The organism is Methylobacterium indicum (genome assembly GCF_017347565.1).
GTDB classification, from domain to species: Bacteria; Pseudomonadota; Alphaproteobacteria; order Rhizobiales; family Beijerinckiaceae; genus Methylobacterium; species Methylobacterium indicum.
Window position 1 is genome coordinate 1 of the sequence record NZ_AP024148.1, and the last position, 55,454, is coordinate 55,454.

General features: G+C 65.4%; 59 protein-coding genes and 2 pseudogenes (1 of these 61 running past the window's edge). 44 read left to right on the forward strand and 17 right to left on the reverse strand.

Annotated features, from left to right (window positions below):
• Nucleotides 1-14: 14 nt before the first annotated feature.
• Both miv_RS31970 and miv_RS31975 read right to left on the reverse strand, forming a co-directional pair.
• A complete protein-coding gene (locus miv_RS31970; protein ID WP_207184054.1) occupies nt 15-1,274 on the reverse strand; it encodes a Y-family DNA polymerase in 1,260 nt (419 codons plus the stop codon).
• Between the two features lie 15 nt (nt 1,275-1,289).
• Nucleotides 1,290-1,859, reverse strand: a complete 570-nt coding sequence (locus tag miv_RS31975) for a LexA family protein (RefSeq protein WP_207184055.1) — start codon at nt 1,857-1,859, stop codon at nt 1,290-1,292.
• Nucleotides 1,860-2,280: 421 nt separating this feature from the next.
• Here miv_RS31975 and repA point away from each other — a divergent pair, with 421 nt between their 5' ends.
• From repA to miv_RS31990, 3 genes are all read left to right on the forward strand, one after another.
• Complete coding sequence (gene repA / locus miv_RS31980; RefSeq protein ID WP_207184056.1) at nt 2,281-3,501, forward strand: plasmid partitioning protein RepA; 1,221 nt, start codon at nt 2,281-2,283, stop codon at nt 3,499-3,501.
• Nucleotides 3,502-3,829: 328 nt separating this feature from the next.
• Nucleotides 3,830-5,146 carry a plasmid partitioning protein RepB gene (gene repB, locus miv_RS31985; RefSeq protein ID WP_207184057.1) on the forward strand — a complete coding sequence of 439 codons (1,317 nt, stop codon included), beginning with the start codon at nt 3,830-3,832 and terminating at the stop codon, nt 5,144-5,146.
• Nucleotides 5,147-5,345: 199 nt separating this feature from the next.
• Nucleotides 5,346-5,798 carry a thermonuclease family protein gene (locus miv_RS31990; RefSeq protein ID WP_207184058.1) on the forward strand — a complete coding sequence of 151 codons (453 nt, stop codon included), beginning with the start codon at nt 5,346-5,348 and terminating at the stop codon, nt 5,796-5,798.
• Between the two features lie 108 nt (nt 5,799-5,906).
• Here miv_RS31990 and miv_RS31995 read toward each other — a convergent pair whose 3' ends face one another.
• From miv_RS31995 to miv_RS32010, 4 genes are all read right to left on the reverse strand, one after another.
• Nucleotides 5,907-6,380 carry a hypothetical protein gene (locus tag miv_RS31995; protein WP_244749146.1) on the reverse strand — a complete coding sequence of 158 codons (474 nt, stop codon included), beginning with the start codon at nt 6,378-6,380 and terminating at the stop codon, nt 5,907-5,909.
• A 319-nt stretch (nt 6,381-6,699) separates the two neighbouring features.
• Nucleotides 6,700-7,242 (reverse strand): DUF2726 domain-containing protein, encoded by a 543-nt coding sequence (locus miv_RS32000; RefSeq protein WP_244749147.1) that lies wholly within the window; start codon nt 7,240-7,242, stop codon nt 6,700-6,702.
• Nucleotides 7,243-7,319: 77 nt separating this feature from the next.
• Nucleotides 7,320-8,660: a sensor histidine kinase gene (locus tag miv_RS32005; RefSeq protein ID WP_207184059.1), complete on the reverse strand. Its 1,341-nt coding sequence runs from the start codon at nt 8,658-8,660 to the stop codon at nt 7,320-7,322.
• Between the two features lie 177 nt (nt 8,661-8,837).
• A complete protein-coding gene (locus miv_RS32010) occupies nt 8,838-9,287 on the reverse strand; it encodes a helix-turn-helix domain-containing protein (RefSeq protein WP_207184060.1) in 450 nt (149 codons plus the stop codon).
• A 48-nt stretch (nt 9,288-9,335) separates the two neighbouring features.
• Here miv_RS32010 and miv_RS32015 point away from each other — a divergent pair, with 48 nt between their 5' ends.
• From miv_RS32015 to miv_RS32030, 4 genes are all read left to right on the forward strand, one after another.
• On the forward strand, nt 9,336-10,070 hold the full coding sequence (locus miv_RS32015; protein WP_207184061.1) for an autoinducer binding domain-containing protein: 735 nt from the start codon (nt 9,336-9,338) through the stop codon (nt 10,068-10,070).
• 121 nt (nt 10,071-10,191) lie between these two features.
• A complete protein-coding gene (locus miv_RS32020) occupies nt 10,192-10,803 on the forward strand; it encodes an acyl-homoserine-lactone synthase (RefSeq protein WP_207184062.1) in 612 nt (203 codons plus the stop codon).
• A gap of 24 nt (nt 10,804-10,827) precedes the next feature.
• Nucleotides 10,828-11,127 carry a hypothetical protein gene (locus tag miv_RS32025; RefSeq protein WP_207184063.1) on the forward strand — a complete coding sequence of 100 codons (300 nt, stop codon included), beginning with the start codon at nt 10,828-10,830 and terminating at the stop codon, nt 11,125-11,127.
• 122 nt (nt 11,128-11,249) lie between these two features.
• On the forward strand, nt 11,250-11,768 hold the full coding sequence (locus miv_RS32030; RefSeq protein ID WP_207184064.1) for a hypothetical protein: 519 nt from the start codon (nt 11,250-11,252) through the stop codon (nt 11,766-11,768).
• A 182-nt stretch (nt 11,769-11,950) separates the two neighbouring features.
• On the opposite strand, the gene miv_RS32035 is transcribed toward miv_RS32030, so the two are convergent.
• Complete coding sequence (locus miv_RS32035) at nt 11,951-12,433, reverse strand: hypothetical protein (RefSeq protein ID WP_244749148.1); 483 nt, start codon at nt 12,431-12,433, stop codon at nt 11,951-11,953.
• 66 nt (nt 12,434-12,499) lie between these two features.
• Nucleotides 12,500-12,934 carry a DUF1284 domain-containing protein gene (locus miv_RS32040; protein WP_207184065.1) on the reverse strand — a complete coding sequence of 145 codons (435 nt, stop codon included), beginning with the start codon at nt 12,932-12,934 and terminating at the stop codon, nt 12,500-12,502.
• Between the two features lie 222 nt (nt 12,935-13,156).
• Between miv_RS32040 and miv_RS32045 the strand changes: the two are divergent.
• The 12 genes and pseudogenes from miv_RS32045 (at nt 13,157) to miv_RS32100 (ending at nt 28,758) form a co-directional block, all read left to right on the forward strand.
• Nucleotides 13,157-14,390: pseudogene (locus miv_RS32045) on the forward strand (IS256 family transposase).
• Between the two features lie 442 nt (nt 14,391-14,832).
• Nucleotides 14,833-16,002 (forward strand): PAS domain-containing protein, encoded by a 1,170-nt coding sequence (locus miv_RS32050; protein ID WP_207184066.1) that lies wholly within the window; start codon nt 14,833-14,835, stop codon nt 16,000-16,002.
• On the forward strand, nt 15,999-17,390 hold the full coding sequence (locus miv_RS32055) for a sigma 54-interacting transcriptional regulator (RefSeq protein WP_207184067.1): 1,392 nt from the start codon (nt 15,999-16,001) through the stop codon (nt 17,388-17,390). The genes miv_RS32050 and miv_RS32055 overlap by 4 nt, the downstream gene beginning before the upstream one ends.
• 23 nt (nt 17,391-17,413) lie before the next feature.
• Nucleotides 17,414-18,466: an ABC transporter substrate-binding protein gene (locus miv_RS32060; RefSeq protein ID WP_207184068.1), complete on the forward strand. Its 1,053-nt coding sequence runs from the start codon at nt 17,414-17,416 to the stop codon at nt 18,464-18,466.
• Nucleotides 18,467-18,552: 86 nt separating this feature from the next.
• Entirely contained in the window at nt 18,553-19,662 is a 1,110-nt protein-coding gene (locus miv_RS32065; RefSeq protein ID WP_207184069.1) for an ABC transporter ATP-binding protein, read from the forward strand.
• Nucleotides 19,659-20,531, forward strand: coding sequence for an ABC transporter permease (locus miv_RS32070; protein WP_207184070.1), 873 nt, complete (start codon nt 19,659-19,661; stop codon nt 20,529-20,531). The genes miv_RS32065 and miv_RS32070 overlap by 4 nt, the downstream gene beginning before the upstream one ends.
• Before the next feature lie 53 nt (nt 20,532-20,584).
• Nucleotides 20,585-21,322, forward strand: coding sequence for an ABC transporter permease (locus tag miv_RS32075; protein ID WP_244749149.1), 738 nt, complete (start codon nt 20,585-20,587; stop codon nt 21,320-21,322).
• Between the two features lie 24 nt (nt 21,323-21,346).
• The gene (locus miv_RS32080) at nt 21,347-22,852 is read left to right on the forward strand and encodes an aldehyde dehydrogenase (protein WP_207184072.1); all 1,506 of its coding nucleotides are present in this window, start codon (nt 21,347-21,349) and stop codon (nt 22,850-22,852) included.
• A 245-nt stretch (nt 22,853-23,097) separates the two neighbouring features.
• Nucleotides 23,098-23,670, forward strand: coding sequence for a cupin domain-containing protein (locus tag miv_RS32085; protein WP_207184073.1), 573 nt, complete (start codon nt 23,098-23,100; stop codon nt 23,668-23,670).
• Between the two features lie 297 nt (nt 23,671-23,967).
• A complete protein-coding gene (gene gabT / locus miv_RS32090; protein WP_207184074.1) occupies nt 23,968-25,281 on the forward strand; it encodes a 4-aminobutyrate--2-oxoglutarate transaminase in 1,314 nt (437 codons plus the stop codon).
• Between the two features lie 4 nt (nt 25,282-25,285).
• Entirely contained in the window at nt 25,286-26,722 is a 1,437-nt protein-coding gene (locus tag miv_RS32095; protein ID WP_207184075.1) for an aldehyde dehydrogenase family protein, read from the forward strand.
• 335 nt (nt 26,723-27,057) lie between these two features.
• Nucleotides 27,058-28,758: pseudogene (locus miv_RS32100) on the forward strand (IS1182 family transposase).
• Between the two features lie 75 nt (nt 28,759-28,833).
• Here the strand turns inward: miv_RS32100 and miv_RS32105 are convergent.
• Nucleotides 28,834-30,018 (reverse strand): CaiB/BaiF CoA transferase family protein, encoded by a 1,185-nt coding sequence (locus miv_RS32105; protein ID WP_207184076.1) that lies wholly within the window; start codon nt 30,016-30,018, stop codon nt 28,834-28,836.
• An 11-nt stretch (nt 30,019-30,029) separates the two neighbouring features.
• Nucleotides 30,030-31,238, reverse strand: coding sequence for an acyl-CoA dehydrogenase (locus miv_RS32110; protein ID WP_207184077.1), 1,209 nt, complete (start codon nt 31,236-31,238; stop codon nt 30,030-30,032).
• 196 nt (nt 31,239-31,434) lie between these two features.
• On the opposite strand from miv_RS32110, the gene miv_RS32115 reads away from it, so the two are divergent.
• The 4 genes from miv_RS32115 (at nt 31,435) to miv_RS32130 (ending at nt 34,232) form a co-directional block, all read left to right on the forward strand.
• Entirely contained in the window at nt 31,435-32,355 is a 921-nt protein-coding gene (locus miv_RS32115; RefSeq protein ID WP_207184078.1) for a LysR substrate-binding domain-containing protein, read from the forward strand.
• A 921-nt stretch (nt 32,356-33,276) separates the two neighbouring features.
• Nucleotides 33,277-33,447 carry a hypothetical protein gene (locus miv_RS32120; protein ID WP_167349673.1) on the forward strand — a complete coding sequence of 57 codons (171 nt, stop codon included), beginning with the start codon at nt 33,277-33,279 and terminating at the stop codon, nt 33,445-33,447.
• Between the two features lie 137 nt (nt 33,448-33,584).
• Nucleotides 33,585-33,827 (forward strand): type II toxin-antitoxin system VapB family antitoxin, encoded by a 243-nt coding sequence (locus miv_RS32125; RefSeq protein WP_207184079.1) that lies wholly within the window; start codon nt 33,585-33,587, stop codon nt 33,825-33,827.
• Nucleotides 33,828-33,830: 3 nt separating this feature from the next.
• A complete protein-coding gene (locus miv_RS32130) occupies nt 33,831-34,232 on the forward strand; it encodes a type II toxin-antitoxin system VapC family toxin (protein ID WP_048428783.1) in 402 nt (133 codons plus the stop codon).
• A 560-nt stretch (nt 34,233-34,792) separates the two neighbouring features.
• Here the strand turns inward: miv_RS32130 and miv_RS32135 are convergent.
• Together miv_RS32135 and miv_RS32140 are read right to left on the reverse strand one after the other, a co-directional pair.
• Nucleotides 34,793-35,194 carry a type II toxin-antitoxin system VapC family toxin gene (locus miv_RS32135; RefSeq protein ID WP_207184080.1) on the reverse strand — a complete coding sequence of 134 codons (402 nt, stop codon included), beginning with the start codon at nt 35,192-35,194 and terminating at the stop codon, nt 34,793-34,795.
• Nucleotides 35,178-35,417: an AbrB/MazE/SpoVT family DNA-binding domain-containing protein gene (locus miv_RS32140; protein ID WP_244749150.1), complete on the reverse strand. Its 240-nt coding sequence runs from the start codon at nt 35,415-35,417 to the stop codon at nt 35,178-35,180. The genes miv_RS32135 and miv_RS32140 overlap by 17 nt, the downstream gene beginning before the upstream one ends.
• 224 nt (nt 35,418-35,641) lie before the next feature.
• On the opposite strand from miv_RS32140, the gene miv_RS32145 reads away from it, so the two are divergent.
• A complete protein-coding gene (locus miv_RS32145; protein ID WP_207184082.1) occupies nt 35,642-36,703 on the forward strand; it encodes a tyrosine-type recombinase/integrase in 1,062 nt (353 codons plus the stop codon).
• Nucleotides 36,704-36,999: 296 nt separating this feature from the next.
• Here miv_RS32145 and miv_RS32150 read toward each other — a convergent pair whose 3' ends face one another.
• On the reverse strand, nt 37,000-38,226 hold the full coding sequence (locus miv_RS32150) for a hypothetical protein (protein ID WP_207184083.1): 1,227 nt from the start codon (nt 38,224-38,226) through the stop codon (nt 37,000-37,002).
• Nucleotides 38,223-39,032, reverse strand: a complete 810-nt coding sequence (locus miv_RS32155) for a hypothetical protein (protein WP_207184084.1) — start codon at nt 39,030-39,032, stop codon at nt 38,223-38,225. Before miv_RS32155 ends, miv_RS32150 begins: the two co-directional genes overlap by 4 nt.
• Before the next feature lie 532 nt (nt 39,033-39,564).
• Here miv_RS32155 and miv_RS32160 point away from each other — a divergent pair.
• Both miv_RS32160 and miv_RS32165 read left to right on the forward strand, forming a co-directional pair.
• Nucleotides 39,565-39,762, forward strand: coding sequence for a LysR family transcriptional regulator (locus tag miv_RS32160; protein ID WP_207184085.1), 198 nt, complete (start codon nt 39,565-39,567; stop codon nt 39,760-39,762).
• 365 nt (nt 39,763-40,127) lie between these two features.
• Nucleotides 40,128-40,313, forward strand: coding sequence for a hypothetical protein (locus miv_RS32165; protein ID WP_207184086.1), 186 nt, complete (start codon nt 40,128-40,130; stop codon nt 40,311-40,313).
• On the opposite strand, the gene miv_RS32170 is transcribed toward miv_RS32165, so the two are convergent.
• Nucleotides 40,310-40,741, reverse strand: coding sequence for a hypothetical protein (locus miv_RS32170; protein WP_207184087.1), 432 nt, complete (start codon nt 40,739-40,741; stop codon nt 40,310-40,312). The genes miv_RS32165 and miv_RS32170 overlap by 4 nt on opposite strands.
• Nucleotides 40,742-41,289: 548 nt before the next feature.
• Between miv_RS32170 and miv_RS32175 the strand changes: the two genes are divergently transcribed.
• The 8 genes from miv_RS32175 to miv_RS32210 all read left to right on the forward strand — a co-directional run bounded on the left by miv_RS32175 (nt 41,290) and on the right by miv_RS32210 (nt 45,118).
• The gene (locus tag miv_RS32175) at nt 41,290-41,832 is read left to right on the forward strand and encodes a hypothetical protein (RefSeq protein WP_207184088.1); all 543 of its coding nucleotides are present in this window, start codon (nt 41,290-41,292) and stop codon (nt 41,830-41,832) included.
• Nucleotides 41,829-42,212: a hypothetical protein gene (locus miv_RS32180; protein ID WP_207184089.1), complete on the forward strand. Its 384-nt coding sequence runs from the start codon at nt 41,829-41,831 to the stop codon at nt 42,210-42,212. The genes miv_RS32175 and miv_RS32180 overlap by 4 nt, the downstream gene beginning before the upstream one ends.
• Before the next feature lie 275 nt (nt 42,213-42,487).
• A complete protein-coding gene (locus miv_RS32185) occupies nt 42,488-42,661 on the forward strand; it encodes a hypothetical protein (protein WP_177202389.1) in 174 nt (57 codons plus the stop codon).
• A 93-nt stretch (nt 42,662-42,754) separates the two neighbouring features.
• Nucleotides 42,755-42,997 (forward strand): type II toxin-antitoxin system VapB family antitoxin, encoded by a 243-nt coding sequence (locus miv_RS32190; protein ID WP_207184090.1) that lies wholly within the window; start codon nt 42,755-42,757, stop codon nt 42,995-42,997.
• Entirely contained in the window at nt 42,997-43,392 is a 396-nt protein-coding gene (locus miv_RS32195) for a type II toxin-antitoxin system VapC family toxin (RefSeq protein ID WP_207184091.1), read from the forward strand. The genes miv_RS32190 and miv_RS32195 overlap by 1 nt, the downstream gene beginning before the upstream one ends.
• 73 nt (nt 43,393-43,465) lie before the next feature.
• The gene (locus miv_RS32200) at nt 43,466-43,957 is read left to right on the forward strand and encodes a Ros/MucR family transcriptional regulator (RefSeq protein ID WP_207184092.1); all 492 of its coding nucleotides are present in this window, start codon (nt 43,466-43,468) and stop codon (nt 43,955-43,957) included.
• 492 nt (nt 43,958-44,449) lie between these two features.
• Entirely contained in the window at nt 44,450-44,812 is a 363-nt protein-coding gene (locus miv_RS32205) for a DUF736 domain-containing protein (protein ID WP_207184093.1), read from the forward strand.
• Nucleotides 44,813-44,881: 69 nt separating this feature from the next.
• Nucleotides 44,882-45,118, forward strand: coding sequence for a hypothetical protein (locus miv_RS32210; protein ID WP_207184094.1), 237 nt, complete (start codon nt 44,882-44,884; stop codon nt 45,116-45,118).
• Here the strand turns inward: miv_RS32210 and miv_RS32215 are convergent.
• Nucleotides 45,105-45,476, reverse strand: coding sequence for a hypothetical protein (locus miv_RS32215; RefSeq protein WP_207184095.1), 372 nt, complete (start codon nt 45,474-45,476; stop codon nt 45,105-45,107). The genes miv_RS32210 and miv_RS32215 overlap by 14 nt on opposite strands.
• A 555-nt stretch (nt 45,477-46,031) precedes the next feature.
• On the opposite strand from miv_RS32215, the gene miv_RS32220 reads away from it, so the two are divergent.
• From miv_RS32220 to miv_RS32260, 9 genes are all read left to right on the forward strand, one after another.
• Nucleotides 46,032-47,069 carry an ArdC family protein gene (locus miv_RS32220; RefSeq protein ID WP_207184096.1) on the forward strand — a complete coding sequence of 346 codons (1,038 nt, stop codon included), beginning with the start codon at nt 46,032-46,034 and terminating at the stop codon, nt 47,067-47,069.
• On the forward strand, nt 47,069-47,818 hold the full coding sequence (locus miv_RS32225; RefSeq protein WP_207184097.1) for a hypothetical protein: 750 nt from the start codon (nt 47,069-47,071) through the stop codon (nt 47,816-47,818). Before miv_RS32220 ends, miv_RS32225 begins: the two co-directional genes overlap by 1 nt.
• Before the next feature lie 83 nt (nt 47,819-47,901).
• Nucleotides 47,902-48,135 (forward strand): hypothetical protein, encoded by a 234-nt coding sequence (locus miv_RS32230; protein ID WP_207184098.1) that lies wholly within the window; start codon nt 47,902-47,904, stop codon nt 48,133-48,135.
• Nucleotides 48,136-48,254: 119 nt separating this feature from the next.
• A complete protein-coding gene (locus miv_RS32235; protein WP_207184099.1) occupies nt 48,255-48,731 on the forward strand; it encodes a hypothetical protein in 477 nt (158 codons plus the stop codon).
• A 113-nt stretch (nt 48,732-48,844) separates the two neighbouring features.
• On the forward strand, nt 48,845-51,109 hold the full coding sequence (locus miv_RS32240; protein ID WP_207184100.1) for a ParB/RepB/Spo0J family partition protein: 2,265 nt from the start codon (nt 48,845-48,847) through the stop codon (nt 51,107-51,109).
• An 85-nt stretch (nt 51,110-51,194) separates the two neighbouring features.
• A complete protein-coding gene (locus tag miv_RS32245) occupies nt 51,195-51,437 on the forward strand; it encodes a hypothetical protein (RefSeq protein WP_207184101.1) in 243 nt (80 codons plus the stop codon).
• Between the two features lie 174 nt (nt 51,438-51,611).
• The gene (locus miv_RS32250; RefSeq protein ID WP_207184102.1) at nt 51,612-51,848 is read left to right on the forward strand and encodes a hypothetical protein; all 237 of its coding nucleotides are present in this window, start codon (nt 51,612-51,614) and stop codon (nt 51,846-51,848) included.
• A gap of 454 nt (nt 51,849-52,302) precedes the next feature.
• Complete coding sequence (locus tag miv_RS32255; protein ID WP_207184103.1) at nt 52,303-52,569, forward strand: hypothetical protein; 267 nt, start codon at nt 52,303-52,305, stop codon at nt 52,567-52,569.
• Nucleotides 52,569-53,012, forward strand: coding sequence for a hypothetical protein (locus tag miv_RS32260; RefSeq protein ID WP_207184104.1), 444 nt, complete (start codon nt 52,569-52,571; stop codon nt 53,010-53,012). The genes miv_RS32255 and miv_RS32260 overlap by 1 nt, the downstream gene beginning before the upstream one ends.
• 96 nt (nt 53,013-53,108) lie before the next feature.
• Here miv_RS32260 and miv_RS32265 read toward each other — a convergent pair whose 3' ends face one another.
• The gene (locus miv_RS32265) at nt 53,109-54,062 is read right to left on the reverse strand and encodes a MucR family transcriptional regulator (protein WP_207184105.1); all 954 of its coding nucleotides are present in this window, start codon (nt 54,060-54,062) and stop codon (nt 53,109-53,111) included.
• Nucleotides 54,063-54,338: 276 nt separating this feature from the next.
• Between miv_RS32265 and miv_RS32270 the strand changes: the two genes are divergently transcribed.
• Nucleotides 54,339-55,454 carry the 5' portion of a strawberry notch-like NTP hydrolase domain-containing protein gene (locus miv_RS32270; protein WP_207184106.1) on the forward strand. 3,252 nt of this gene lie beyond the right edge of the window, so only the first 1,116 of its 4,368 coding nucleotides appear in the window; its start codon is at nt 54,339-54,341; its stop codon lies off the right edge, out of view.

The window sequence follows — 55,454 nt, forward strand, 5'->3', positions numbered from 1 at the left end:
CGCCCCGGCCGCGCTCAGACGCGCAGCATCTCATCCCATCGGGTCGTGTACCGGGGCGAGTGGAACTCCGCCTTCAACTTCCAGCCCCGGTCGAGGCCCGTCCCGGCGAAGCGAACCCGGTCTCGCCCGTAGCGGCGGTTGATCGCGTCGATCGCCAGCATCAGCTCCACCCGCCGGCGATCATCCGGCCGCAGGAATAGCGAGCCCTGCACGGCACCGGTCGGAACGAGGTCGAGGAGCAGGATCCCCGTCTTCTTGTACCGGAACCCCGGCCGGTAGATCTGCCGCAAGCCCCACAACGCCGCCCGGATCAGCCGCGCCGTATCGGCCGTCGCGATCGTCAGCCGGACATGGCGCGTCGCATGGAACTGCGGCTCCTCCGGCTTGTGCCGATTGGTCGACACCAGCACGGCGATCGCCGCGGCCGCCAGCCCCTGCCGGCGCAGCTTCTCGGCCGAGCGCGACACGTAGGTGGTCAGCGCCTCCGCCAGCTCCTCGAACCGTTCCACCGCCCGGCCGAAGCTGCGCGCCGAGCAGATCGTCTTCGAGTCCGGGCTGTCCCGCTCGAGGTCGAGGCAGGGAATCCCCTTCAACTCCAGAACCGTCCGCTGCACCACCACGTTGAACCGCTGGCGGATCATCGCCGGGTCGGCCGCCCGGAGCTCGAGCGGCGTCGTGATCCCCAACGCCACGAGCCTCGGCGCCAGGCGGCGCCCGATGCCCCAGATGTCGTTGAGGGCGAGCTTGCCCAGCGCCACCGTCTGCGCCGCCTCACTGTCGAGCAGGCACACCCCGCCGCGGCCCGGGTCCTTCTTCGCCGTCCTGTTGGCCACCTTGGCGAGCGTCTTCGTCGGCGCGATCCCGACGCAGACCGGGATCCCGGTCTGCCGGCCGACCGTCTCTCGCAGGCGTCGGCCGTGCCCCTCCGGATCGCTGAACCCTGACAGCCCCAGGAACGCCTCGTCGATCGAGTACACCTCCAGATCGGGCGTGAACTCGGACAGGACCCGCATCACGCGGGCCGAGATGTCCCCGTAGAGGGTGTAGTTCGAGCTGTAGACCTTCACACCCCACCCCGCGAAGTCGCGCTTTCGCAGGTGGTAGGCATCGCCCATCTGGATCCCGAGCGCCTTGGCCTCGTTCGACCGGGCGATCACGCAGCCGTCGTTGTTCGACAGCACCACCACCGGCTTGCCGTTCAGCTCGGGCTGAAACAGCCGCTCGCAGCTCGCATAGAAATTGTTGCAGTCGACCAGGGCGACGAGGCCGGGCATGCGCGGATCGCCGCCTCAGAACACACGCGACGAGCCGGTGACGACCCCCCACACCTGGAAATCCGCCTCCTCCGGCACCGTGATGTCGGGAAACGCTGGGTTCTCGGCCTTCAGGATCACCTCGTCGCCGCGCTTGAGATAGGTCTTCATCGTGAAGTCGCCGTTGAGGCACGCGACCACGATGCAGCCCGACCGCGGCTGGCGCGCCTTGTCGACGACCGCGATGTCCCCCGGAAACAGCCCCCGGCCGGTCATGCTCTCGCCGGCGACGCGCACCAGAAAGACGCTCGGCGCACCGATCCCGTGCAGCTCGTTGAGATCGAGCGGACGCTCCAGGCTGTCCTCGGCCGGCGACGGGAACCCGCACGCCACCGAGGCCGACACCAGCGGCGCGCTCGCCGACGTCCGCACCTCACCCTTCAGGAAGGCGCCGATCCCGCTCGCAGAGCCGCCACGGGCCGCCGCAGCCCGCCGGGCAGCATCCGCGATGTCGACCGGCAGGCGCACCACCTTGGTCGGCTCCGCCGGAGGTCTCCCCGCCCCTTCCCGAGGCCCACCCCAGGACGTCCGCTTGCTCTGCCGCATCAGGCCGACCCTCCGTCTTGAAATCCGTAACGGATATCAAGCGCACGGGTTGCGCCCAGGGTCGAGAGTCGTGTCGGGTCAAGCGAAAAAATGCGTCGAGGGGTGTGAATTCAGTGGATAACCCGTACGTCGGACCCTGAACGCCGCTCGCGTCCGCTGCCAGCGACCGCGCAGGGATCCGATGCCGGCAATCCCCGCATCAGCCATCACGCCCGATTGAAAGTTGGCCGCGGCCAACTCCGGCTTTTGCCTCACATTCGATGCCTTCGAGGACCTGGCGACCTGCCAGTTCTATCCGCGCTGACCATCCGCAAGGTAAGGATCCATTAACGAATGAATCCTTGCAGTGACGAACTGTTTATGGCTATATAAAACGGATTGAAGCCGTTTTCTCGGTCAAATCCGTTTTCAAGGACATAACATGTCGTCGCTCGCCGCATCTCAGGTAGAAGCCGTCGCTCCTTCAGACGATCGCATATCGACGCATGCTCGTCTCCTCTCCACGCAGCTACAGTCGATGCGTGAGCGGTTTTTTCCGCCTGAAGCGCAAAAGGAACTTCGCAAATTTTCTATTGGCGAAGTCTCACGGCTTGTCTCCGTATCTGACAGCCATCTGCGAGCACTATCCCTGGAGCAGCTCGGCCCATCTCCTGAAATCCAGGCGAATGGAAGACGACTCTATTCGCTTGCGCAGATTGGCGAGCTACGGAAGTACCTGGCTGAGGCACGGCCTAAAGATACAAAGAACTTCCTGCCATGGCGTGGTAAGGGAGAGCGGCTTCAAACCCTCGCATGTGTCAACTTCAAGGGTGGTTCAGCGAAGACAACCACCACCCTATACCTTGCTCAATGGCTGGCCCTCCAGGGATATCGTGTTCTAGCAGTCGATCTCGACCCGCAGGCATCGCTCAGTGCCATGTTCGGGATCCAGCCCGAATTCGACCTTCGCTGGGGTGATACGCTCTACGGCGCTATTCGATACGACGATAAACGCAAACCTCTGCGTGACATCATCCGCAAAACCTATTTCCACGGCCTCGATCTCGTTCCGGGCAACCTCGAACTCATGGAGTTCGAGCACGAGACCCCCAGTATGTTGTCCAGTCCCCAGCGTGCCGACGGTGGAATGTTCTTCGAGCGCGTCGGCCATGCCCTCGCTTCGGTGCAAGAGGACTACGATCTGGTCGTCATCGATTGTCCGCCGCAGCTCGGGTATCTGACCCTCGGGGCGGTGTGTGCCGCGACTTCTCTGCTGATTACGATCCACCCACAGATGGTGGACGTCGCGTCCATGTCCCAGTTCCTGCTGATGGCCTCCGATCTGATGCGGGTCGTCCGTGAGGCTGGCGGCGATCTCTCCCACGATTTCATCCGCTATGTCGTGACGCGCCACGAGCCGCACGATGGGCCGCAGAGCCAGATCGTTGCTCTCCTGCGCAGCCTGTTCGGGGATGACGTTCTGGCCGCCTCCGTCTGGAAGTCCACGGCGATCGCCGATGCAGGCCTGACGAAACAGAGCCTGTACGAACTCGACCGGAACAGCGTCGGCCGCGCGACCTACGATCGGGCTTACGAAAGCCTCGACGCCGTCCATCGTGAGATCCTCGGGCTCGTTCACAAAGCCTGGGGACGGGCCGCATGAGCTACTACGCTGAAACCCGGGACCTCTCCCCCACGATCTCAGGCAGCGAAAAGTTGGCCGCGGCCAACTCACGCCGGGACGTCGTGACCGGTCGGAGCTGGCCCATATATGCCGCCGCGGTCGACCGCGCCCCCTCCCCTGAAAAGTTGGCCGCGGCCAACTCTTGTTCGAACGCCGCCATGGACAAGGCCGGATCCGGAACTGGCGACCCTGCCGGCTACATCCCCGCCGGCGAAAAGTTGGCCGCGGCCAACTTTCGCTCCGGCAGTACCTCACGGCACGGATCCATCCTGGCTGAGTCCGTCCTTACCGCTTGGAGGCGGGCAGCATGAAACGCCGCGACGCAATCCGGGACCTGTACGCCCCAAGCCCCAACCTCGGAAAGTTGACATCGGTCAACCCGCCGGCGGGCACCGGCACGGAACAGCCCACCCCCGCTGCTGCTGCCGAACCCGCCAGCCCCTCTCCCGACCCTAAAAAGTTGGCCGCGGCCAACTCCGGTCCGGCCAGTGCCGCGGTTCAGGCTGTCGATGTCGGCTCTGAGGGCGCCGAGCAGGCGCCTGCGCCTGAAAAGTTGGCCGCGGCCAACTCGCCTCCCAACACTGAGGCGACTCTGGCCGCGCACCCAGGTCATCAGCCGACCTCCCATACCCCTGCCACAGTGAAGTTGACCGCGGTCAACTCCCGGTCACCCGACCCGTCGCCAGATGGAAGGGTGCCGGCAGGCCCCGTCCGCGCGATGAGCCTCTCGCTCTCTCGGATGGACGACGATCACCGCGCACTCCAAGCGGCGCTGGCAAGGGGGCAGACCATCGTCGACCTCGACCCGGCCTTGATCGAACCCTCCTTCGTGAAGGACCGGCTCGATCATGGCGCTGGCACCTTCGGCGAGTTCAAGCGCCAGATCGAGGAACACGGGCAGGAAGTCCCGATCCTCGTCCGTCCGCATCCCACCCGCATGGGCCGGTATCAGGTCGCCTACGGGCACCGGCGTCTGCGGGCCCTCACCGAACTCGGGAGGCAGGTCCGCGCCGTCGTGCGCGAGCTGAACGATGCTGACCTCGTCGTCGCCCAGGGCCTGGAGAACTCCGCCCGCCAGGATCTCAGCTACATCGAACGAGCGCTGTTTGCTTGCCGCCTTGAAGACCACGGCTTCGAGCGAACGATCATCACCAACGCGCTTTCCATCGACAAGGGTGAGCTGTCGAAGCTGATCGCTGTCGCGCGAGCCGTGCCGGAAGAGATCGTAACCAGGATCGGTCCCGCGCCGAAAATCGGTCGCCGCCGGTGGCTTGCTCTCGCCGAGCACATCAAGACCCCGTCCGTCGCAAGGGTGGTCGAGAAAGCCGTGATGGATGACGCCTTCACGGCGCTCGACAGCGATGCACGCTTCGCCAGGATCGCCGCGCTCGTCACTCCCCAGAAGCCCTCTCCGGCCTCATCGAAGCTGTGGGAGGGACAAGGGGGCCAGGCGACGGCAGAGATCTCCCGCAAGGGTGCAACCGTCACCCTGGCCATCGATCGCGAACCCTCTTTCGGCGAATTCGTCGCCGCCCGCCTCGACGAGCTTTATGCGGCCTTCCTCGACCAACAGGCGTCCGGGGCCCGGAACACCGAGAATGAGAAGGGGCCAGGCCAGCGGTGATCGCCTCGCTCTCTGAAAGTTGGCCGCGGCCAACTCCGGCGTCTCGTCGGTAGGGCACCGGGCGCGTCCCTTCGGGACCGGGCTCTACTCGCCGCCTGCAGCGGCTCCCCGAACCCGCTGCGCGGTTTCGGCCCTTCGGGTAACGATCAACCTCGCGCGGCCCGCCGGAAAGGTAGGGGGCCGCAATAGGCCGGTCCTCATGAAACTCCTTGTCCTCGCAGCCCTGCTCGCCCTGGCCTCTCTCCCAGCGCACGCCGAGACGGTCGACGGCGACCTGATCCGCGTCATCGACGGCGACACCGTCGAGCTGGCTGGAGAACGCATCCGCCTCGTCGAGCCGGACGCCCCTGAGATCTCCAAGCCCCGTTGCAACACCGAACTCGCCAATGGCCTGCTCGCCTCCGGACGCCTTCGCCAACTCCTCAAGGGCCCCGTCAGGATCGAGCGGTCCGGCCGGACCGACCGCTATCGCCGTACCCTCGCGTCGCTCGTAGCGCCCGACGGCAACGTCGCCGACATCCTGATCCGGGAGGGACTGGCGATACCCTACAAGCCGGGCTTCGAGGCCTACCAGCAGCGCGCCGAGCATTGGTGCCCGGGACAGGGCAGGGGGCCGACACCAGCCGTCAGCGGCGGAACAGTCCTGGATTGAAGTCGTCGGTCCTGCAGTCACACCGGCCTACCGCCCATAGGCCGCTCGGTTGGTGTCACCCGCGGACCGGGCCTCCATTAAGGAGAAGACCCCGGTCCATTCCCCTGGTCACCCGATCGCGAAAAGCTCGAGCTGACCAGATGCGATCCGCTTGCGCGCCGCACTCTTGGCCGGGGCCGGCCTGACCACAGGCTCACGTCTCACGAATGGCGGAAGTGCAACCCCGGGCTTGCCGTGCAGAACCGCGCCGACGATCGAACCCCCTTCGCCACGCAGCAGCACGTACAGGACGTGGGTCGAGGTCCGCAGGATCTCCTGTCGAAGCACCTCGTTGACTGCCAAACCAGAGAGCGCCGCCATCAGGCACGGCAGGCCGGCCGAGGCTACGCCCATCGCCTCGAACTCGATCTCGCGTAACCCCCAGCGCTGACGCGCCGCCCCAGCCGTCGTCGTGGGAAACGGGTTGGCCGCGACCACCGTCGCTCCGTCGACCACGAAAGCGGTCAGGCGCTCGCGTTCGGCGAACGTCCCAGCTCGCAACATGCCGGCGATCTGGCGCTTCTGATCCGCGATGTCCTGCAACGATTCCCCCAATCTAGCCGACCATCTTCATGGCCTGAGCGGGACCGATCAGCCAAGCTCGCACGCAGGAATTGGGGAAGGGCCGGACGAGCAGAACTAGGCCGGAGCCGCGGCGCTCGCAAAGCGATTATGATTCGTGCCCAATCACCCCGTTCTGAAAGAGTTGGCCATGCCAACACCGGCACCGCGTCGCCGAGGAGTAAGGGCGTCCCTTCGGAGCCGGGCTCTACTCGCCGCCTGCGGCGGCTCACCGAACCCGCTAACCAGCTCTTATCGTCCGAGATGTTTCGCGTTCCATCGCCAGATTAGTTGTGCACAATCAACGCGATGCTACTGCACGCCGTTCCAATTGTCGCAGCGCGATCGTCGCGTCCCGTACGATCGCCTCGGTAGGCCGCGGCTTCGACGGGATCCTGATCACCCGATATTGCCCCAGCGCCAGCATCGCATCGCGCTTCCGGTCCTTCACCGCATCGTGGCTCGCATCGTCGAGCTCGATCACCGCCTCGACGACGCCCGTGTTCGGATCAATCGCCACGAAGTCCACGATCTTCTGTCCGAACCGATTGCGGGTCCGCCAAAACTCCTTATGGCCGAGCCCCTTTTTAGGCTGCAACAATGCTCCCATACAAACTTGGCAAGAGATATGATGACCCGGCAATGCTCGGCGTAGGAGATCCAGCATCTCGACTTCTGCCCGCGTCAGGAACGGCTTTCGTTCGATCTTCAGAGCATTGCGCGAGCCGCCCAATAACGCTGCGAGAATGGCGGAGATACAAATTAATCCAACCAGAACCCCCGCAATGATCGGGAGTGAATGAAACAGAACCTGATATGAATATGGCATGACGTAGGGAAGCATGTACCATCCAGTCGAGGATCAGGGCGCTTATAGCCAGCTTGGCGGACATGTCTTTCCTGAAAATCGGGCTGTCCCGATCAGGACGGCAGGGCCAGTCGAACCGAGAGGCCACCGAGGCTCGACCGGTCGAGGTCCAGTGAGCCGCCATACAGCTCCGCCACCTCCAGAGTGATCGGCAGGCCGAACCCATGCCCAGGTTGGCTCTCGTCCAGCCGCCGCCCTCGCTGAAGCACCGCCGCTGCCTCCTCGCGGGTGAGGCCCGCCCCGTCGTCCTCGACCCTCACGACAATGGAGGAATCCTCACGCCGCGCCGACACCCGCACCCGCCCGGCGCACCACCGGCAGGCGTTCTCGACCAGGTTCCCCAGCATTTCCTCGGCATCCTGCCGCTCACACGCCACGGACAGCCCGGCCGGTACGTCCGTGATTAATGAGATCCCCTTGTCGGCCGAGAGGCGCCTCAGGACCATCACCACGTCGTCGACGACGCCGGCGAGCTCCACCCTGTCGCGCCCGGGCCCACTCACCGCCGCTGCCCTCGCACGCCGCAGATGATGCCGGACCCGACGGTCCATGCCCTCCACCAACCCGGCCAGCCGCGCATCGCGGCTTTCCCCTCGTTCATCGAACGCCAGCGCCAGCGTCGCGAGCGGCGTCTTCAGGCCGTGCGCCAGGTTCGCGACATGCCCCCGCGCATGCGCCAGGTTGGCCGCGTTCTGTTCCAGCAGGGCGTTGATCTCACCGACCAGCGGCCGGACCTCGAGCGGCTGCTCGGCCGGGACACGCTCACACACGCCCGCCCGAACATCGCCGAGCTGCTCGAGCAGCCGGCGCAGCGGTCGCAGTCCGACGCGGACCTGCACGAGGACCCCGCCGACCAAGCCGAGACCTATGAGAGCTATGGCGAGCCCGACATGGCACAGAACCTCGAATATGGGCCCGTACAGCGCCGTTTTAGGAGCCGACGCGATAACCACCGTCTCTGGCTCGCCCGGTCGCCCAGGTGCCCTCAGGACCCGCAGGATCAGCCCATCCCCATGAGGTCCAATCCCGTCGGCCGGGGCAGGGCCCTCCGCTTCCGCCGGCCCGGCCGGGATGGCGAGCCGTGCGTCTCCAAGCGACGCCGATCGCAGGACCGCGCCGCCGCGGCGCACCTGCCAGTACCAACCCGAGCCGAGCCGGTCTAAAGGCGGCACCTCCCGATCATGCCGAAGCGCCAACCCGCCGCCAGGCGCCTCGTGCACCTCGGACACCAGGGCCATGATCCGGTCGTCGAGCCGCCCGTCGAGTTGACCACGCACGAACCAGTGCAGCACCACGCCGATCGCCATGCTCGCCCCAGCCAGGGCCAGCATCGAGCCGACCGCCGCCCCCACGATCAGGCGACGCTGCAAGGACGACGGCTCTCCGATCACCATGCCAGGATGCCTGATCCGGCACTCTTGGCCCGTAACGACCTGCGAGGATCGAGAGGCATCTCGACGGCGTCCTTTCCACGGCCGGCCGGCCGCCGCCGCGGCCGCGATCCAGCTCGACGCGCGCCACTACCCCTCGCCCCTAAACCGAACCTGAACGAAACATCCTGCCGAGCCGCGCTATCTTTCCGCCTGCGCAGCCAGGGCGAAGATCAACCGGCAGATCCATGCCCTCACCTCGAGGGATCGAATATTCCTGAAAGCTTCGAGGATCATGTCGTCGTTCAAGTCAGCGGGAATGTCCCAAGGCCTGTCCGATTGAGTTCCATCTAAATGATTATAATAAAAATACTCAACGGGTTTTTGCAATAATTGGCTCAGGTGATAAATAGTGCCTGCACTAATATTGTCAATTCCTGTTTCGTATTTCCATATTTGTTGATCCGAGACGCCGATCCAATCTCCAACAAATTGTCGTGTTAGCTTTTTTGCTTTTCGGGCGCTCTTAATTCGTCTTCCAATGGATTTGCGAATATATAAGTCGTCCCTGACGGAATCATGACCTTCGTCGACACAGCGAGTATCGTTAGGTGGCTCGTTATTGTTCGACATGGTGGTAGCATAGCTCATCTTGGCATCGTATCAAGGGATTGTATCTATCAAGGACGATGTATCATCATGTCCAACTTTGCACAAATTAGCTTTGACCTTGTCGCGGATATCAAGAAATGTACATGCCCTAACGAAGTCCATGCGATCATGATGCGGGGAGCTGATATATTCAGCTACGATACGTTCGTTATTGCTGAAGCTCCGGCAAAGTCCATGGATGCTCTCCACGACCGGCTGATACTCGCGCAATGGCCCGCCCAGTGGTCGGCACGCTACGCGCGCAGCGGGTACATCCACCACGATCCTGTCGTGGCCCACACCCGACGCACCGCGGAACCCTTCCTATGGTCGAAGGCCCCGGTCCGACGCGACGAACGCCTGGCCCGCATCATCATGGGCGAAGCCGCTGAGATCGGTCTGCGGGACGGCTTCTGCATCCCCGTCCAGGACTTCCAGAGCACCCGGATGGTCTCGTTCGGAGGAACCCATATCGACCTCCCCGAGCACGCCGCCGCAGGCCTCCACCTCCTGGGCCTCTACGCCGACCTCACCGTCCGATCCCTCACGGCCGACACTCAGAAACGCCGGGAACGCCACCTGATCACCCCGCTCTGCTCGCCTCGTGAAATCGAGTGCATCAAGTGGACCGCAGCCGGAAAGACCAGCTGGGAAACCTCCGAGATCCTTTCCCTCTCGTCACGCACCGTCGACGATTACCTCAAGACCGCCGCTAGGAAGCTCGGGGCTGCCAACCGCCCGCATCTCGTCGCCAAGGCCATGCGCAGCGGCCTCATAGACTAACACGCTGACCGTAAATTTGCAGGATGTCCGATGACATCAGGAATGTCGTATTCCGCCAGTAGTGGAGGATGCGGCAATGCTAGTTGTGGTCGATCGCCAGAATTATTCCGAAAGCTCAGGCATGCTGGACGCGATGTATCGCTTTCGGCATCGCGTGTTCGTCGACACGATGAAATGGGAAGCCTGCCGGAAACCCGACGGGCGGGACATCGATCAATTCGACGGTCCCGACTGTATTCACGTCGCCGCTTGCGACGGCGAAGCCGTGATCTCGTACTCCCGTCTCCTGCTCACTACGAAGCCCCACCTCCAGAGCCACGTCTACCCGGAGCTGCTTCAGGGCCGGCCGGCCCCGTCAGGTCCCTACATCATGGAGTGGACCCGCTGCGCCGCAGCGCCCTGGCGCCGGCCCAACAGCCTCGCCGCCGATCCGAATGCCGGCCGCCAGTTCCTCGCCGTCACCGAGATGACCCCGTCCCTCGGCCTCGTCGGCTACATCGCCCAGGTCCATCCGACCATGATCACCAAGCTCACCGCGATGGGGTGGGACGTCGAGCCCCTCGCGCTTCCGACCCGGTACGACGGGCAGCTCGTCGTCCCGATCTACATGGAATGGAATTCCGGCACCGGCGACGCCACCCGCCGCGTCTTCGGCCTCAGGGGCACCCCCTACGACGTCCTGCCCGACGCCATGCCCGCCCCGTGGAGCGAGCCCCTCCGGTACGCCTCGTAGCCCCAATCAACCAGGACCGCGACCATGCCCACCCGCACGCCGCCGACGATCGACGAGGTCGCGGTGATCCTGCCAGCCATCGTGCGCGCGCTCACCATCCTCGTCGACAACCTCGAGCCCCTGGTGGAGCTGGCCTGCCAATCCACCAACCTCCCGGAGGAAGCCGCCGACGCATTGTCCGATCTGGGACACACCCTCACGGAACACTCGCGCACCATCATGCGCGAGGCCACCGAACGGCGTAGGACCGGTCCGGGCCGCGTCGTTCTCCTCAAGCCGCCCGTGGAGCCCGGAGCGGGCGATCGGCCGCTCGATCAGGAGTAGATTTGCATCGTTATGTGAGGTATTTCATAACCCTTCTTTCTATTCACGAAATAATTTCATATAATTATATTATGTTGCAGATATTTAGCGATTGATACCTATTTTTGCGGATCGGATTTGTTATGAAATACGGTGAAGTGCAGGCTATTGTGCAGTTGGCGGTAGCATTGAACGTTGGTGTTTTCGCATTGAAAGAGCTGGCTGTACCGTACTTCAACGATAAAATTCAATATCTCGAAAGATTTTGCTCGCACACAATCGTAAGATGTCGCGAAAAGGTCGAAAATTCCAACTCTCCCTTCAAAAGCGCCATGCTTGCAAAAATTTTCGATATGACTATTGAAAAATCAGAGGAATTGAAAATCGCTAAGGCGAATAGAGATACCACCGTATGGCATATTCAAATGGTGGCGACTGCTGGAATAATTGGAGCAGTTCTGTCTCTTTATATGTTGTACCATACATCTGTATATTACAATGAAGTTGTACCATATTATTTTACTTTGACATTGATCTTTATTTATTTACCAATAGTATTAGGCACTGGGTTTTTGCTTCTCGCTAGGCTCATCGCATATGGCGTTTATCAGAGGATAAAAAGAGATGAGAAAAAATTGGATGCTATTATTGAAATTTCATAGATAATATCAATTATTATCTGAACTGCCGGCTATAAAAAATCTATATTGATTTTAAATGTAGCGGTTCCTCGTACCCGCTACCCAAATGCGGCCCTCCGACTGAGGTTCAGGCTGACGTGGCCCGGGAGCTTGGCCCCGGGACCCTCATGGTTCCGAAGTAGGGGAGGGGGCCCGGAATGGGGTCAGCCGTACAGGCCCTCTGCTCGCAGGCGCGCGAGCAGCCGGCTCGCCTCGTCTTGAGCTGCTCCATCGCGCATGGTGTCCTCGAAGCCGTGCGAGAACATCGGCAGGAGCTTGTCGGCGGCTCGCGCCATGGCCGATCCCTCCCACAGGATCAGCACCTCCCGGTCGGTCAGGTCCTTCAGCAGATACCAGAGCGTCAGCATCACGCTCAGCGCCGGCCGGTCCTTCCATTCCGCCACGATTCCCTTCGAGATCCGCGAGACCCGCCGCAGGACCGCATCACGCTTCCTGTCGACGAGATCCTCCACCGGCTCGAGGCAGGCCGCCCTCAGGTTCTCTCGCAGCGTGGCGATATCGGCCTCCGCCTTCGCCGCGAGATCAGCCCCGGCAGGATGGAACACGCCCGGCGCTGCGCTCAACGCATAAAGAAGGTACGCCGGGATCATCAGCTCGACGCGCTGGCGATCGGATAAACTAGGCATTACACTTCCTGCGCATGGGCGAAGGATATTCTGATCTCAGAACGCATCCCGACCTGACTCGGCTAGCTATCTGCCAGATCCTGGTGCTGGATTGAAGCGGACCCTTCGGAATCCCGTCGCCGCGATCGACGTGCAGAGACTGTCCCATGCACAATCACGGCATGCTGCACGTATGATGCCGTTACGGAATGCGGTACGCAGCCGGGCTACCGATCCAACGTCGAGCCGCAGCACCGAGCCGACGCGGACCTCGCGCCCAAGGCAATCCGAGACCGCCAGGAGGGCGCTGTCGTCGCGCGCCGCTACCCGCTCGAGGCGGCAGTGAGCCTCGCCACCCGCCAGCAGGGGAGCGCAGATATCGTCGGGTCCCGCGACGATCCGCACGTCCTCGAGCGCCAGCCGCGCGGCCAGCGCGTCGTAGTTCGCGACGAACGCCCGCGTGTAGCCCTCGCCGACATAGGTCAGGAGACAGAGGAGGTGATGCCCTCGCAGTGCGATCATCAGGCTCTCACGCTCCCGCACCCCGATCGACCGGCTCGGTCGCTCCGTGGAGCGGCCGCCGGTCGTGTCCCTTAGAGTGGTGTAGCTGACCGGGAGCGGGAGATCCCGCCTGCGCGCCCTCCACAGCGCTGTAGCAGGCGGGTTCTCTCGCGGGGGTGGCCCTCGGCGGTGACGGGTTAGGATCGGGTTGCGAGCACCGACCCCGAACCCGGGAGACCCCCGATGACCGATGCCGTTATGAGCCTGCGCGCCCTGGCTGAGAAGAGCGCGGACGCGGACGTGCTGCGCGAGATGATCGGCTTTGCCGCGCAGCGCCTGATGGAACTGGAGGTGGGCGGCCTGACCGGCGCGGCCCACGGCGAGAAGAACCCGGAGCGGCTGGCCCAGCGCAACGGGTACCGTGACCGGGACTGGCAGACGCGGGCCGGCACGGTCGAGCTGCGCATCCCGAAGCTGCGGACGGGCAGTTACTTCCCGAGCTTCCTGGAGCCGCGCCGGATGACCGAGAAGGCGCTGACAGCCGTGATCCAGGAGGCCTACATCCAGGGCATCTCGACCCGTGCGGTCGACGATCTGGTCCAGGCCTTGGGCGGGACGGGCATCTCCAAGAGCCAAGTCAGCCGGCTGTGCCAGGAGATCGACGAGCGTTCGAACGCCTTCCTCGACTGGCCGATCGAAGGCGAGTGGCCCTATCTCTGGATCGACGCCACCTACGTGAAGGTGCGCCACAACCACCGGATCGTCTCGGTCGCCGTCATCGTGGCGGTTGGCGTCAACACGGGTGGGCGGCGCGAGGGGGAACCCATCGTGGCCTGCCACGATGGGAACCTGTGCTGGGCCTCGACATCGGCCCGTCGGAGGCCGAGACCATCTGGACCGAGTTCCTGCGCAAGCTGGCCCGGCGCGGCCTGCGCGGCGTCAAGCTGGTGATCTCCGACGCCCACGAGGCATCAAGGCGTCCGTCGCCAAGGTGATGACCGCCTCCTGGCAGCGGTGCCGGGTCCACTTCATGCGCAACGTCCTGGCCCATGCCGGCCGCTCGGGCCGGCGCGTCGTCTCGGCCTTCATCGCCACCGCCTTCGCCCAGGAGGACGCCGAGGCAGCTCGCCAGCGATGGCGGTGGGTGGCCGATCAACTCCGGCCCAAGGTGCCCAAGCTGGCGGCCCTCATGGACGCAGCGGAGACCGACGTCCTGGCCTACACGGGCTTCCCGGCCGCCCACCGTGCCAAGCTGCACTCGACCAACCCGCTCGAGCGCCTCAACGGCGAGATCAAGCGGCGCACCGAGGTCGTCGGCATCTTCCCCGACGAGCCTTCGATCCGCAGGCTCGTCGGCGCGATCCTGCTGGAGCAGAACGACGAGTGGGCCGTGCAGCGTTGCCGCTACATGACCCTGGAAAGCATCGCCCCGATCGGCGATGATCCCCTTGTCAGCCTGCCAAACCTCGCAGTCTGACCAGTCCGGCCCTGCCGGTCAGCGTGGTGGACTACCATCAGCTACACCACGCCCTGGGACACGATCTCTCGGCGACCTGACCAGGCACCCGCCCGACAATCCCGAGCTAGGTTTCGGGACCGGAACAGCCAATGCCGGACAGCCATGCTTCCCACCGGAGCCGTACGGCATTGCGCGACCGCGTCCGAGCGTAGCCGCGACGAGGCAGCCAAAGCCCAGTCATTTTGCACCCCGCTTGCTGCGCAGGCAATCCGGGGCACGGCCTCCCTGCGGGTGGTTCATTATCGCTGCATGACGCTGCGATCTTGCAGCGAATTCGGGCTTATGATGGGCTTGTGTCGAATGTCTCTAGAAAGGCCGTTGCGCCAAGCTCCTGAATCACGACGATCTTCCCCAACAGCCCGGCAAATTCGCTTCACTTGCCGGCCGCTGACGAGGTGGCATGTTGACCTTCGATCCGCAGACTCTGGATGCCCTGCCTCTCCTCGTCGATCGGATCGACGAGTGCGGCCAGATCACCTACGTCAATGCACATGAGGCCCAGGAACTCGGATGGAGCCCCGCCAGGCTCCAGGGGCAGCCCCTGGAAACCATCTACAGTGCCCAATCGGCAAAGACGGTCCGCAACCTCGCCAAAAATGCCGATCAGCGGGAATGCGGTTTTTTCGTATGGATGATGTCGGCCTCCGATCAAGAGGTCCCGCTGATCGCCACGGCATTTCGTGACGTCGAACGGGGCTGGCTGATCGTCAAGCAACGTCTGACGCCGGTGGTCCTCGGCACCGCCGCGGAGCTGATCGAACGGGTCGAGATCCTGTCGCAGATGATCGGCTCGGCCACCGAGGCGTGCTGGTGTATCGAGTTTCTCGAGCCGATCAATACGTTGCTGGCCGAGGACGAGATCGTCGACCGCATATTCTCCCATCAGAAGCGCTGGCGCGCCTGCAACGAAGCGATGGCGCGCCTCTACCGCATCCCCGACGGCCTGGACTTCAACACGCAGCCCGTCGAACGCTATTTTCCGGATACCGGCGTCAACCGCCGGATGATCCGGGATCTCGTCCGCTCCAACTATCGCCTGGACCGTGCCACCGCGATGGATTGTCGCCATGACGGCAGCGAGATGCTGGTGGAGAACGATTTCCGTGCGGCCGTGGAGAACGGCGCACTGATCCGTCTTTGGGGGACGACCCGCGATATCGGGCCTTCCAAGCGGCGGGAACAGCAGCTCTCCGACCACGCGACCGCGATGCTCGACATCCTGAGCGCGCTGCCGGACCCGGTCCTCGTCCTGTCGAGCGAGGGGGCGATCCTGGCGGCCAATCCAGCGGCGGAATCGGCCTGGGGACGACCGGCCGGTCGCATTCTCGGCAGCTCAATCGAGCAGTTCGTGGACGGACGGGGGGGCTTCCTGAAGCTTCTCGCGGCCGCGGAAGGCGGGCCGGACGAGCAGGCGGGCTGCGACCTGCAGGTCCTGACGGGGGACGGCAGCAAGGAGGCCTGGCGCTTCCGGGTCGCCGTCCTCGAAGGCGACTTGCGCCGTTACGTCCTAACGGCTCGTCCGCGGATGCGCCGCCGGTCGAGATCCCAAGCGGGGGCGGTCGCGCGATGAAGTTCTACGCCAGCGATCCCCCGTCTTCGGGACTCCGCCGGCCGCGCCCGGCTCTCGTCGACGACCCGTCCATCATGGGCTTTCTCGAGGCGCTGCCGGACGGCGCTGCCCTGGTGGAGATCGACGGGACGATCAAGTTCGTCAACACGCGGATGCAGCTTCTCCTCAACCTGGCGAAGGGAGACCTCGTGGGGAGCGACCTCGCCAAGCATGCGAGGACCGCCGGCCCGATCTTGGCGAAAATCGCGACGGCCCTCCACCAGTTGAAGCGTGCGGAACTGACGGGAACCCTAAATTCGCAGCGCAGTGTCTTCGCCTCGATCAGCATTCTGCGAACGAGCGACGGTGCGGCCTACGCGGCCTTGTTCACCCTACGCGAACTCACCCGGCAAGCGAAGGAGACGGCCCCCGACCGGTTTCGCTTCGAGGCCGACATGCTGCAGGACGGGGCGGTGCGCTACGTCCAGACCGAGCGCCTTCGCGCGCTGGCAAGGCGCGCCTCGACCGCCCTCGAGCGCGGCAGCCCGGTGATGCTGCTCGGCGAGAGCGGCACCGGGAAGACCGAGTTCGCCCGCACCGTTGGGCAAGGCGGCTCCTCCGCGGCGCTTCCCTTCGTGCATGTCAATTGCGGCCTCCTGTCGGAGCAGCAATTCGACATCGAAATGTTCGGAATCGAGCCGGGCTCGGCGCTCGACCCGTCGACGAGGGGAAAGCCCGGTTATGTCGAGGTCGCCGACGGAGGCATCCTCTTCCTGGACCAAGTTTCCGACCTGTCCCTCGCGGCTCAGATCAAGCTTGTCGCCTTCCTCGAATCGAGAACTTTCAGTCGCGTCGGTTCGACTCAACGTCGCCAGACCCACATCAATCTGGTCTCCGCCACCAACCAAGACATTTTTTCATTGATTGATGCCAGGATATTCCGTAAGGATCTTTACTATCGACTGTCATCCGTCGTCATCGAGTTCGACAGGTTGTCCGGCCAGGACGATCTGATCAAACTTCTCGCCGATCTGAAGATGAACGCAATCAATCAAAAAATTGCCGGATCACTCGCGCTGTCCGAGGGCTTTCACCAAAAGCTTCTCAGCTACTCCTACCCAGGAAATATTCGAGAGCTCTTCAACATTCTGGACCACGCAGCGGCTCTGGCTGGTGAGGTCGTGCAGCCCGAGCATTTTTTCGTGCCTTATTCCCCCGCCGCGGCGTCTCCCGAGACGTCGGCTCCGCCGGCGGAAGCGCCGCCGCGCTCGTTCAAAGAGCTCGTCCACGAATTCGAGACTTGGCTTGTCGAAAAGTCGATCGCCCAAAACGGAAGCAAGCGCAGTGCTGCGCGAGCCCTTGGCATCGATGTGGCGACATTGCTCAGAAGAACCAATCGAAAGATCTGAACTTTCTACCAAGGAGAAGGACAATGGCGTTCAAGAAGACCGCTGCGACGCTGGCCGTCACCGCGTCGCTCCTTTCGCAGGCCGCCACGGCCCATGCCGGCGAACTCAACCTTCTGACCTGGGAAGGTTACGCTCCGGATGCCTCCGTCAAGCCGTTCGAGGCGGCATCGGGCTGCAAGGTCACGGCGACCTATGTCGGATCGAACGACGACTTCGCCGCGAAGCTGGCGGCGGGCGGCGGCGTCTACGACATCATCACCCCGTCGCTGGACACCGTGTCGATGATGCAGCTGGCCGGCTTCACGCAGCCGATCGATGTCGCCAAGGTGAAGGACTACGACGGCATCTATCCGGAATTTGCGAAAGCGGAGGCCCTGGTCGCCAAGGGCCGGATCTGGGCGGTTCCGATGGTTTGGGGATCCGTCTCGATCATCTACCGGCCGGACAAGGTCCCTGCCCCCGACTCGATCGGCGTCCTGTTCGACCCGAAATACAAGGGCCGCATCTCGCTCTGGGACGACAAATCCGCGATCTACTGGACGGCCCGCTACCTCGGATATTCCAACATCTTTGACCTGTCCGACAAGCAGCTCGACACGATCAAGGCTAAGCTGATCGAGCAAAAATCTCTCACTCGCAAATACTGGACCTCGGCCGGGGAGCTGACGGAGCTCATCGCGAACGGCGAGGTCTATGTTTCGAATGCATGGACCGGACTGACCTCGAAAGAGGTCAACGCTCTGAAGAAAGGTTTTTCGGTCGCGGAGGTCACACCCAAGGAGCGGGCCGAGGGCTGGATGGACTCGATGATGCTCGTCACGGGCTCGCCGAACACAGAATGCGCCTACAAGTTCATGTCCTTCATGCAATCCCCGGCCGGGCAGTGCGGCATCGCCCAGTCGACCGGCTATTTTCCCGTCAATCCCAAGGCGGTCGGCACCTGCATGGACGAGACGACGAGGCAGGAACGCAAGGTCGGCAACATCGACTTCGTCAAGAGCCTCGTCATGTGGCAGCAGCCGAAGCGGCTTGATAAATATATCGAAGTCTGGAACGCGGTCAAATCTGCTCCCTGACGTCTCGTATCCAGTCAATCCATCCAATCGAGCCGTGCGGACGGCCCTGTTCCGGCGGCTCCCCTCTTCGTATGAATGAGCATGAGATGTCGCAACCCATCGTGTCGCTCGCCGGCGTGACGAAAGCGTTCGGACCGTTCACGGCTTTGCACGACACAAACCTCCAGTTGAATGCTGGAGAATTCGTCACACTGCTCGGTCCTTCGGGCTGCGGGAAGACGACGACGCTTCGTCTCATCGGCGGCTTCGAGTTCGCGACCGCGGGGACGATCTCGATCGAAGGACGAGACGTCACGGCGCTGCCGCCCTACCGCCGGCCGGTCAACACGGTCTTTCAGGACTACGCGCTCTTCCCGCACATGACCGTCGAGGAGAACGTGGCCTACGGCTTGACCGTGCGCGGGGAGGCCGTCTCCAAGCAGGACCGTGCGTCACGGGTTCGGGACGCGCTGGCTCTGGTCGGATTGTCCGCCTACGGGGCCCGCCTGCCGGGCGCCCTGTCCGGGGGGCAGCGCCAACGCGTCGCCATGGCGCGAGCGATCGTGAAGCAGCCTCGCGTGCTACTGCTGGACGAGCCGCTGTCGGCGCTCGACGTCAAGCTTCGCGAGACCATGCAGATCGAGCTGAAGCGTCTGCACCGGGAACTGGGCATCACGTTCCTCATGGTCACCCACGACCAGAACGAGGCCCTGGCGTTGTCGGATCGCATCGTGGTCATGAGCCAGGGCCGCATCGTGCAGGTCGGCGCGCCAACCGATCTCTACGACAATCCGGGATCCGCCTACATCGCCGACTTCATCGGCGCGTCCAACCTCCTCGACGCGACTTTCCAATCCGCCTCGGACGGCGTCGACGTCTTCCGGTTGGGCGACGGCTCGTTGCTCCGCAAGGCCCGCCGAGGGCGCGAGACGAGCGCAGGCCTACGGGAGGGCGCGCGCGTCCGGCTGGGCATCCGTCCCGAGCATGTTCATCTCGCGCCTGTCGAGGGCGGCAACGAGATCCAGGCTCGCCTCGCCGGCAGCCTCTTCCTGGGAGATCGGCTCCGTCTGGAGCTGTTTCCGGCGCGCAGCGAACGGCCGTTCTTCGTCGATCTCCACCGCAACGCCTCGTCGCGGCGGGCGCCCGAAGCAGGCGAAACGATCAAGCTTTATGTCGGAGCCGAAGACGTGATGTGTTTCGCGGAGCCGGAGCAATGAGCTTCGTCACAAGGCGCAATGCCCCGGCCTTTCTGGCCCTGTTCTCCGGTCCGTTCCTCTGGATCCTGGTCTTCATGATCATTCCTTACGTGGTGATGATCTCGGTCAGCTTCTGGACCCGGCAATTCCCCCTGTTCGTCCCCGACTTTCAGTGGGGAAACTACGCCAAGATCGTCCTCGATCCGCAATATGCCACCGTCGTGCTGCGGACCCTGAAGATCGCGACGATCGTCACCGTCGTCTCGAGCCTCCTCGCCTATCCCGTCGCCTACATGCTGGTGTTCACCATCAGGTCGGAGGCGCTTTCCAACCTCCTCTACATGTGCGTCATCGTTCCTCTGTGGGTCTCGTACCTGCTCCGCGCCTATACATGGAAGATCATCCTGGGGACGAACGGGGCGCTCAACTCCCTGCTGATGTCGATAGGCCTCATAAAGGAGCCCCTTTCCATTTTTCTCTATAACCAGACGGCGATGATCATCACCCTAGTCTATATTTTCATCCCGTTCATGATCATGCCGCTCTACGCGGTCCTGAAGAATATTCCGAGATCGCTCGTCGAGGCATCCGAGGACCTGGGTGTCGGTCCGTTCCACACCTTCCTGCGCGTGATCCTGCCGCTCTCGATGGGTGGGCTGGTGGCCGGCATGACCCTGACCTTCTGCCTGTCCTTCGGCGACTTCGTGGCGCCCGTCCTGGTTGGGGGGCCGGACGGCACCATGGTGGCGAACCTGCTCCAGAGCCAGTTCGGCGCCGCCTTGAACTGGCCGCTGGGCTCCGCCCTGGCGACGCTCGTCCTCCTCCTCGTTCTCGTCGTCCTCCAGGTTTCCAGCCGGTTCGACCGCGCTGGGCAAATCGACCTTCGATAGGGGCTCCCATGCGATCGCTTCTCTGGTGGCAGCAGGGTCTCGTCGGCACGAGCGTGCTGGTCCTCGCCTTCCTCTACGTCCCGATCCTGCTTCTGATCCTGTTCTCGTTCAACGACAGTGCGGTCACGTCCTTCCCGCTCGCCGGCTTCACCTGGCGCTGGTACGCGGCGGCCGTCGCGAACGGGCAGATGCTGACGGCGCTGCAGAACAGCCTCGTGGTCGCCGTCTGCGCGACGGTCGTGAGCGTCGTGGTCGGCGTCACGGCGGCGATCGCCCTCGACCGCTACGAATTCGTCGGCAAGCGGCTGTTCCAGAACGTCATCCTGCTGCCGCTCAGCTTGCCGGGCCTTGTCACCGGTATCGCGATGCTCAACTTCTATAAGCAGATCGGCATCCCGCAGAGTCTCACCGCCGTCGTGATCGGACATTCGACGGCCCTGCTCGGGATCGTGGTGTCGCAGGTCATGGCACGGCTCGCGAAGGTCAACAGCCGGATGCTAGAGGCCTCGTCCGATCTCGGCGCGACGCCTCTGGAAACCTTCCGGCGCGTGACTCTGCCCCAGATCATGCCGTCGATCCTGGGCGCGGCGCTCCTGTGCTTCACGCTGTCGTTCGACGAGATTCCCGTGACCTACTTCCTCACGGGCCGGGATGTCACGCTCCCGATCTACATCTACTCGACCCTTCGGCGTGGCATCACGCCGGAAATCAACGCCATCGGCAGCATCATCGTCGCAGCGTCACTGCTGCTGGTGATCGCGTCGGTCAAACTCCTCCGAAATCAAAAGTAGATTTCGCTTCCGCGGAGAGCAACCATGAACGACACGCCCTTCACCAAAGAGTTCTGGCATGCGAAGGCGGCGACGGTGAGCCTGCGCACCCAGCATTTCATTGACGGCGCCTACCGGCCGTCGGCTGACGGCCGCACCTTCGCCTCGATCAATCCGGCGACGGGCAGGCCGATCGCCGAGGTCGCGCGCGGCAGTGCCGCGGAAGTCGACCTGGCGGTCAAGGTCGCCCGCAAGGCTTACCGGTCGGGCGCCTGGTCCCGCATGGACCCGCGTGCCCGCATGGCCGTCCTCGAGAAGTTCTCCGCGCTCGTGGCCGAGCATGCCGAGGATTTCGCCGTGCTCGACAGCCTCGACATGGGCAAGCCGGTCATGGACATGATGAACATCGATGTCCCCGGGTCGGTCACCGCGCTGAAGTTCTTTTCCGAGACGATCGACAAGATCGAGGGGGCGGTGACCTCGACGACCGCCGGCGCCTTGCACTACATCCTGCGCCAGCCGCTCGGCGTGGTCGGTGTCATCGTGCCCTGGAACTACCCGTTGATGATGGCGGCCTGGAAGCTGGGTCCGGCGCTGGCGACCGGCAACTCGGTGGTGCTGAAGCCGGCGGAGCAATCGCCGCTCTCGGCCGGTCTCCTCGCGGAGCTCTTCATCGCGGCCGGCGGTCCGAGTGGCGTCCTGAACGTCGTGCAGGGCCTCGGCGAAGAAGTCGGCAAGGCCCTCGCGCTGCACGACGACGTCGACAAGATCGGCTTCACGGGCTCCACCGAGGTCGGCAAGCTCCTGATGGTCTATGCCGGCCAGTCCAACATGAAGCGGATCTCAACAGAATGCGGCGGCAAGACCCCGCAGATCGTCCTCGCCGACTACGACGACCTCGACACCGCAGTCACCTATGCGGTGAACGGGATCTATGGAAATCAGGGCGAGGTCTGCAACGCCGGCTCGCGCATCCTCGTCGATCGGAGCATCCACGACGATTTCGTGGAGCGGTTTACCGCCCGGACCCGGGAGACCTTCGTCCTTGGCGATCCCCTGGACCCGTCGACGACGATCGGCCCGCTGGTCACCTCGTCTCACCAGAAGCGTGTCCTCGACTACATCGAGATCGGGCGGGCCGAAGGGGCTTCGCTGCGCTTCGGCGGCGGGCGTTTCGATGCCCTTCCCGACGGTGCCTTCGTCGAGCCGACGCTGTTCACCGGAGTCGACAATGCGATGCGGATCGCCAAGGAGGAGATCTTCGGACCCGTCGCGGCGATCCTTCCCATCTCAGGCCTGGAGGAGGCAGTCGAAATCGCCAACGATTCCATCTATGGACTGGCGGCATCGATCTGGACACGCGACGTCGGCAAGGCCCACCGCTTCGCCCGTGACGTCGAGGCCGGCGTGGTCTGGGTGAACTGCTTCGACCACGGCGACATGACGTCAATTTGGGGCGGCTTCAAGCAGACCGGGAACGGGCGAGACAAGTGTCTCGAGGCCCTCGGACAGTACAGCCAGACGAAGTCGGTGTGGCTCAACATCGACTGACCTGACCGGGCAGCAGGGCGCTCCCGATCGCAGGAAGCGCCCCGGCCCCGTCCACGCCTCGAATCCGGTCGCACCGTCCATGCGGCCGGTTCACGGGTGCAGGGTGCGCTACGTGAGACGCGCTCCGCATCCGCCGTCCCATCCCTGTCGTCGTAAGGGTGCCTCCTCTATAGCTGCTTCGTCGGGACGCGGCGCATCCTGCCCGCGATGCGGACTGCTCAATATTTTGAGCAGGCGGGTGAGGCATGACGGACGACGATTTCGATGTGGGCGGTCGGCTCCGGGCTCTGCGGGCGCAGGCGGGCCTGTCCCAGCGCGGCCTGGCGGAGAAGGCCGGCGTTCCCCACGCTCAAATCTCGGTCATCGAGCAGAACAAGTCGAGCCCGTCGGTCTCGACGCTCCGAAAGATCCTCGGCGGGCTCAGCGTCAGCATGTCGGATTTCTTCGACAACGACCGTCTCGAGTGCCAGGCAGGACCGTTTTTCGAAGCGAACGGGCTGATCGACCTGACCTCCCGGATCCGCAGCCCGGGCTATCTGTCCCTGCGACAGGTCGGGGATGCCAAGGCCCACAATCTCCAGATCCTGCACGAGGTCTATGGACCAGGGGCCGATACCGGCGAAGTCCTCCTGCAGCATGCGTCCAGTGAGGGCGGCATCGTCATCGAGGGCGAGATCGAGGTGACGGTCGGCCACCTAGTGCGCATCCTGCGCGCCGGCGAGAGTTATCTCTTCGACAGCCGCACGCCGCACCGTTTTCGTAACGTCTCGTCAGCAACGGCCGTCGTGATATCAGCTTGCACGCCGCCTTATTTGTGATAATCGCGAATGTTAAAGGCAAAAATTTTTTATTTATTTTATATCTGACAGGTTTTATATTGATGTGGAATGATCGCAATTGGGCGGCGGCCTGGTGCGCTGGCAGCCCGAACCTTCGGCGTCCGCCGCCGATCGTCCTCGCCGTCTCCGCCGGCCCCCCGCCGCGCGAACCGTGGCGACCCGATCCCGCCGCTTGATCCTCGATACCCTGGAACCTCGCACGCTTTATATTTTTAGCGTGTTGCTCAATATTTTGATCGATGCTAGGGCTTCGTCGCTCAAACTAGGAGGGCGATCATGGGCCAGGGGCAGGCGCTGCGCACGAGGCAGCAGAATGCAGTGGCGGCGGGTGTGGCGACGAAGGCCATCTTCGCCGAGCGTGCCGCGAATGCCGAGTTGTGGGACGTCGAGGGCCGGCGCTTCATCGACTTCGCCGCCGGCATCGCCGTCAACAACACGGGCCACCGCCATCCGCATGTCATGCGGGCTGTCGCCGAGCAGGCTCTGCAGTTCACGCATACCTGCTTCCACGTCGCTCCTTACGAGAGCTACATCCGGCTGGCCGAACGATTGAACGCGATCGTCGACACGGGCGAGGAAAACCGCACGATGCTGGTCACCACCGGCGCCGAGGCGGTGGAGAACGCGATCAAGATCGCGCGCGCCTATACGAAGCGGTCCGCCGTCATCGCCTTCACCGGCGCGTTCCACGGGCGGACGATGATGGGCATGGCGCTGACCGGCAAGGTCGCCCCCTACAAGAAGGGGTTCGGGCCGTTCCCGGCCGAAATCTTCCACGTGCCGTTCCCGGCCGCCTTCTCGGGCGTGGACGTCGCGGCCTCCCTGCGCGCGCTGGATCACCTTCTCGCCTCCGACGTGGACCCCGACCGTGTCGCGGCCTTCATCGTCGAGCCGATCCAGGGGGAGGGCGGCTTCAATGCCGCTCCGTCCGCCTTGCTGCAGGGCCTGCGCGAACGCGCCGACCGGTACGGGATCGTCCTCATCGCCGACGAGATCCAGGCCGGCATGGCCCGAACGGGGATGATGCTGGCGATCGAACATTCCGGGGTGAAGCCCGATCTCGTCACGCTCGCCAAGGGGCTCGCCGGCGGTTTTCCGCTCTCGGCGCTGGTCGGCAAGGCGACGATCATGAATGCTGCGCTGCCGGGCGGGCTCGGTGGAACCTATGCCGGCAATCCCATCTCGGTCGCAGCGGCGAATGCCGTGCTCGACGTCATCGAGACCGAGCGGCTGTGCGCGCGGGCGACGTGGATCGGAGAGCGGGTGGGCGCGCTCCTGAACGACCTGGCCGCTCGCCAGGGGCTGGAGCGGCTCGGGGATGTCCGTGTCAACGGTGCGATGATCGGGTTCGAGCTCGTCGAAGCCACGCCAAGCCGTGACGCCGCACCTCAGCTGACGTCCCAGATCGTCGCCGAGGCCGAACGGCGCGGCCTCATCGTGCTGTCCTGCGGTGTCCGCTACAACGTCATCCGCCTGCTTCCACCGCTGACCATCGAGGAGTCGGTCCTGGACGAGGCGCTGCAGATCCTCGAGGCGTCGATCGAGGCGGCCTTCGCCACGGTGCCGGCGGCCCACCCGGCGAAGGCGTGAGCCCGTGACCGTCCATCGCAACCTCATCGACGGAGAATGGGTCGGATCGGAGGGCGTCCCCAACATCAATCCCTCCGACACACGGGATGTCGTCGGCCTCTACGTTCAGGGCTCTGCCGAGGATGCGCGGCAGGCCGTCGCTGCGGCCAAGGCCGCCTTCCCGAAATGGTCGCAGAGCGTGCTCCTGGAGCGTCACGCGATCCTCAGGCGCGCCTCAGACGTCATTGCCGCGCGCAAGGAGGAGCTCGGTCGCCTCCTGTCGCGGGAGGAGGGCAAGCCCCTTGCGGAGGGCGTCGGCGAAGTCGTCCGCGCGGCCCAGATCTTCGATTTCTTCGCCGGGGAATGCCTGCGACCGGGGGGCGAGTGCCTCCCGTCGGTCCGGCCGAGTGTGAGCGTCGAGGTCACGCGCGAGCCGATCGGCGTCGTCGGCGTCATCACGCCCTGGAACTTCCCGATCGCCATCCCGGCGTGGAAGATCGCGCCGGCGCTCGCCTACGGCAACTGCGTGGTCTTCAAGCCCGCCGAGCTCGTGCCCGGCTCGGCATGGGCACTCGTGGACATCCTGAGGCAGTCCGGGTTGCCGGACGGGGTCCTCAACCTCGTCATGGGTCGGGGGGCGGATGTCGGCCAGGCCTTGCTCGACAGCCCCGATCTGGCCGGCATCTCCTTTACCGGGTCGACCCGCGTCGGGGCGCGGGTCGCCGCCGCCTCGGTTCCGTTCCAACGGAAGTACCAGCTCGAAATGGGCGGCAAGAACCCGTTCGTGGTCCTGGACGACGCCGACCTGCCGGTCGCCGTGGAGGCGGCGGTCAACTCGGCGTTCTTCTCGACGGGCCAGCGATGCACGGCCGCCTCCCGCCTCATCGTGACGGACGGGATTCACGACCGCTTCGTCGCGGCCGTGCAGGACCGCATGGCCAGCCTTGCGATCGGCCACGCCCTCGAGGACAGCACGCAGATCGGGCCGGTCGTCGACGAGGCGCAGCTTGGGCAGGACATCCGCTATGTCGAGCTCGGGCAGCAGGAGGGCGCGAGGCTCGCTCACGGCGGTCACCGGCTCGATCGGGCGACGCCGGGCTTCTATCTGCAACCCGCACTCTTCACCGAGGCGACCAACGCCATGATGATCTGTCAGGAGGAGATCTTCGGCCCCGTGGCTGCCGTCATCAGGGTGCGCGACTACGATGAAGCGATCGCCACGGCGAACGACACACGCTTCGGGCTATCGGCGGGCATTGCGACCACGAGCCTCAAATACGCGTCGCACTTCAAGCGCAACGTGCAAGCCGGGATGGTGATGGTCAACCTGCCGACCGCGGGCGTCGATTTTCACGTGCCGTTCGGCGGCCGGAAATCGTCGTCCTACGGCAGCCGAGAGCAAGGGCGCTACGCGGCTGAGTTCTATACGACAGTCAAGACGGCCTACACCCATGCGGGGTGAGGGTGGACCCATCGTGGGGCGATGGAGGCAACGGTCGGCATCGGTCTCGTGCCGAAGCTCTGGCGGTCCGCGTGGTGCTGCACGCGGCCGCCGGCAGCATGATCGCACGCTCGACCCGCCCGTCCCGCGCCCAGAGCCTGTTTGACTTGCGAGGACAGCGCCGCGAGACACTGTTCACTCCGACCCGCGACCTCATCCTGAGAGCCTATTTGATTGGCTCTCACAGATTTGATACCTACCCTGGGATTGCCCCGGATTGGATACTGCTGGCGAATCCTTCTGTGTGGGTAGCTCGTTGATGTGGCAACGCAATCCGAGGTTCTCGGAGGCTCGTCATGTCGCTGCATCCACGCTCGCCCGCCGAGGTTCCCAGCCAGACCGCCGTCGTGGCGCGGGCCGCGTTCCCGCGGGGCAATCCCTACATGCGGCTGAGGGATGAATTCGGCACCGTGTTCACCGACGCGCAGTTCACGGCGTTGTTCTCCTGCCGTGGCCGCCCAGCCGAGGCGCCCTGGCGGCTGGCTCTCGTGACCGTGCTGCAGTTCGCCGAGAACCTCTCGGATCGCCGCGCGGCCGAGGCGGCGCGTGGCCGCATCGACTGGAAGTACCTCCTGGGCCTCGACCTCACCGACCCGGGCTTCGACGCCTCGGTGCTGAGCGAGTTCCGCTCCCGCCTCGTGGCCGGCCACGCCGAGACGCTCCTGCTCGACACTCTCCTGACCCTGTGTCGCGAGCGCCAGCTTCTGGTCGCGCGAGGCCGTCAGCGCACCGACAGCACGCATGTCCTGGGGGCGGTGCGCAGCCTCAACCGCCTCGGCTGCGTCACCGAGACCTTGCGCGCCACCCTCAATGGGCTCGCCGTTGCGGCTCCCGATTGGCTTCGTGTCCATGCCGAGGGGAGCTGGAACGAGCGTTACGCCAAGCCCATCGACGATCTGTACGTCCCGCAAGGCGAGGCGGCCCGTCGGGCTCATGCCGAGCCGATCGGCCGCGACGGACACACGCTCCTGGCAGCCGTGTTCTCGCCCGACGCCCCGGCCTGGCTGCGCGAGATCCCCGCCGTGATCCTGCTCAGCCGGGTCTGGCTGCAGAACTTCCAGATTGTCCCGGTCGATGACGAGACCGGCGCGAAGGACGACGTGGATCATCCAAACCCGCAGATCACGCGAGTTGTCTGGCGAACGTCCTCGGAGGGCATTCCACCCTCACTGCTGATGATCGCCTCGCCGTACGATCCAGAGACCCACTATGCCAAGAAGCGATCGACGACGTGGATCGGCTACAAGGTCCACCTCACCGAGACCTGCGACGCGGATCGCCCGCGCCTGATCACTCACGTTGCGACCACGCTGGCCCCGGTCGCCGACCGCGACGCACTCGGGTCGATCCATGCCGACCTGGCAGCCCACGATCGTCTCCCGGACACGCACCTGGTCGATGCCGGCTACGTCGATGCCGACCTGTTGCTTGCCAGTACACGCAATCACGCCGTGACGCTGCTCGGGCCGAGCCCACAGGATACGCAGTGGTAGTCGCGTCAGTCGGGAGCCTTCAGGCTTCAGGACTTCCAGATCGACTGGGATCGGAAGATCGCCACCTGTCCGGCCGGTCACACCACGACGAGTTGGAGCCCCGATCACAACGTGGGTCGCACGGTGATGCGCATCCGCTTCTCCAGTGCGGACTGCAAGCCCTGCGCGCTCAAGGAGAACTGTACGCGCTCCCCGCGCCGGTTGCTCACGCCGCGTCGGCGCGAGGAACATGCGGCGCTGGAGGCCGCGCGGGCGCGAGAAGCCGATGAGACCTTCGCCGAGCAGTACCGCTGGCGGGCGGGCATCGAAGGAACACTATCGCTGGGCGTGCGCACCATGCATCTGCGGCGGGCTCGCGACCTCGGGCTGGCAAAGGTCCACCTCCAGCATGTGCTGACCGCCGCCGCCCTCAACATCAGCCGGATCATCGACTGGCTGGCGGGTGAGACCGTCGCGTCGACCCGGCGATCACCCTTCGCTCGCCTCATCAGTCAAGCTGCCTGAGCCGCGGCATTCGCCAGCAGTATCCGATCCGGGGCAATCCCAGATCATCATTGCACGCTATCCTTCGTGATCCTGTTAGATTGACGGGCGCAAAAGTCCGGCCTGCACCGCGTCGGCCTCCCCGAGCGCGGGCGAGGCGCGCTCGGTTCGAAGGGCGCTGCGCGAGAAACGGATCGGCGTGCGCAGGCCCGGCACTCCCTCCGGCGCGATGCACAGGCCGCGATGCCGGATCTGAGGATGGGCGATTGCGCCGACGACGTCGTTGATCGGCCCGCCCGGCACGCCGCCGCGTTGCATCGCCGCGATCAGGGCATCGCGCGCCATCCCGGACGTGCGCTCGGCGAGGAGCGCGCATAGCCTGTCGCGGTTCTCGACGCGGGCCGGGTTGGTAGCGTAGCGCGGATCGGCGGCGAGGTCGCCAAGGCCGAGGAGGGCGGCGAAGCCGGCGAATTGCCGATCGTTGCCGCAGGCGACGATGACGTGGCCGTCCGCGACCGGGAAGACCTGATAGGGGACGATGTTCGGATGGGCGTTGCCCATGCGGGTCGGCGCCGCACCGCCCGCCAGATAGTTCATCGCCTGGTTGGCGAGGGCGGCGACGCCGCAATCCAGCAGCGAGAGGTCGACATGCTGCCCCCGGCCGGACCGCTCGCGCTCGGCGAGCGCGGCCTGGATCCCGATCGTGCCGTAGAGCCCGGTCAGGATGTCGATCCACGCGACGCCGATCTTCTGCGGCTCGCCCTGCGGGTCGCCTGTGAGATCCATGATCCCGCACAGGCCCTGGATCAGGAAATCGTACCCGGGCAGCGGCGCGCACGGCCCGTCCTGCCCGAAGCCGGTGACCGAGCCGTAGACGAGGCGCGGGTTGAGCGAAGACAGCGTCTCATAGTCGAGGCCGTATTTTTTCAGGCCCCCGACCTTGAAGTTCTCGATCAGGACGTCGGCCTCGCGCACCAGGTCGAGGAGGATCGCGAGGTCGGCCGCCCGTTCGAAATCGCAGGTGATCGAGCGCTTGCCGCGGTTGGCGGCATGGAAATAGGCGGCCGTGCGGTCGAGCGTGCCGTCGGGCAACGTGCGCTCGACGAAGGGCGGCCCCCAGCGGCGGGTGTCGTCGCCGCCGGGCGCCTCGACCTTGACCACCTCGGCGCCGAGATCGGCGAGCGTCTGGCCGATCCAGGGACCGGCCAGGATGCGCGCGAGTTCCACGACCTTGAGACCGGCCAGCGGTGCCGCGCCGACGCGGGAGGAGTCGCCGGTCATCGCGTCCGGCCTCAGAAGAAGGCCTGGAGGCCGGTGACGGCCCGGCCGAGGATCAGCGCATGGACATCGTGCGTGCCCTCGTAGGTGTTGACCGTTTCGAGGTTGACCATGTGCCGGATCACCTGGAACTCTTCCGAGATGCCGTTGCCGCCGTGCATGTCGCGGGACCTGCGGGCGATCTCCAGCGCCTTACCGCAATTGTTGCGCTTGACGATCGAGATCATCTCCGGCGCGGCGGCTGCTCGATCCAGCAGGCGTCCGACCTGCAGGCTCGCCTGGAGGCCGAGGGAGATCTCGGTCAGCATGTCGGCGAGGCGGAGCTGGAACAGCTGCGTCTGCGCCAGCGGCCGGCCGAACTGCTTGCGATCGAGCCCGTATTGGCGCGCGGCATGGAAGCAGAACTCGGCCGCGCCCATCACGCCCCATGCAATGCCGTAGCGCGCCCGGTTGAGGCAGCCGAAGGGCCCTTTCAGGCCCTCGACATTCGGCAGGAGCGCACCTTCGGACACTTCGACGTCGTAGAGCACGATCTCGCCGGTGATCGAGGTGCGCAGCGAGAGCTTGCCGCCGATCTTCGGCGCGGACAGGCCCTTCGTGCCCTTCTCCAGGACGAAGCCGCGGATCTTGCCGCCATGTGCCTCGGACTTCGCCCAGACCACGAACACGTCGGCGATCGGCGCGTTGGAGATCCAGGTCTTGGTCCCGTTGAGAACGTAGCCTCCCTCCGTCTTGCGGGCCGTCGTGCGCATGCCAGCCGGGTCGGAGCCGGCATCCGGCTCGGTCAGGCCGAAGCACCCGATCCATTCGCCGCTGGCGAGTTTCGGCAGGTATTTTCGGCGCTGCTCCTCCGAGCCGTAGGCGTAGATCGGGTACATCACCAGCGAGGATTGCACGCTCATCATCGACCGGTAGCCGGAATCGACCCGCTCGACCTCGCGCGCGACCAGGCCATACGCCACGTAGGAGGCGCCGATGCCGCCGTACTCTTCCGGGATGGTGACGCCGAGCAGGCCCATCTCGCCCATCTCGCGGAAGATGGCGGGGTCGGTCTTCTCCTCCCGATACGCCTCGACGACGCGCGGCGCGAGCGTCTCCCGCGCGAAGGCGCGTGCTCCGTCGCGCAGCATGATCTCCTCGGGGCTCAGCTGGTCGTCGAGTCGGAACGGGTCCTCCCAGGAGAAGCGGCCGAGATCGGGAGCGTCCTTGAGCGTCAACGGCATGATGGCCTTCTCCGAGATGATCCGGCGTCAAGCGCCGCGCGGAAGCACGGGAATGCGAGCCGGATAAGCGCCCCGTCGCCCGGATTCCAATGAGTTCGGCTGGTGAAAACATGAGAAAAGGGAATGAACCCGGCGTTGCGACGGGCTTGTCCACCGGGGGCCGCCGGGCGATGAATCCGGGCGGAGCGCGCTCGCCATGAAACGATCGTTCACACCGACCCTGTCCGAGCTGCAAGCCTTCGGCACCTGCGCGGAATGCGGGTCGGTGACGGAGGCCGCACGCCAGCTCGGCCTGACGCAGAGCGCCGTGAGCCGGTCGCTCGCCTCGCTCGAAGCGCGGCTCGGCGTCGCGCTGTTCCAGCGCGTCCGCAAGCGGCTGGTGATCTCGGATGCCGGGCGCGTCATGCTGCGGGACACCGCGCGCATCCTGGCCGACCTCAACGCCGCCGCGCTGATGGTGATGGCCTTCGGCGACAAGGCGCAGGTCTTGCGCCTCGCCGTCCTGCCGACCTTCGGCACGAGCTGGCTGATCCCGCGCCTGGCCGACTTCCATCGCCGCTCGCCTGGCCTCTCTATCGATCTCGCCGCCCGCCTCGACCCGGTCGATTTCGAGCGCGAGCCCTTCGACGCGGCGATCCAGCGGACCGAGCTGGCGGGGCCGGGGACCGACGTCGTTCCGTTGCGAGAGGAGACGCTAGTCGCGGTCGCGGCACCGTCGCTGTTGCCGGATGGCGGGCTGCCCTTGAGCGATACGGCGATCGCCCGGATGCCGCTCCTGCAGCAATCGACCCGACCCGACCTGTGGCTCGAATGGTTTCGCGATGCCGGGCTCGACCCCATCACCATCCTGCGCGGAGCGCGCTTCGAGCATTTCGGGATGGTCCTCGCCGCCGCGCGCTGCGGGCTGGGCGTCGCGCTGGTGCCGAAGATCCTGGCTTCGAGCGATCTCGCCGAAGGGCGGCTCTGCTGCGTCTCGACGCGCGAACTCCCGGGCCGCTCGCGTTACGCGCTGATCTACCCGGCCCGCAGCCGCGCCAGCCCGGCCCTTGCCCTGTTCCGCGACTGGATCGAGGCGTCACAAGACGAAGCTCCCGAGACCGCAGAAAGGGCCGGGTAATCCACAATCGTGGCAGCGATCTTGATCCGAACGCCGAGGCAAACGAGCCGGCATACCGGATTGGATTTTTTGCCTTATCGCAAAATGAAGCGTTTCGCCCGGGTTACGAGGCTGCATTCATGATCGGAATGGAAGCAGGGACCGGTTGCAACGCAACCTGTGTCCTGGTGAACGACGAATCCCCCTCTTCCGGCCGTATCCTGTAATAAAAATCCGCTCTGGATCTAGAGCGAGACGAGTGCCGGGACTTTCCGAGCATGGCCATGTAGGAGGATGAGCGCCTACGAGGCGATCCGCATCGGCCTGTCGCGTCGCCGGGTCCGGCGACCGACCGGTGCTTGTGACCGCGTTCTGGTCGGTAACAACCCCAGGTCCTCCTTCTCAGCCACGGTCGGCGAATTCGGCTGCCGGAATTTCTCGGAGGCCCCTCCGGCGCCGATGCGAAGGGCGGCGGCTACGTCACGATCTGGAAGGGCGGGCGGATCGTCTGGGAGGGCCACGAGGAGGTGATCCCGGCCCGCTTCCTCCACGAGGATCTCGGCCTGTCGTTGGCACTGGTCCGCGATCGGCTCTCTGTTCGCCGTGTCGCAGGGGCGGATCGACCGGTCCCTCTAGCAGCATACGACCCCGGGCCACGGTGTGGCGGACCGCGGCGGAGCCAGGAAGACCAGCCTATGGGTATGATGTCGCTATGATATTGATATCAATCCAATGTGAGGCTCGACCGGCGGGGGACGATCCCGCTCTCACGTAAGCCACCCCGATAGGCCGTAACGTCCTTGTACGATCAACCCGCAAGGGGTCCGCTCCGCAAGCGGGCAGCCGCTTCGGCTTCGCCTTCGCGGTGATCGCGGCCGCTCCCGGCCTCTTGGGGCCGCTGTCGAGCAGGGATCGCCCCCGCCCAGCAGGAGCAAGACCCCAATGGCGAACGATCTCACACTTGCGAACCGCTACGCCCACAGCCTCGCGGCCTCCCTGATGGTCCCGGTCACGGTGTTCCGCTCCGAGGCCGGGTACGGCGTCGTCACCTCCGATGAGTTCGAGGGCGATCCCGCCAGCGTCATCACCGCATTCGACCCCTACGAGGAGTGAGCCTCGTCCAGAGGCCGGTCGGTACCGGCCTGCCCCGATCATTCCTCACGATGACAGGCAGCCAGCCCGGCCATCTTTGTATGGACGGCGCCTGTCAGTGCGTATATGCACTGTCTGTATGGATGGAGACAGACATCATGCTCAGCATCCGGGACGAGGAGGTTCGCACCCTGGCCGAGGCGGTGATGAAGCGCTGCGGCGCCCCTAATCTCACCGCCGCCATCAAACTCGCCTTGCAGCGTGAGATCAAGCGTGCCGACGAGGCCATGCCTTTGATGGATCGCGTCGCCGCGATCCGGGCCGAGGCTCTGGCGAAGGCAGATCGGCTACCGGCTGCCCCACTGATTGACGCCGAGCGCGACGCGCTGTGGACGCGCTGAGGGGTGTTCATCGACACCTCCGCCGTCGTCGCCATCCTGGCCGACGAGCCCGAGGCGGCCTCCTTCCTTGCCTGCATCGAGTCCGCCAAGCGCCGGGAGACCGGGGCGCATGTCCGTCTCGAGGCGACGATCAACGTCGCACGCATCCTCGGCCTTCCGGTCCCGGTCGCGCAGGACCTGTACGACGCTTTCCTGACCACGGCCGGGATCACGGTGGTATCGATCAGCGACGCCATCGCCCGCCGGGCCGTGCAAGCCTTCGAGACCTACGGCAAGGGCCGGGGCCATCCGGCACAACTCAACTTCGCCGACTGCCTGTCCTACGCCTGCGCCGCGTCTTACCGGGCTCCCATCCTGTTCAAGGGCCGAGACTTCACCCACACCGATCTGAAGACCGCCCTGTAGCGGCATGCCGCCGACCGACAAGCGCGGAGTGGGCGCGTCGGGGGCCGACTCCTCCTCCGGGCCACACGGTCCCGAGAGCCGGCCTGCAGGTGGACCTCGCGGAGCGTCCTTCGCAGGACGGCGAAACCGAGTGGCCAGGGGTCTCCTTGCGTACCGGCACAAGGCCGCGCCCGTGGGCCTCTTGAATGGGCGTGTCTATCCGGGGCGCCCGGGACCACCGCAACGGCGGGATCCGGGTTTCTTCCCCGCCGCCTGAGGCGGCTCCTCGCGGACCAACAAACCCGTCCACTTCCGTCCTCCGCTGCGCTGCGGCCTGCCAAGGTGTAGATCAGCACAGAAGTGGGGCCCTGGGACGGATTGCGAATAAGGCCCTGAAGCTATGATGAAAAAGGCCGTTAGGGCGTGGTCCCAATCGGCGCCGATCGGGACCCCGCGTAGAAACCATATTCGGTTGTAAATTTAATATGATAGGTTCGTATGCTGGTGGGGTCCAACTTCGGCGCTGATCTACATTCAGCTCGGCCGAGACCGCCTTGAGAGCTGCGGCGCTCGCCATTGGTTCAGCGCAGCAGCTCGATCGTCACGCCGATGGCGGTGCCGTCCAGCCGCGACCAAGCCCGATCGGTGGTCAGCGCCGGTGCGCCGAGTTGCCCCGCAACAGCCAGGCAGGCTCGATCACCAAGCGACAGACCGGCCGGCCGGGTGAGCGGCCGGAGGCGCGCACTCGCGCGCGCATGAGCGATCTCGAAGGGAACGATCGTAAGCTGCAAGCCCTCGAAGATCGCTTCGACCGTATCCTCCGGCATTCCGAGGTCGACCAGCTTGGTCATCACCTCCGCCGCGTTGACCGCAGAGATCCGAGCACCTGGCAGGTGACCTGCAACGCGATCGGCACCCGCCTCGCTGAAGATGACGGCCAAAACTGCCGAGGCATCGAGAACAGGGTCAGTCGCGTCCGGCATCCGAATCCTCACCATTCTCGCGCGCAGCTTCGGCACGACGCTCCGCAAGGAACTCGTCAACCACGGACTCTCTACCTTGGGCGAATGGCGCGGCCAGGGCTCGGATGCGCTTCAGGGCTTGATCGACCGTCGAGATACGGATGCCATCCTCATCCTGTGTGAGGATCACGCGCCCAGCGCCGTTCAGGCCTAATCCGCGACGCATGTCCGCAGGGAGGTTCATTCTCCCATTCTCTGCAACCTGTACCGTTCGGCGTAGGGGTTCAGCCATCACCAAGAGCCTCATATCACTCATGGGGAGAAAATGTCGTTTGCTCCCCATGAGTGATATTCGCAGCAAGGCGCAGCTGTGTCACGGCCGAATTCACTGCTCCAATTATAACCGATAATAGGGCCTATCGGTCGCAATCAGTGGATCGTTAAGGCCCGGCCGGATACGCTCCGCCCATGGACCTCGATCGCGCCGACCCGACCCCTGGATCCCCTCTCGAGGCGCCGGCGCTGCCGGTCCCGCTCGCCGCAGGCCTGCCGCCGACCGACGAGATCCTGATCGAGCGCCTGGACGACTACGCCCGCGCCGCCCGCGGCGCCTTCGCCCCCAACACCGTGCGCGCCATGGCTGCCGACTGCCGGATCTTCGCCGCCTGGTGCCGACACGTCCGCCAGGAGATGCTGCCAGCGACGCCGGCAACGATCGCCACCTTCATCGATGCCCAGGCCGAGTCGAAATCCCGCGCCACAGTCGAACGCTACCGCTCCTCGATCGCGGCCCTGCACCGGGCCGCCGGCCTGCCCAACCCCTGCGCCGACGAGATCGTGCGGCTCGCCGTCAAGCGGATGAACCGGGCCAAGGGACGGCGCCAGACACAGGCCGAACCGCTCAACCGACCCAGCATCGACCGCATGCTCGAGGCCAGGACCCCCGAGCGCCTCCACCGGCGTATCTCGGAGGGTGAGCAAGGAGCCCCGCTGATCGCGCTGCGCAATACCGCCCTAGTGGCGGTCGCCTACGACACCCTCCTGCGTCGCTCCGAGCTCGTGTCCCTGGAAATCGGCGATCTCGAGCACGGCGCAGACGGCTCCGGCACCGTGCTGGTGCGGCGCTCGAAAGCCGACCAGGAGGGCGAAGGCGCGATCAAGTACCTGGCGCCCGACACCATGGCCCATGTGGTTGCATGGCTCGCCGCGGCCGGGCTGGAACACGGGCCGCTGTTCCGCCCGCTCACCAAGGGCGGCAAGGTCGGGGCACGTCCGCTCGGCGACAGAGACGTGGCCAGGATCTTTCAATCGCTCGCCACGGCGGCCGGACTGAAACTGGCGCGGATGCCATCGGGCCATTCGACCCGGGTCGGAGCGACCCAGGACATGTTCGCGGCAGGCTTCGAGCTGCTCGAGGTGATGCAGGCCGGCTCGTGGAAGACCCCGGCGATGCCGGCCCGCTACGGTGAACGGCTCCGGGCTCAGCGCGGTGCTGCCCGGAAGCTTGCCACACTGCAAAACAGGGCATGAAACAGTCATGGAAGCGTTCTGAAAATTTATGTTTATATATATAGTTATATATCTAGAGTTAGTATGGAAATGTTACAACGTATTATTTGCTATTATTTGTCATAGATGACGGTTAATCCGTCCGCGCTCAGTTGATCGATCTGGGATCGCGTGAGATATCCTGTGTACTCAGCCATTTTATTTGACCTCAAAGCTAGATACAAGCGCCTCTGCGGGGCGTTGCCAGAAAGCTTGCCACGGTACAAACCAGAGTATGACGCATTCCTGGTATTTGTGTCAAAATCACTACCTTAAACCTAGATTGAAATATCTAATCTATCTGCGAGTTGTTCAACATATGTACTGCTGAGTCCGAAGCGTTCTTTAATGATCGTGCGAGATAATCGATGCTTGCCGTCAATAATGCCGTCCAATGCCATCAGTATAAAATAATAATACAGAACTCGCCTTGCGGCATCATCGTAGGAAATATGGCTATGTGTGTTGTTTGATATTTCGTTAGCTTTATGACAGGCCGACGAGAGTTTTTTTAAATACTTTTGAATATGAGGCACGACAACATCGTAAATTTCATTTGGCGCCTGTTCCCATCTAAAGAACAAATATGCCATCCGCTCGGCTCGGTGAAAATCTTTTCTTATAGCCCCGCTGCGTATCTCATCGAAAAGAGGATCGAGAATGAAGTGGGGCTTCTGATAATCGAAGGTCAGTCGAGGCCAGTTATACCTCCACCAGTATTGATAAATTCCATGCGGGAAAAGTTCGACAAAGCGTTTATCCCTGACCAGCTCTTTTGCAAACGTGTTGAAGTTTCCCGCCATAACTTGGTTGACGAGAAATCCAAAGACCATTGCTTGAGCGCGCTCCGACGAGATTGCGCCGGCTAGCAGGTTGCCGATTACCGCCATCAGCCGGTGATAATCCGTTTTGGTGGCGAAGCGCTCTATCCACTCAAGAGCCACTCGACGCAGTTCTTCATCGATAGGATGGGGAGGTTGGGTCAGCGACCGTGCGTGTCTGACCGCATCACCAAGCCGCGTGATCCAGTATCGGGAGTGAACCGGTGTCTTCTCAAATATGTCGCTGAAAGAGGCGGATATTTCCTGCACCATCCATTGTTCTTGCTGTTCACGAAAGACGCCATTTCTAGCGTCTCCCAGTAAGCGCCGAAGCGTCTTAAGAACAGGATGATCGATTGCTAAACTATCAAAACGTACAAACACATCATTTGACTCGGCATCGCCGGGTATTATATGGCATATATCATTAACCCAGAATGGAATTGGGGAGGGGTCTTTTAAAGCGTACGTCACCAACTGTTGATCTTTCGGCAATTTATAGTCGATCTCATATCCTTCGGCGTTGATAAAGTCCATGAAATCTGTGATTGTGAAACTAGCATCGGTTTCGGCGACATACATCGTATTGCCGCCAGGCACCCCGAACACGGCAATACCGATGGAGTCGACATTAGGGACAATCCGGATGGCTCCTAGCAATTGTGCGGTGCCGGCCAAACTCATAAGCGGACCCCCGCCTTTTTGTAGATTTGCCTCACGGCTTGATAAATCTGACCATAGTGTGCGTGCAAAGAAAGTGGGAAGTGGCTGTAGGTTTCTATGTTTGGAGTCAGGCCAAAAAGCCACTTCATCAGAGATGGTTCGCGGGTAACCTCCTCTGGCACAACAATGCCAAGTACATTTTCGTGAGTTAATACAACATCTTGATCAAGTGATACTTCAATTGCGGCGGCGCGGTCATCGCATTTTCGGCTTGAATTGTCCAAGGCCAACCTGCAAACAGCCATAATCTCTTGATGGCGGAGCGTCATCTCGTGCTGCTCGGTTATTTCCTCGAAACCCGCTGCGGCCCGGTCAAAGTATTTGTCGGGCGTTCTATAAACCAGGGAGATCAGTCGCCCGATGTTGCGTCTGTCAGATGAAATATCAAAGCCTTCCAGGTCAAAACCTGTTACATAGTCCGGCAGACGATGCTGCATAAAAGCGCCGCTATCAAAAGGAAATATCCGTTTGATGCTGGGCGGCTCGTGAAAGCGAAGAACGAACGCCATGGGTAACTGCCAACGCTGCGGATTATCAATATCGTCTTGTTTGTAGGCCGGGCGTCCAACAAAACAGTAGCAGAGCTTTTCGGCCTTAAATACACTGCAAGGCATTGCTAGTAGTTTGCCTGATTTTTTTACCTTCCAGATATTCTGCACCTGTGTGCTATGAACGAGCGGCGGTTCCTTGGCAACAGCAAGGTTCGACTTGCCTAGGAAATCGCGCAGCGTCAGCGGCTCATTATCCATCCCGCCTTCGTCAGTCACGTCATTCTCTCCCACCTTTCTCCAGTCTCATCTCTGCAAGCTTTGGTGGCAAGTCAGGCGGACGTGGCGAGCCGTTTGGGTCAGGAAAAATCGCAAGACTCCGAAGGGCTGATTACCGCGCACTTGGTCTGGCAGTGGGTATGGGCATTTGCGAGCGATCCCCTCGAACACGCGCTTGAGCGGGATGTCGGCTCCAAACTGCTGTGCCAACCGAGCAAGGCGATGGCTACTTTCTTGTCGGTGAAGAAGATGTCAGAATTATTGCTCGTGATCGCAAAGTCGGTGATGGGCGCGTTCCTTCGGAACCGCGTCCTACTCGCTTCGCTCCTCGAACCCCGTACCGGGTTTCGGCCCGGTGGGTGACGACCGCATCGCGCGGCCCTCGGCGATGTCGAGGCCAACACACTTACCCAGAGGATAGCGGATCTCTTGGGGTGAAAATCAAGGCTTATCCCTAGGACGAGCGCTGATGGAGGTTGCCGGATACGGCCCGGTACGAAACACTGCACAGGATCGCGCGCAAGGGCGGCCCATGAGTCTCAACATCCGCCAGCTCGAGGCGTTTCGTGCCATGATGCAGGCCGGAACAACGAAAGGTGCCGCCGAACTCGTCGGCCTCTCCCAGCCCGCAGTGTCCCGCCTGATCGACGCTTTCGAGCAAGCCGTCGACATCCCTCTCTTCGATCGGGCCCGCAATCGCCTCTCGCCGACGCCAGAGGCGGTTCACTGATGCCGGCGCCGTAGTGGTTCGCATCCATTCCGATGCAACAGTCTCATTGCCCTCACGCCTTCCCAGCCCAGCGGCCCGCTCCTTGTCGCCTCCAAACCCGACCGCCTAATCGAGTCGGCAAACTCCGGCCCTCTCTCGTGCATGAGGGAGGGCTTTCGCCCGCGCAGTTGTCCTCTGACCAAGGGCGGCAAGGTCGAGGCGCGAGCGCTGCCGATACCTCTCCCGGTCCGTCGGATGAGACCGGTCGGACCTTGCTTGGATCGACGCCGCACGCCGGCCGCCCGCTGGATCTCGGGACCCCTCGGGCCTAGGCTGACCTAGCGTGATCCAGGCGATCACCGTGCACGATTTCGGGGTGAGGCGTGATGAACGATAACGGCATTGGACCCGATCGTGCCCTCGAGACGCAGCTCGTCTGGCAAAAATTCCAGGGGTTCGGCCGCAAGTACCGGCGTCCCTCGCGACTGAACAATGCGCTCACGTTCGGGCTCGCACTCACAATGATGATGGGCTTGATCCTGCTCGGCGTGCATTGGGCCGGGCGGATCTAGGGGGCTGGATAAGCCCCCTGGAACAGGTCGCCCAACGCCTTGCGTCGCAGGTAGGTCAGGCGCCGGCGCCGCAGGTGCTCGGGACGGTCGTGGATCAGGTGGCAGCGCTGGCACCAGGCTGCGAGATCCCGGTCGGTGTTGCGGCTGGTGTCGTGCTCGCGGTGGCAGGTCGCCAGGATCGGCACCGTCAGCCGCGCGGTGGCCAGTGCCGCAAGCCTGGGCTCGCGACGCAGGAGCCGCCCGCGGCCGGATCGCCAGCCGCCGGCCTCGCGATCGTACCAGGTGCCCCCGTCGAGGCAGACGATCAGCTCGCCGTGTGGCCGGCCGCACGCCTCGCAGCGCCCTTCGGCGCGGCCGAAGCGGATCACGGCCGAGAGCTGCGGCCAGTCAATCGGGTAAAAGTGGCGGTGTTCGAGGCGGATCGGCACGATGCGGCCACGCTAGCACAGCCGGGTTAAGGGCGAATCCCCCTTCGCAAGACGCTCCGGGGTGAAAATCGATCGGACTGTCGCTATGGACGGCGGCTGCGCGCTCGCAGCCCGGAATGTCATTACAAGACCAGAATGTATCCGCAGATCAATGTTGGCAAGCAATTATATGCAACTGTGTGATTAGTCAGGTAGGCGTGCGTGACGTTGGTGGCCCACCTCACGCGATCGATGCCCTTAATCACACACAATCACTCATATAGCCGCCGAGCGTATAGCTCGGACTGGTCGAGGGGGTCATGATGCACTTATATGCCTTTGCATAATTTGAGACTAGGACCGTATTTGCCCTAAAGGCAAAAAAATCGAGCCGTGCCGAGTCGGCTTGCGCGAGCGGTATAAGCTGATGGGCGCAGACCCGTCGCTCGGTGGAGTATCCCAGGGCACACGGGACATCGGGGCGTGGGTGAAGAGCCAGAGAGGCGCCGGGGGGCACGACGGGATGAAAGACCGGAGAGAGGCTCCGGCACCCGTCGCGGATGCATGCCATGACTCGCCTCCTCATCCTCGCCTGTTCCGCCACCAAGCGACCGGACCCCGGCTACATCCCGGCAATCGATCGCTACGACGGCCCGCTCTGGCGCACGCTGCGCACCGCCGACCCGGCCGGCGCCCGCGCCAAGGTCGCGGTTCTCTCGGCGCTGCACGGATATCGCGCCGCCTCGACGCCGATCGACCTCTACAACGTGCGGCTGACCCGCGACCTCGCCGAACGGATGATCGCCGGCGGGGTGACCACACGCAGGCCCCGGCCGGGCTCCGCCTCCGACCCCGATACCTGCGGGATGCACGCCGGTGCCGAAATCGCTAGGCTGACCCGCTACGGCGACGCGCCGGTCACCGACCTCGCCCTCGTGGGCGGCGCCCTCTACGTCGAGGTGATGCACGCGCTCGTGCGCGGCTTCATCGAGATGGGATGCGTGCACCGCCGTGCCCGCGTCAGCGTCATCAACGCCTCGATCGGCCGGATGCGCCAGGAGCTGCGCTCCTGGCTTCTCGCGGCCGACGGCGCGCTCGGAGCCCGGTCGTGACCGGGCGCCTCGGGCACAATGGCGGTCCGGCGCTCATCGAGCCGGTCGACGCCCGGCCGGGCCGGTGCAAGCATTGCCGGCACTGGAAGCCACCTGCCGACGGCGAGCAACAGGCCTACGACGCCTTTCGGTACGGCTTGTCGCGGCGCCGGGTCAAACGCCCGACCGGCTCCTGCGACCGCGTCCTGCTCGGCAACAATCCGCGACCCGCCTTCTCAGCCACGGCCGCGGAGTTCGGGTGCGCGAACTACGAGGCGGCACCGCCGGCGCCGATGCCCAAGGGCGGCTACGTCACGATCTGGAAGGACGGCCGCATCCTCTGGGAGGGGAACGAGGAGGCGATCCCGGCCCGCTTCCTCCAGGAGGATCTCGACCTGTGAGGCGCCGCGGCCGCCACGCGGCCCGAGCGGCATGGCATATCGCTATGATATCAATGTCATGTCGATGTCGGGCACGGACGGCGGCGGACGACCCCGCTCTCTCGCCGCAACCCCGTAGTCCGTCGCGTCCTTCCACGATCAACCCGCAAGGGGTCCGCTCCGCAAGCGGGCGGCCGCGCTCGGCTGGCGCCTCCCGCGGTGATCGCGGCCGCTCCCGGCCTCTTGGGGCCGCTGTCGAGCGGGGATCGCCCCCGCTCCCTCAGGAGCACGACCCCATGGCGACCGACCTCACCCACGCGAACAGCTACGCCCATAGCCTCGCGCAGTCCCTGATGGTCCCGGTCACGGTGTTCCGGTCCGAGGCCGGCTTCGGGGTCATGCCCTCTGACGAGTTCGACGGCGACCCGGCCCAGGTCGTCACGGAGTTCGATCCCTTCGAGGAGGCATGAGCCTCCCGACCCCTCCGCGCCCGGCGGGCTTGTCCCACCTTCCCACTCGGATATCTCATACAGGATATCCACTATAGCCCGTTTAGGATATATATGGCCCTCTTCGTCAAAGACCCGGAGGTCGAGGCGCTCGCCAACGAGCTGTCGGTGCTCAAGCACTCGACCAAGACCGAGGCCGTCCGCCAAGCCTTACGCAACGAAATCGACCGCGAAAAGAGCCGGCTCGACCTCGTCGCTCAATCGCTCGCCTTCGCTCGCACCCTTCGCGAGCGGGCCGGGCCCAACCCGCAGCCGGCCGATCGAGCATTTCTCGATAGATTGTACGGCGGTCGGTGATGTTCGTCGACGCCTCCGCCCTGATCGCGATCCTCGCCGGCGACCCCGACGCCGCCGCCCTCGTCGCGCGCCTCCAGCAGGCCCGCCAGCGTCTCACCTCCCCGATCGCCGTCGGCGAGACCACGCTGGCTCTGGCCCGTATCCTCGACCTGCCGCTGTCCGACGCCCGGCAGGCGGTACGGGACTACCTCGCCCTCGCGGCGATCCAGGTGGTCGCCGTCTCGCCGAAGGCGGCCGACCTCGCGATCGAAGCCTTCGAGCGCTTCGGAGCAGGGAATCACCCTGCGCGGCTGACCCTCGCCGACTGCCTGGCCTACGCTGGCGCCCGCGCGTATCGCATGCCGCTGCTATTCAAAGGTGAGGGATTTGCGTTGACGGATATCAATGCGGCTTGAATAATATGGTTTTCATTGTCAGAATTATGCAAGGAATTCTTTATGGCATAACATTTTCTGGGAATGACGTAGAATGTCGATAAAATATTCACGAGGCGATCGACCAGGATCGCGGATCGAGCTAACGAGCGCCATTGCAATCGCTTACGTATCTCACAATTTCATACAGAAATCGGATATCGATGATCTGATCGTCGTTATCGATCGCGGCTTGAGGTCGATCGAGCAGGGAGCCGCGACGGCCGATCCTGCTTTCCGCAAGGCGACGCCGGCCCAGATCCGCAGATCCATTACCCCGGACGGGCTCGTGTCCTTCGTCGACGGCAAGAGATACCGGATCTTGCGGCGCCATCTGCGGTTCCACGGTCTGAGCTTCGACGAGTACCGGCTCCGGTACGGCCTGCCGCACGACTACCCGGTGGCCTGTGAAGCTTTGTCAGCTCTTCGCAGCCGGAGAGCCAGCGACATGGACCTCGGCCGGGCCGTCGGGCCGAACGCCTACCCGGAGGCATGGTCAGGCAGCGAGCCCGTGAACACCGCACGCGATCTGCAAAGGCAGGGTTGAGGAACGGAGCCGGGGACGGCTCTCGGCGGAGGTCGCGCGTTCGAACGATCGCCGGGCCCATCCAGACGCCACGTCGTGCCCGGCCGAGGTTGCGGAGGCGGCAGGCCCGTCGGCATGGGGTCGGCCTCCCGCTCACGCCCGGCATGATCCAGCGTGGATGCAATGGGTATCCCTGAAGCCGACCGCGGCGGGCGGCGAGGTATCGTGGCCAATTGACCAGGACCCGTTCGACGCCCCCGTGCCGGGCCGCAGCCCAGTGGCCTCCGTGATGAGCGGTTTTCTATCCGGGGCGCCCGGGACCACCGCAACGGCGGGCCCCGGGTTTCTTCCCCGCCGCCAAGGCGGCTCCTCGCGCACCAAGAAACCCGGTTCCCGCCGTCCTCCGCTTCGCTGCGGCCTGCAAAGCAGGTGCGGCGCCGGTCGCCTCCGGCTCGACGACCGCCATCGAGGCCGCAGGGGCGCGGCCAAGAGCAACGGACGAGGATCACGATCATGGCGACCATCGGCACCTTCACCCAGACCGACACCGGCTTTTCCGGCGATATCACCACCCTGACGATCAACGCCGAGAAGGTCTCGATCGTGATGGTGGACGACGGGACCCACGAGAACGCTCCCACCCACCGCGTCTACCTCGGCAAGGCCGAGATCGGAGCCGGATGGGCCAAGGTCTCGACGGAGAAGCGGGAATACCTCTCGGTCAAGATCGACGACCCGAGCCTGCCGGCGCCGCTCTACGCCCGCCTCTTCGCCGACGAGGGCGGCAGGACCCACTCGCTGATCTGGTCCCGCACCGAGGACCGCAGCTCGAACCGCTCCGCAGGCGCCCGCCCCGGCCGGCGCCGCCAAGGCTGAGCCCGGGGCCCTCGCCGCCCCGCCCGACCGGGCGGGGCCGGACCATGCGACATACGGAGACACGGGATCATGGCTTACGCCTTCGACACGCTCGGATACTCTAAGGCCCTGCGCGAGGCCGGCATCGCTCAGGACCATGCCGAGGCTCACGCCGCAGCGGCCCGGGAGTTCATCATGGTCGACCTCGTCACGAAGGAGGACCTGCGCACCGCGCTGGAACTTCAGACGCTTCAGATGACCGTCCGGCTTGGCGGCATCGTCGCGGCAGGCTTCGCTGCCCTCGCCGCCCTCATCAAGCTGACCTGACGGTCGGTTCGGCCCGCGCCCCGGCGCGGGCCTGTGGCTGCGGGCGCGGCCCGCCCCATTGTGCAGTGGCCTCGCGGGCCGGAGCCCGCTCGAGGTCGATCTCGGATCGCTTGGCGAAGCCCTTCGGCACGTAGCCGAGTTCGTCCACCAGGTCGTTGAGATCCTGGAACCGCTCACGGTGCTCGAGGAGAAGGGCGCCTCGGGCACCATCGTCCAGGTCGATCGCGATGTGCCCGGCGGCTTCCAGCGCCTCCAGCGCTTCCAGCGCCTCGACCCGCATCAGGGCCGCGAGATAGAGGCGGTGGGCCGCGATGGTGCGCTGCTCCAGCGACGGCTCGGCCTCGGTCGGGTGTCGCACGGGCGTGCTCCTCGAACTGCTGCGCCGCGGTGCGCATCTAGCCAGGGCCTTCGACCAGCCGCGGAATCCGGTCGCTCCGAGACGAGGCAGGGTACGCACCTGCCGCCACGGTACAATCATTAAGCGACAACATCCCCCTATACCAGCTACCTGAGGTTGATGTTCGAGGGGCCCGCCCTGAACCTTAGGTCAGCCGCGATGCCCATGTGTCTTCGGACCCATGTCGGATCGCGTGTCATGGCGATCTGCTGAAGACCCTCGCCAACGCTAGTCGCGCCGAACGCATCGCCTGGTGGCGCCGAGAAAGGGCCGCCTGATCGTTCACCCGATCGACGCCTGTCCCGAGCGTCAGCCCGGGTGCGCAGCCTGCACCATCGTACCCTGCCGGACCCAGCCGCCTCGGGAGGGTTCCCTGTTATAGCCCGTGGGCTGCGCCAGGCCTTGGGGCCACCCAAGCCCGTCTGCCATCGGACCAGAGGCAGAGAGGGGCTTTCGCCGGGATGACGGGAGACCAGGTCGGAGAGAGGCTCCGGCGCCCGTCGCGAAAGCGCCGCCATGGCCCGCCGCCCCTCCTCGTCCCGGAAACCCGCTGCCGCCCGCGCCGAGGCCGCTCCAGGCCCGCGGGTCGACCTCTACCAGCGCATCACCGACACCATCATCGCCCAGCTCGAGGCGGGCCGGGTGCCGTGGGTGCAGCCGTGGGGCGATCTGCCGGGCGCCGCCGCGGTCGGGATGCCGCGCAACGCGCAGACCGGCCGGGCGTATTCCGGCATCAACGTTCTGCTGCTGTGGTCGGCCGGCATGGAGGCGGGTTACCCGTCCCAGCGCTGGCTCACCTTCCGCCAGACCCTCGACCTCGGGGGGAACGTCCGCCGCGGCGAGAAGGGCACGCCGGTCGTCTACGCCAACCGCTTCACCCCGGACCGGGAGCGCGAGCGGGCCAGCCAGGCGGGCGAGGAGGCGCGCTCGATCCCCTTCCTGAAGCAGTACACGGTCTTCAGCGTCGCGCAGTGCGACGGCCTGCCGGAGGACCTGTACGCCCCCCCGCCGCCGCCGCGCGAGGATCTGATCGAGCCGTGCTACCGCGCGCTGATGCAGGCGAGCGGCGTGACCATCCATCTCGGCGGCCAGCGGGCGTTCTACCGCCCGGCCGACGACGCGATCGTGCTGCCGCCGCCGCAATCCTTCCACGAGCCGATCAATTTCCACCGGACCGCGGCCCACGAACTGTCGCATGCGACGGGCGCGGCCCACCGTCTCGCCCGCGATCTCACCAGCCGCTTCGGCAGCGAGGGCTACGCGCGCGAGGAGCTGGTGGCCGAGATCTCGGCGGCCTACCTCTGCGCCAGCCTCGGCATCGTGCCGACGGTGCGCCACGCCGACTACATCGCCTCGTGGCTCGAGGTGCTGCGCGGCGATCCCCGCGCCATCGTGGCGGCCGCTGGCCTTGCCAGCCGCTCGGCCGAGTGGCTGCTCGCCTGCCTGCCGGCGGCATGCGGCTTCGCCCCGGAGACGCCCGAGGCCGACGAAGAGGGCAACGGTGAGGCTGCGGCCGCGGCGGCGGCGGCGCTGCCCGAGCGGGAGGCCGCGTGATGCGGTTCAAGCGGTGGCCCCGGCCGACCCCCTACGAGGACACGTCGCGCAAGCGCGCGGCGTACCGGCGAAAGCGGCAGCGCGAGCAGGAGGCCCTGCCCCTGTTCGCCGAGGCCATCGCCGAGCGACAGCTCTGCGTCGCCGACGAGATGATCCGGCGCACGGGGGATTGGGAGCGCCGGCAGCGGGAGACCCGTCGTCAGCGGTCCGAGGCCTGGCGGCGCGTCCGCGCCCGCCTGGCGGGCCTCGAGCCCAATCGGCGGCGGGCGATCCTGGCCCTGTGGCGGGTCTGCCCGTATCCGGCCGACCCGAGCTATCTCGGCACCCTGCTGCACGAGATCGCGACCGGCCGGATCGATCCGGAGCGGCCGCCTTGGGGCGGCCGCCACACACTCACCCCGCGCACGACGCCGAACCCGGGCAGCTTCGAGGAAGCGTTCCGGCAGATCGGCCAGCGCACGATCGGCGGGGGGCCGAAGACCACCGGCGCCGAGGAGCGCCTGTTCTGCGGCAATCTGGGGTCGGGCCTCCTGTTCCTGACCTCGCGCGTGCGGCTGATCGAGCCGAACGAGAGCTTCTATACCTCCTCGAGCCACCGCCTGCGGGACAGCCACGTCGGCCGGAGCGGGCACTGGGTCGACCTCGAGGTGCGGGGCTCGTGCACCCCGGACGAGCTCGTTCTGATCGCACGCCTGGCACAGGCCGCCGACACGCGCCGGGTCGCCGTCAGACTGGCCGGTCCGCCGTGAGAGTCAGAGGAGCCGCTTCGCGCCTTCGAGGGATCGACAAGTCGAGAGAGGGTCTCGGCCCCTCGAACCCCAGCGAGGCACGCATGACCCAGACCATCCACGATATGACCTTCGAATGCACGGTTCAGGACGGCGAGAGGGTCCTTGCCGCCGCCCAGGGCGAACTCGTGCGCGCGGGCCAGTTCGACACGCCCACCGCCGCAGCGGCGCACCTCGCCGGCGACGTCTCCAAGGCCCTGGTGGTGCTGGTCGACCTCAGCGCCCTGGCGTCGTCCGGCGCCGAGGTCCTGCACATCGCCTGCGCGCCGAGGCGGTGATCCCGGCGCGCGGGACTTGAACCCGCCCCGCCCCTGATCCGTCGGCCCCCTTCGCTCGCGAGGGGGGCCTTCGCCGGTGGAGCGTCACCGGCCTGCGGCGGCGCCAAGGAGAGATCGACATGGGCGAATTCGTGATGACCACCGTGACCGTCGGCGGCCCCCTCGCGGACGGGGAGGCTGTCGCCGGCCTCGCCGCCGCCATCGGCCGCTATTTCGGCGAGGCCGACCGCCTGGTGGACGAGGCTCTGGTCGGGGGCACGCGCCTGATCCTCGAGGACCTCCAGGATCACGGGATGACGCCCGACCTCGACGCCTACTGCCAGGCGCACGGCCTGACCTACAAGCGGGCGTGGTGCGCCCGCAGCGGCGTGTTCGAGGCCGGCCTGCGCCACTGGCGCCCGGGGCTGGCCTACGTGGCGAACGAGGCGGCCGACGACGCCGGCGAGCCGATGATCACCCTGGCGGCCCTGCGCAACGCCCACGAGGCCGGGAAGACCCTGTCCGACCTCCTGGCGCGGCTCGACGAGGCGGCGAGCTCCGCCGTCCCGCCGCTGAGGCTGGTCGGCGCCGGCGGCGATACCGGCACGGCTGCCTGACCCATCCCCCATCGCGGCCGGCGGCCCCCTTCTGGAGTCAGAGGGGGGCTTCGCCTGCGTGAGGGTTTCGAAGTCGACAGAGAGCCGACCGCCCGACACTGGGATGACGTGCCATGATCAAGACCAAGCCCGCCGCCAAGACCACCGCCCGCAGCAGCAACCGCCCCACCGGCAAGATCGTGCTGACCGAAGCGGTCGGGATCCCCTTCGACAAGCTCAGCCTGTCCCAGGCGAACGTGCGGCGGATCGCCGAAGGCATGAGCATCGAGGACCTCGCCGCCGACATCGCCCACCGTGGCCTGCTCCAGAGCTTGAGCGTGCGTCCGGTCCTCGACGAGGCGGGCCAGGAGACCGGCCGCTACGAAGTCCCGGCCGGCGGGCGCCGCTTCCGGGCGCTCGAGCACCTGGTCGCGACCGGCCGCATGGCCAAGACCGTCAAGGTCCCCTGCATCGTGCGCGCGGCCGACAGCGCGATCAGCGCGACCGAGGACTCGATCGCCGAGAACGCGATGCGCGAGGCCCTGCACCCGCTCGACCAGTACCGGGCGTTCAAGGCGCTCGCCGACGCCGGCATGGGCCACGCCGACATCGCCGCCCGCTTCTTCGTCTCGGAGAAGGTCGTGGGCCAGCGCCTGCGGCTCGCCGGGATCAGCCCGGACCTGCTCGAGGCCTACGGCGCCGGCGCGATGACGCTCGAATGCCTGATGGCCTTCTCGGTCAGCGAGGACCATGACCGCCAGGTGCAGGTCTGGGAGGCGCTGAAGAAGCGGGGCGTGGTGAGCAACTGGAGCATCCGCCAGAGCCTCACCGAGCGCACGGTGAGCGTGGGCGACCCCCGCACCCTCTTCGTCGGCGAGGAGGCCTACGAGGCCGCCGGCGGCACGGTCATGAAGGACCTGTTCACGGAGCGCGGCGAGGGCTGGTTCGAGGACGCGGCGCTGCTCGACCGGCTCGCGGAGGCCAAGCTCGCCGAGTTCGGCGAGGAGGTGGCGAAGGAAGGCTGGAAGTGGATCGAGGTGTCGCTGGCGATGATGTCGAGCTGCGTCTACGGCCTGCGCGTCCTGCCAACCCGCTCCGATCTCACCGAGGCCGAGCAGGGCGCCTACGAGGCGGCCCTCGCCGAGCGCGAGCAGCTCGACGAAGACCACGGCTACAGCATCGAGGAGTGGCCCGCCGACGTCGCGCATCGGATGGCTGAGCTCGAGAGGGACATCGCGGCGTTCGAGGCCCGCGCCAGCATCTACGACCCGGCCGAGATCGCGATCGCCGGCGCCTTCGTCACCCTCGACTACACCGGCACGCCGAAGGTGCGCCGCGGCTACGTGCGTCCGGAGGACGAGCCCCGGGCGGAAGCCGAGGCCGCGGTGGAGCAGGATGTCGGCGCATCGGCGCCGGTCCCGGCGATCGGCGAGCCGGCCGCTTCGCCCGCGGGCAGCGTCGCCGCCCCGGTGCCGGCGGTGATGCGCACGGTCATCACGATCGGCGGTGGCGCGGCCCCGGTCGCGCCCGCGGCCGAGCCGGAGGAGGCCGAGCGCCCGCTCACCGAGCAGCACCGGACCGAGCTGACCACCTACCGCACGATGGCGCTGCGCGAGGCGCTGGCCGACGATCCGGGCGCCGCCTTCATCGCGGTCCTGCACGCCATGGTGATCCGGGTCATCGTCTCCGGCTACCGCGCCGCGTCCTGCCTCGAAATCTCGACCAGCTCGGCGAGACCCGACCACTCGGTCCAGGGCCTCGACACCTTCCGGCCGGCCGGCAGCCTTGATGCGAAGCGCGAGGCGTGGGCCCGGCGCCTGCCCGCCGACCACCAGGCGATCTGGGATTTCCTGGTCGACCTGGCGCCCGACAGCCGCACCGAGCTGTTCGCGCTCTGCGCCGGCTTGAGCGTCCACGCGATGCACGTCCCGTACGACCGTCGCACCCCCGAGGCCTTGGCGCACGGCGACAAGCTCGCCGCCCTGGTCGGGCTCGACATGACCCGCGACTGGACGCCGACGGCGGCCAACTACTTCGGCCGGGTCACGAAGGGGAAGATCCTGGCGGCGGTGCGCGAGGCCAAGGGCGAGGACACCGCGCGGCTGCTCGAGGGCTTGAAGAAGGGCGACATGGCGCGCGAGGCCGAGCGCCTGATCGCCGGCACCGGCTGGCTGCCCGAGATCATGCGGACCACCGGGATCACGACCGAGGTCGCTCGGGACGCCGGCGATCCCGTCGTGGCCGGCGAGCCGACGGCGGCCGAGGAGGTTGCGCTGCCAGAGTTCCTCAGCGGGCCGGCGGCGGAGGAGGAGGTCGAGGCTCTTCCGGCCTTCCTCGGCGGCGAGGACGACCCGGCCGATGACGACCACGACATGGGCTACGCCATCGCCGCGGAATGATGGCCCCGGAACGGACACGAGCCGAAGCTTCGTGTCCGTTCCCTCTCGTTTCGGTGGCTCAGGATGAGCATCGTGGAGATGAGCGATGAGTGACACCAGGCCGGTTCCTGCAAACAACCTTGCCCAGGCCCTGGAACACGTCGAGAAGGGCGGGCGCCTCGTCATCCGCACCTGTTTGAATGTCACCGTGATCGATCGCAGGGTGCTGCGGCGCTTCGAGCGTGCGGGCGCCTGGCTCGTCAAGGAGGAGGGTGAGGGCTACCGCCTGCGCCAGGGCCAAGGTTCGGTCTACCTGCTCCCGGGGCTGCTCGAGTACGTGATCGAGTGAGACGCCTCCGTGGACGGATGAACCGGCTGATGGAGACCGGGCATCGGGTCCGTGTGCCGGTTCACAGCATCGCTATCGCTGGCCCGATCATGAGCGTCGGGCCCTTGCCGACATCAGTCTTGTTCCGCATATTGCGGAAACAGCCGTGGAATATCCACGGCAAGGGGTTCCCTGATGGCCTCCGCTGCCTCTCCCACCGCTCTGGAAATCGAGGAACAGGTTGCACGTATCCGCCGCGCTCAGGTCGAAACCGAGAAGTTTGTCGCGGAACAGAAAAAGCTCATGGCCGAAGCCGCGAAGCTGGATCGCGACCGAACCCTTGCCCCCTGGCAGATCGTGGCGACCACCGTTGCGGCAACGGCGGCGCTGATCGGAGGCACCGCAGCCGTCGTCAAGATCTTCTTCCCTTGAGCCCCGACCGGCTGCGCGAGGTGCTGGCCCTGCTGCGTTGGTCACAGCGGGGCCTCGCCGATGCCTTGGATTGCGACGACCGCATGGTCCGCTGGTGGGGCGCCGGTCACGGTGAGATCCCGGCCGATGTCGCATCGTGGCTAGAAACGCTCGCCCGCGCCCACGAGGATGCACCGCCGCCGACGACATGGCGTCGCCGACGACGCCCGGCAACGGCAGCTGTATAACGATTGGCTGTTGAAATCGAAGTATTCGTTCTTCGAATTGGCCTGATCAAAAAGCTCTGGTACGTTAAATTATATCAGCCCGCGCCTCGGGGCTAATCGGAGGCAGGACGCAGAACATGACCATCATCTCCGCCGAGCGCATCGCCACCCGTCGCCAGGGCACCGAGTAAGACAGCTGGTTCGAGCCGAGCAAGGCCGAGCGCGAATTGCGGGCGCGTATCGCCGCGATGAGTGATGACGAGGTGGCCGCCCTCGCAGAGCGGGATCAGGCCTACGCCGCGGCGCGCCTCGACCATCACAGCCTCCAAAAGGACCAAGTCGTCCGCGCCACCGGCCGCGGCGCCCATCACGACAGCCACGGTGTTGAGGTGGTCGACCTCGCGGGCGATTGGCGGGTGGTCGCCGTCGATACCGCAACCGGTCGCATTCACCTCGCGCCCGCCTCGGGCCAGGGCCATAGCGCGCTGGTCCGACCCGAGCAGATCGTCCGCTGATGCCGGCAGGTCCCGCCTACCTCTGGCAGGTCACGCTCAATACGGGCGACGGCCGGCACTCCCTGCGCACCGACGTGACGGAGCAGGCCCTGGTGGTGGCCCGGCCGCTCCTTGACCTTGTTGCCGAGCAACCCGTCGCAGGTCTCGGCTTGGTGCGCTCCGAGCAATACGGCTCGGCGACGATCCTACGCGTGCGAGACGAGGCAGGGCCGCGGTGCGCGATCGGCGTGGCGCTGCGCTCCCGCGGCGCGGCGCAGGTCTGGCAGGCTCTGCACGACGAGGGAATTGCCGCCCTCGCCACCGTGCCCGACAGCCCGCCGGCCGCGCCCTGGTGCGGGTTGGTCCTGGCCGATCGGATGCGCGACCGGCCTCGACCCGAGACAATGGAACTCGTCGTGCTCGCCCGCGTGATCGGGTGGGCCGTGGTGGAGCAAGCAACCTGAAGACCCACGGTCACCCAAGCACGACCCCGAAGCATTGCGAAAGCGTGAGATAGAGTGGAGCCATCGCTTTTAGGCGCGTCCCTTCGGGACCGCGTCCTAGTCGCTTCGCTCCCCGAACCCCGTACCGGGTTTCGGCCCTGCGGGTGACGGCCGCATCGCGCAGCCCTCGGAACCGTCGAGGGCCTGCCTTGGACGCGTCGGCGTGAAACGAGGGGCAACCTGCACCCTCAGGGGGGCGGCCGCGATCAGGAGAGCGCCTTCGGTGCTCTTTGTCGCCCCGGGGCTGCCAGCGCGCTGCAGGCTCTGCGCCTTCGGCTTGACCGGGCCGTCGCCAGCCTGGACCTTGGACTTGATGACATAGGGCCCCCGCGGCTTCGAATTGCTGCGATCGTGCTTGCCGAGCTTCCGCTCGACAGCGAGCCTGGAGCGATGGTCGCGATCGGCGGCCGCCAGCATCGGGTAGTCGTCCGGCAAGCCCCACTTCTTGCGATAGTCGTCCGGCGTCAGCCCGTACAGCCGCAGATGGCGGCTCAGTATCCGGTAATGCTTGCCGTCCTCGAAGCAGACCAGGTAGGTCTCTTGGATCGAGTCGGCGATTTCCGCTTGCGTGAGCGCGCGTGCCGGCGCCTGCGCCCGGAGGTAGCCCGTCTCGATGACGGCCGGCTTCATCGGGTAGTCGTCCGGCAGGCCCCATTTCTTGCGATAGTCGTCCGGCGTCAGCCCGAGCCGCCGCAGATGCTGCTTCAGCCTCCGACACCGCTTGCCGTCCTCGAAGCAGACCAGGAACGTCTCCTGGATGGAGGCGGCGATTTCTGCTCGTGTGCGCCGGCGTCCCGGGTCCCAGTTCCGAAAGTAGTCCCCGGCGACGTAGCCGAGGTCCGAGGCGACGGGGACGATCGGGGTCCCTGGTGCGACCGTGTCGGTATCGCGGTCGGCAGAACGTCTGAGAGCCATGGACACCGAATTACTGAGTGCGGGGAGTTCGGCCGGACGGATCTTGTTGCGGGTAATGTGCGCTTTCAAGACCCGGGCCGTGAAACTGGCGGACAAGTCATTGTCTAAAGTGTGTGGCCGATCGCACCGACGAATCCCTCCGCTGTGATGTAGTCATTCCATGACAGCGCAAGACTCGGCAACAGGTCAATAGCCTTGTCCATTCCGCACAGGAACGAAGGTGTGGAAGGGCGGTCCGTTGTGTCCATCAACCTCCAGTATGAAAAAATAGCCCCGTGACCAGAGAGGAAGAGGAGCCCTGTCGGGATCGAGCCGAGGCGAGGTCGAGAGAGAGACCCGCGGTTCGGCGTGATCCGACAGGGGCTTACGACCGTGAACTTCTCCATCAGCGCCCAGCACTTCCAGTCAGGCACCGCCCTCGCCCCGGCCCCATCGCCGGCCGCGATCCTGGAGGCCGGCACCCGCCTCGCCGAGCACCTCGCGAAGGGCCGTGCCATCGATGCGGCCATCCTCCGGGCGGCCATGGAGGCGGCATGCGGCGGCAGCGACGCCGAGGGCTTCTGGCTGTGGAAGGACGCCTACGAGGCCGGCGAGGTCGCCCAGGTGCTCTTCCTGCGCCGGTTCTGGCCGGCGATCCGCGCCAAGACCGCGGTCGCGCCCGAGCGGCTCGCCATGATCGCCCGGATCGCCGGGCTGCTCCCGACCCAGACCCGGCGCTCCGAGGAGAGCGAGGCGTTCCAGCAATTCTCGACCCCCCTCCCCCTCGGCTACGTCGCCGCCTACGCCGCCATGGTGCGCCCGGGCGAGCGGGTGCTGGAGCCCTCGGCCGGGACCGGCCTCCTGGCGATCCACGCCGAACTGGCCGGCGCGCGCCTCCACCTCAACGAGCTCGCCGCCACCCGGGCCGGCCTGCTCTCGGCGCTGTACCCGGCCGGCGGCGTGACGCAGCTCGACGCCGCGCAGATCCACGATCGCCTCGACGCGGGCGTCGGCGCGGACGTCGTGCTGATGAACCCGCCGTTCTCGGTCGCGGCCGCGGTCGAGGGCCGCTACCGCGATGCCACGGCCACGCACCTGCGCTCGGCGCTCTCGCGGCTCGCCCCCGGCGGGCGCCTGGTGGCGATCACCGGCGAGAGCTTCCGGCCGGACCGTCCCGGAAGTGCCGACGCCTTCAGGGCTCTGGCCGAGCGCGGCGGGCAGCTCGTGTTCTCCGCCGGCCTGGCGGGCCGGGCCTACGCCCGGCACGGGACAACGGTCGACGTGCGCGTGTCGGTCTTCGACCGGATGCCGGCCGGCGCGGCCGGGGCTCCTGCGGCGCCGCTCGGGGTCTGCGCCGACACCGCCGCGCTGCTCGAGGCCGTGATGGCCGGCGTCCCGTCCCGCCTCCCCCTGGTGACGGCCGCGCCCGTGAGCCCAGCGCGCAGCGCCATCCCGGGCTTTGCCCGGCGCGCCCCCGCTCGCCCGGCATCGGCCGCCACTACCACTTCC

Excerpts from the sequence above, each read along its gene's own strand:
- miv_RS32115 (WP_207184078.1), top strand. The coding sequence starts at position 31,435 with ATGAAACGATCGTTCACACCGACCCTGTCCGAGCTGCAAGCCTTCGGC.
- miv_RS32085 (WP_207184073.1), top strand. The coding sequence starts at position 23,098 with ATGACGGACGACGATTTCGATGTGGGCGGTCGGCTCCGGGCTCTGCGG.
- miv_RS32190 (WP_207184090.1), top strand. The coding sequence starts at position 42,755 with ATGGCCCTCTTCGTCAAAGACCCGGAGGTCGAGGCGCTCGCCAACGAG.
- miv_RS32255 (WP_207184103.1), top strand. The coding sequence starts at position 52,303 with ATGAGTGATGACGAGGTGGCCGCCCTCGCAGAGCGGGATCAGGCCTAC.
- miv_RS32040 (WP_207184065.1), bottom strand. The coding sequence starts at position 12,934 with ATGATCGCACTGCGAGGGCATCACCTCCTCTGTCTCCTGACCTATGTC.
- miv_RS32220 (WP_207184096.1), top strand. The coding sequence starts at position 46,032 with ATGGCCCGCCGCCCCTCCTCGTCCCGGAAACCCGCTGCCGCCCGCGCC.
- miv_RS32020 (WP_207184062.1), top strand. The coding sequence starts at position 10,192 with ATGCTGGACGCGATGTATCGCTTTCGGCATCGCGTGTTCGTCGACACG.
- miv_RS32250 (WP_207184102.1), top strand. The coding sequence starts at position 51,612 with ATGGCCTCCGCTGCCTCTCCCACCGCTCTGGAAATCGAGGAACAGGTT.
- gabT (WP_207184074.1), top strand. The coding sequence starts at position 23,968 with ATGGGCCAGGGGCAGGCGCTGCGCACGAGGCAGCAGAATGCAGTGGCG.
- miv_RS32150 (WP_207184083.1), bottom strand. The coding sequence starts at position 38,226 with ATGAGTTTGGCCGGCACCGCACAATTGCTAGGAGCCATCCGGATTGTC.
- miv_RS32070 (WP_207184070.1), top strand. The coding sequence starts at position 19,659 with ATGAGCTTCGTCACAAGGCGCAATGCCCCGGCCTTTCTGGCCCTGTTC.
- miv_RS32110 (WP_207184077.1), bottom strand. The coding sequence starts at position 31,238 with ATGCCGTTGACGCTCAAGGACGCTCCCGATCTCGGCCGCTTCTCCTGG.
- miv_RS32200 (WP_207184092.1), top strand. The coding sequence starts at position 43,466 with ATGTCGATAAAATATTCACGAGGCGATCGACCAGGATCGCGGATCGAG.
- miv_RS32185 (WP_177202389.1), top strand. The coding sequence starts at position 42,488 with ATGGCGACCGACCTCACCCACGCGAACAGCTACGCCCATAGCCTCGCG.
- miv_RS31975 (WP_207184055.1), bottom strand. The coding sequence starts at position 1,859 with ATGCGGCAGAGCAAGCGGACGTCCTGGGGTGGGCCTCGGGAAGGGGCG.
- miv_RS32245 (WP_207184101.1), top strand. The coding sequence starts at position 51,195 with ATGAGTGACACCAGGCCGGTTCCTGCAAACAACCTTGCCCAGGCCCTG.
- miv_RS32050 (WP_207184066.1), top strand. The coding sequence starts at position 14,833 with ATGTTGACCTTCGATCCGCAGACTCTGGATGCCCTGCCTCTCCTCGTC.
- miv_RS32160 (WP_207184085.1), top strand. The coding sequence starts at position 39,565 with ATGAGTCTCAACATCCGCCAGCTCGAGGCGTTTCGTGCCATGATGCAG.
- miv_RS32195 (WP_207184091.1), top strand. The coding sequence starts at position 42,997 with ATGTTCGTCGACGCCTCCGCCCTGATCGCGATCCTCGCCGGCGACCCC.
- miv_RS32005 (WP_207184059.1), bottom strand. The coding sequence starts at position 8,660 with ATGGTGATCGGAGAGCCGTCGTCCTTGCAGCGTCGCCTGATCGTGGGG.
- miv_RS32260 (WP_207184104.1), top strand. The coding sequence starts at position 52,569 with ATGCCGGCAGGTCCCGCCTACCTCTGGCAGGTCACGCTCAATACGGGC.
- miv_RS32205 (WP_207184093.1), top strand. The coding sequence starts at position 44,450 with ATGGCGACCATCGGCACCTTCACCCAGACCGACACCGGCTTTTCCGGC.
- miv_RS32140 (WP_244749150.1), bottom strand. The coding sequence starts at position 35,417 with ATGAACCTCCCTGCGGACATGCGTCGCGGATTAGGCCTGAACGGCGCT.
- miv_RS32230 (WP_207184098.1), top strand. The coding sequence starts at position 47,902 with ATGACCCAGACCATCCACGATATGACCTTCGAATGCACGGTTCAGGAC.
- miv_RS32065 (WP_207184069.1), top strand. The coding sequence starts at position 18,553 with ATGTCGCAACCCATCGTGTCGCTCGCCGGCGTGACGAAAGCGTTCGGA.
- miv_RS32080 (WP_207184072.1), top strand. The coding sequence starts at position 21,347 with ATGAACGACACGCCCTTCACCAAAGAGTTCTGGCATGCGAAGGCGGCG.
- miv_RS32210 (WP_207184094.1), top strand. The coding sequence starts at position 44,882 with ATGGCTTACGCCTTCGACACGCTCGGATACTCTAAGGCCCTGCGCGAG.
- miv_RS32035 (WP_244749148.1), bottom strand. The coding sequence starts at position 12,433 with ATGCCTAGTTTATCCGATCGCCAGCGCGTCGAGCTGATGATCCCGGCG.
- miv_RS32145 (WP_207184082.1), top strand. The coding sequence starts at position 35,642 with ATGGACCTCGATCGCGCCGACCCGACCCCTGGATCCCCTCTCGAGGCG.
- miv_RS32055 (WP_207184067.1), top strand. The coding sequence starts at position 15,999 with ATGAAGTTCTACGCCAGCGATCCCCCGTCTTCGGGACTCCGCCGGCCG.
- miv_RS32225 (WP_207184097.1), top strand. The coding sequence starts at position 47,069 with ATGCGGTTCAAGCGGTGGCCCCGGCCGACCCCCTACGAGGACACGTCG.
- miv_RS32060 (WP_207184068.1), top strand. The coding sequence starts at position 17,414 with ATGGCGTTCAAGAAGACCGCTGCGACGCTGGCCGTCACCGCGTCGCTC.
- miv_RS32015 (WP_207184061.1), top strand. The coding sequence starts at position 9,336 with ATGTCCAACTTTGCACAAATTAGCTTTGACCTTGTCGCGGATATCAAG.
- miv_RS32025 (WP_207184063.1), top strand. The coding sequence starts at position 10,828 with ATGCCCACCCGCACGCCGCCGACGATCGACGAGGTCGCGGTGATCCTG.
- miv_RS32240 (WP_207184100.1), top strand. The coding sequence starts at position 48,845 with ATGATCAAGACCAAGCCCGCCGCCAAGACCACCGCCCGCAGCAGCAAC.
- miv_RS32235 (WP_207184099.1), top strand. The coding sequence starts at position 48,255 with ATGGGCGAATTCGTGATGACCACCGTGACCGTCGGCGGCCCCCTCGCG.
- miv_RS32010 (WP_207184060.1), bottom strand. The coding sequence starts at position 9,287 with ATGAGCTATGCTACCACCATGTCGAACAATAACGAGCCACCTAACGAT.
- repA (WP_207184056.1), top strand. The coding sequence starts at position 2,281 with ATGTCGTCGCTCGCCGCATCTCAGGTAGAAGCCGTCGCTCCTTCAGAC.
- repB (WP_207184057.1), top strand. The coding sequence starts at position 3,830 with ATGAAACGCCGCGACGCAATCCGGGACCTGTACGCCCCAAGCCCCAAC.
- miv_RS32135 (WP_207184080.1), bottom strand. The coding sequence starts at position 35,194 with ATGCCGGACGCGACTGACCCTGTTCTCGATGCCTCGGCAGTTTTGGCC.
- miv_RS32000 (WP_244749147.1), bottom strand. The coding sequence starts at position 7,242 with ATGCTTCCCTACGTCATGCCATATTCATATCAGGTTCTGTTTCATTCA.
- miv_RS31990 (WP_207184058.1), top strand. The coding sequence starts at position 5,346 with ATGAAACTCCTTGTCCTCGCAGCCCTGCTCGCCCTGGCCTCTCTCCCA.
- miv_RS32120 (WP_167349673.1), top strand. The coding sequence starts at position 33,277 with ATGGCGAACGATCTCACACTTGCGAACCGCTACGCCCACAGCCTCGCG.
- miv_RS32175 (WP_207184088.1), top strand. The coding sequence starts at position 41,290 with ATGACTCGCCTCCTCATCCTCGCCTGTTCCGCCACCAAGCGACCGGAC.
- miv_RS32030 (WP_207184064.1), top strand. The coding sequence starts at position 11,250 with ATGAAATACGGTGAAGTGCAGGCTATTGTGCAGTTGGCGGTAGCATTG.
- miv_RS32125 (WP_207184079.1), top strand. The coding sequence starts at position 33,585 with ATGCTCAGCATCCGGGACGAGGAGGTTCGCACCCTGGCCGAGGCGGTG.
- miv_RS32165 (WP_207184086.1), top strand. The coding sequence starts at position 40,128 with ATGAACGATAACGGCATTGGACCCGATCGTGCCCTCGAGACGCAGCTC.
- miv_RS32105 (WP_207184076.1), bottom strand. The coding sequence starts at position 30,018 with ATGACCGGCGACTCCTCCCGCGTCGGCGCGGCACCGCTGGCCGGTCTC.
- miv_RS31970 (WP_207184054.1), bottom strand. The coding sequence starts at position 1,274 with ATGCCCGGCCTCGTCGCCCTGGTCGACTGCAACAATTTCTATGCGAGC.